Source organism: Gordonia paraffinivorans NBRC 108238 (genome assembly GCF_000344155.1).
Taxonomy (GTDB): domain Bacteria; phylum Actinomycetota; class Actinomycetes; order Mycobacteriales; family Mycobacteriaceae; genus Gordonia; species Gordonia paraffinivorans.
The window spans coordinates 1-56945 of the sequence record NZ_BAOQ01000035.1; the positions used below are offsets into that span (position 1 = coordinate 1).

Consider the following 56945-nt stretch of genomic DNA (forward strand, 5'->3'; position numbering starts at 1 on the left):
GCCTGGGGCGTGCGCGTCCACGACGTCGCCGGCAGCTACGACGCGGTGTCCGTCGCCGCGGCCTGGCGGGCCGGCGGCTCCCGCACGACGTCATCGGCAGGAGGCGACCATGGCTGACCGGATCGAGCTCCGCGGCCTCCGGGTCCGCGGCAACCACGGGGTCTTCGACCACGAGCGTGCCGACGGGCAGGACTTCTTCATCGACATCACCCTGTGGCTGGACCTGCGGGTCGCGGCCGCGTCGGACGATCTCGCCGACACGGTCGACTACGGCGCGCTCGCCCAGCTCGCCGCCGACATCGTGGGGGGCGAGCCGCGGAACCTCATCGAGACGGTGGGGGCGGAGATCGCGGAGAAGATCATGGACGACGAGCGCATCAACGCCTGCGAGGTCGTGGTGCACAAGCCGTCGGCGCCCGTCCCGTTGGCCTTCGACGACGTCGCGGTGGTGACCCGCCGGTCGCGAAAGGGCATGAGATGACACGCGAGGGCATGCGATGAGTCGCGCGGTGCTGTCGGCCGGATCGAATGTCGGTGACTCTCTTGGTTATCTGAGGTCGGTCGTCGAGGCATTCGCCGACGAGCTCGTGGCGGTGTCGTCGGTGTACGCGACGCCACCGTGGGGCGGCGTCGAGCAGGACGACTTCCTCAACGTCACGCTTCTCGTCGAGGGTCCGGGCACCGCGCGGGACTTTTTCGAACGCGGCGTGGAACTCGAGCAGGCGGCGCAACGCACCCGCGACATCCGTTGGGGTCCACGCACTCTCGACGTCGACGTGATCAGCGTCGTCACCGACGGACGCGTCGTCGTCGACGACGACCCGACGCTCACGCTGCCGCATCCGCGAGCAGCCGAACGCGCTTTCGTCCTCGTGCCGTGGCTCGAGGCCGACCCCGACGCCACGCTCTGGACGCCGGCCGGCGAACGTCCGGTCCGCGAGCTCGTCGCCGAGCTCGACCCCGCCGAGCGCGACGCGGTCCGGGTGGTCGGACGCCTCGAGACGGGAGGGCGGGCATGACCTCTCCCGATCCGCGCACCCCGGGACAGGGCGACGAGGAGGAGACCGGCCTCGGCCCGACGCGCCTGCGCGACCTGCTGCTGATCGCCGTGGTGACGGGCATCGCCGCCTGGATTCTGGTGCGTTACAACTACTCCGACTTCCCGCCGCTGCCGTTGCTGGCGGGCGTCGTGCTGTACGTCCTCGCCGCGCTGGAGATCGTGATCGCGTTCGTCGTCCGGTCGCGCGTGGAGTCCCACCAGATCGGGCAGGCACGTGGCCAGCTCCATCCGCTGACCGCCGCCCGGGTTCTCGCGCTCGCCAAGGCCTCCGCCATCCTCGGCGCCATATCGGTCGGCGTGTGGGCCGGTCTGCTGACCTTCCTGCTCGGGCAACAGGACGTCGCCGCCGCCGACCACGACCGGCCGGCCGCCATCGTCGGACTCATCGGCGGGGTCCTGCTCGTGGGCGCCGCGATGTGGCTCGAATACTGCTGTCGCGCACCGGACGACCCGCCTCCGGTCGAGGGGGCCTGACCGCCCGGATCCGGCCATGGCGTGCGATCCCGCCGACTCCCGTGCCGAGGGTCCTGACGGTTGCCGGGAAAGGGCGCGAATGCAGTGCATAACACGTTGCCGATCTGCAAAACTCCGCACCCGGTTGGCGTCCGAATGCACTCACAACGGGTAAGTTCACGATCATGACGACCTCGAACGGCCGTTCCGCCGACACGCGACGCTCCAGGCGGTCGGCAGCGCAGTGGCTGCTCGGATTGTTGATCGTGCTCTCGCTGGCCGCGAGCATCCTGATGGTGTTCACCGATCGCCTGTCGATCACCGGGTCACTCGCGGTCATCTCGGCGCTGTGGGCGGCCGTGATCGGCGCGATCCTCGTGACCAAGTTCCGCCGTCAGGCCGAGAGCGCCGAGGCCAAGAGCCGGGACCTCCGACTGGTGTACGAGTTGCAGCTCGAGCGGGAGATCGCCGCCCGCCGCCAGTACGAACTCGACGTCGAGACCACGATCCGCAAGGAGGTCACCGCCGAGGCCAACGAGGAACTCTCCGAGCTCAAGGCTCAGGTCCTCGCGCTGCGATCGAGTCTGGAGATGCTCATCGGCGAACCGCTGCCGGATCAGCGTGCGGCCCTGTCCAACGAGAAGCTGCGCGAGCTGGCCTCGGGATTGTCGGGGACCGGTGCGAGCACCCACGGCACCTCGTTCGGCGGGGTGCCGCCCTACGAGCCGGGCTACCACGACGACGGTGTGCTGGCCGCGCGAGATTTCGCGGCGACCGCGCCCGCGGCCGACGACGGTCGCCATGCCGAGCCGGTCGACCCGAACGAGATGACCGAGGTCATCCCGATCATCACCGACGACCCGATCTCCGGACGCATCGCGACCGAGGTCCCGCTGCAGGATGCGGACCGTCCGGTCACCGGACCGACCCCGTACATCTCGACCACCGATGCGTCCCCGGCGTCGGAGCAGGTGGACGCCGAGGACGTGTCCGACGCGGAGGTCGTCGACACCGAGGACGCCGATCACCGGCCGGAGGAGTCCGCAGCGTCGGTGTCGGATGACCTCGCAGACGACGAGACCCCCACCGACGAGTGGGTGACCACCGCGGCGTCGGGCACGGGTTCGGAGCAGCCGACCCGGGACGCGGAGAACCAGTCGTCCGCGGACGCTGACGAGGTGGAGGTGCCGCCGTTCCTGAGCTCGGCCGGACGGCACGAGACGGGGCGTCCGGCGAGCGCGTACAGCGGCGGCCGTCGCCGTCGTGCGGCCGACTCCACCGAGGCGGCGCACTCGGCGGGTCTGCCGGCGTCGGAGTTGCTGAACCAGTTGCGTCAGCAGGCCGAGAACTCCGGTGGTGGTCGTCGACGCCGGGCGGACTGACTCCAGACCTCGACGCACGACGCCTTGCGGGCCGGGAACATCCAAGATGGTCCCGGCCCGAAGCACATCTGGATGACGATCCGCGCCCGGGTATCGTTCTGAATGGCTCGTCGATGCGGTTTCGGGCCGGTTATCTCCGAATTGTTCCCATCTGTGATCGGCCATCGGTCTGCAAGGTCATTCCGGGTGATCCACCCATTTCGTCATCCGATCGGACCAGTCCTGTGACCTGACCCGAAATCGGGTCGTGGGACTTGGACGATCGCCCTACACTGCGGCATATGGGCGGAGCGTTGGCGGGCAGTGTTCCCGGTCTCTCCGACCGGGCCGGCTCACCACGCGCAGCGATCCGCCACACCGAGCGGGGCACGCCTCTGACGCGCACCCTCATCAGCGCGGCATTTTTCCTCCCGCTGCTCGCTTGGTGGCCAATGGTGTTGTGGCTCTTCACCTTCGACGCCAACAGCGATGCCTCGTTCGCCGAATACCACGCGGAGTACGTGGCCAACGGCCCGACGAAGAGCCTCGTCGCCATCTGGGTCCTCACCGCGGCGATGCCGGTCTACATGGTGCTGGTGCTCGCGTTCTGGTCGCGCAGTATCGCCCGCGCGGCGTTCGCCGTCCCGATGGGCGCGGTCGGGGCGCTCGGATTCTGGGGAGGTCAGATTCCCGTCCTGGTTCGTTCGGGTGAATACGAGATCCTCGATTTCTGTTCCGATCACATGCCCGCATTCGTGGTGCTGTTGATCGTCGCGTGGTCGATAGCCCGACGCCGGCAATTCTGGTGGATTCTCGCGGTCCCGGTCATCGGACTGCTCGCGGTCAATTCGTACGAGGGATGGGCGGTCAGCCCGGTCGACACCATCGTCGAGGGCGTCGGGCAGGGGCTCGGAGTCCCCGCGTCGCCGGTTCTCGACCCGTTCTCGCCGCGATTCCGTTCGCCGCTGGGCGACATCGTCGACATCATCGCGGGTGTGCTCACGCTGTGGCTCGTCGACGCGGTGTTGCGGGTGATGGCGCGGCAGGGCAGAGACGAGGCAGGCGAGCCCGCACGCCAGGCCTGAGGTGTCAGTGACACCTGTCACAGATTTGCCGCATGGGGTCCCCTGAGTCCTACCCTTGCTCTGCAACGTCTGGTACCCGTGCCGGCGGCCGCCTCGGAGAGTTCGATTCCCGTGGCGCGGTCCCGGCGACGACGGGACTGGAACGAACCCACGGAGGACAGCGGTGACCTCACCGACCGGTGACCCCGGCGTGCCGTTCGCACGGCAGGCCGGTGGCAGAGACGCCTCCGGCGCAGATGCCGGAGACGCGTTCGGCGATGATGTGTACCTCGAATCCGGCGCGACCCTCCGACGCCCCGTCGACCCCTTTCCCGGAACGTCCAATCTGCCCGCACCCGCGCGACTGACGGTCGGCATCGTCTCCGCCGGCCGCGTCGGCACCGCGATGGGGGAGGCCCTCGAGAAGGCCGGGCACGTCGTGGGTGCCGTCGTCGCCCGCTCCACCGCGTCCCGCCGCCGCGTCGCCGAACGTCTTCCCGACTCGGAGATCCTCGGCCTCGGGTCCGTCGTCGCACGATCGGAGCTGCTCCTCCTCAGTGTCCCCGACACCGAGCTCCCAGGGGTGATCGACGAGATCGCCGACTCCGGTGCCCTGCGACCGGGGACGATCGTCGCCCACACCGCCGGCGCGCACGGCGTCGGCATCCTGGCGCCGCTGACGGCGCGCGGCGCGCTGGGGCTCGCCCTGCATCCCGCGATGACGTTCGTCGGCACCGCCGAGGACACCGCGCGCCTGACCAACGCCTGCTTCGCCGTCACGGCGGAGGATGCGGTGGGTGAGGCGATCGCGTCGTCTCTGGTGCTCGAGATGGGCGGCGAACCGGTCCGGATCGCCGAGTCCGACCGCACCCTGTACCACGCCGCCCTCGCACACGGCGCCAACCACCTGATCGCGCTGGTCTCGGACGCGGTCGCGGCACTCAACGCGGCCATCGATCACTCCGGCCGCGACGCCGCCACCGTCGACGGACACGGCGCACGACTCGCCGAACGCATCCTCGCCCCGCTGGTGAAGGCGTCGCTGAACAACGTCCTCGAACTCGGACCGGCAGCGCTGACCGGTCCGGTGGCGCGCGGCGACTCCGCGGCGGTCCGACGCCACCTCGAAGCCCTGCGGGCCATCCGCGGCGGCGACGGCGAGCACGGGATCGCCGAGTCGTACCGGACGATGGCGCGCCGCGCCGCCGAGACCACCGATGCCCCCCGTGCGCTGCTCGACCTCCTCGAAGGACGGTCGGCGTGATGACCAACCCCGTGATGACTCCAGCGATCAAAGGAGATGCCGTGAGTGTCCCGTCCCAGGAGGCACCCTCCTACAAGTCCGGTCAGCTGACCGTGCACCACGACCCGGCGACGCTGTCGCGGGTCACCCGCGCCCTGCGGTCCGCGGGCAAGCGGGTCGTGCTGGTCCCGACCATGGGTGCGCTGCACCAGGGGCACCTGCAACTGGTCAAGATGGCCAAGGCGAAGGCCAACACGGTCGTGGTGGTGTCGATCTTCGTCAACCCGCTGCAGTTCGGCCCGAACGAGGATCTCGAGGCCTATCCCCGCACCCTCGAGGCCGATCTCGCCCTGCTCGAACCGCAGGGCGTCGAACTCGTCTTCGCCCCGTCCGCGGCCGACATGTATCCCAACGGCCGCCGGACGATGGTGCACCCGGGCGATACCGGTGAGATCCTCGACGGGGTCTCTCGCCCAGGGCATTTCGCCGGGATGCTCACCGTGGTCCTCAAGCTGCTCAACATCGTCGGACCGAATGCGGCGTACTTCGGCGAGAAGGACTACCAGCAACTCATCCTCATCAACCAGATGGTCAACGACCTCAACCTCGACGTCGAGATCGTCGGCGTGCCGACCGTCCGCGAGGCCGACGGGCTGGCGATGAGCTCGCGCAACCGCTACCTGACGTCCGAGCAGCGGGCGCTGGCCACCACGCTGTCGGCTGCGCTCGTCGCGGGCGCCCATGCCGCCGAGGGCGGTCGCGACGCGATCGTCGCTGCGGCACAGGCGGTTCTGGCGACCGTGCCGGAGATCGAGGTCGAATACCTGGTGCTGCGCGGACGCAACCTGGAAGAGCCTCCGGTCAAGGGGCCGGGGCGTCTCCTGGTGGCCGCGCGGCTCGGCACCGCACGCCTCATCGACAACGTCGGGGTCACGATCGGCGGCCTCGACGCCCTCCAGGAAGAACTCTCCGGAACCGCCTCCAGGTCCGAGAAGGGACAGTAGTCAATGCTGCGAACCATGATGACCTCGAAGATCCACCGCGCCACCGTGACCCAGGCGGACCTGCACTACGTCGGCTCGGTGACCATCGACCAGGACCTCCTCGACGCCGCGGGCCTCCTCGAGGGCGAGCAGGTCACGATCGTCGACATCGACAACGGCAACCGGCTGGTGACCTACGCGATCGCCGGCGAGCGCGGTACCGGCGTCATCGGGATCAACGGCGCCGCAGCACATCTCGTCCATCCCGGCGACCTCGTGATCATCATCGCCTACGGGATGCTGAACGAGGAGGAGCTGAAGGACTACTCGCCGAACGTGGTCTTCGTCGACGAGCGCAACCGCATCCTCGAATCGGGCGACGACCCGGCACACGCGCCGGAGGGATCGGGTCTGCTCGACCCGCGTCATCCCGAGCCGGTTCTCGCCGACGCCACGGCCTGACGGACGGGCAGGCACGACACCCCATGTTGCTCACCGTCGACGTCGGCAACACCAACATCCACATCGGCGCCTTCGCCGGCTCCGGGGATCATGCACGGCTGGTGCAGGACTGGCGCATCCACACCGACCCGCACTACACCGCCGACGAACTGGCGTGGGTCTTCCGCGGCACGCTCGGCCCCGACATCGAGCAGGTCACCGGCGTCAGTGCGCTGTCGACCGTGCCGTCGCTGTTGCGCGAGCTGCGGGTCATGCTGCCGCGTTACTTCGGCGACGGGCCGCACGTGCTCCTGGAGCCGGGGGTGCGCACCGGGGTCCCGCTGCTGGTGGACAACCCCAAGGAGGTCGGCACCGACCGCGTCTCCAACTGCCTTGCCGCACATCACGAGTTCGGTGGGCCGTGCATCGTCGTGGCGTTCGGCACCGCGACCGTCGTCGACGCGGTGTCGGCGAAGGGGGAGTTCCTCGGCGGGGCCATCGCGCCCGGCGTGAACCTGGCGGTCGAGGCGCTGTCGGAGCACACCGTGACCGTGCGCAAGGTCGAGTTGATGCCGCCACGCAGCGTGCTCGGCAAGAACACCGTCGAGGCGCTGCAGTCGGGCATCCTGTACGGCTTCGCCGGCCAGGTCGACGCCCTCGTCGACCGCGTCTGCGACACCGTCCCCGGATTCGACGGCGACGACGTCACGGTGGTCGCCACCGGCTACCTGGCACCGCTGATGTTCGACGAGTGCCGGTCGCTCACCGACCACCACCCGCACCTCACTCTCGAGGGCCTGCGGTTGGTGTACGAACGCGCGAAGGCGAATCCGCGGCGGAAGTAGGTCCCGGGACAGCGGACCTCGCCGCGCCGCAGTAACGGCACGACCGGCCGGTCGGCGCTCAGGCCCGGGGGAACGCGTCGAATAACCGCGCGGGGTCGTATGCGTCGCCGGTCCCGTCCTCGTCGCGCAGCAGTGCGTCGAGGACCAGACCGTCGACCGCGGCAACCAGTTGCCGCGCCTCGGTTTCCGGCAACCCGGAGTCGACCAGCCGGGCGACGAAGCGATCGCGCCCGGCGACCATCCGCGCCCGCAGCTCGGGGTCCCGCGTGGCCAGCAAAAGCAGCTCGTAACGAGCCTGCGTACGCGTCCGATCGGGGCCGAGCCAGCGTCGGATCGCCTCGCGGGGAGACTCGCCCGGCGCGGGGACGTCGAGGGCGAAGACGTGCTCGACGAGGGCGGCGAGGAACCCGGCCTGGCCGCCGAAGTGGTGGCGGATGCTGCCGTGGGGAACCCCGGCCGCGTCCTCGACGGCCCGCGTCGACGCCTGTCGCGCCCCGCGCGCGCCGATCAGCTCGACCCCGGCGTCGAGGAGTGCCTCGCGCGTCGAACGTCCGGTTGACGATTTCTCCACATGGAGAAGCATATCTGCTATCGTCTTCTCCGAGTGGAGAAGACGAGGCCGGGAGGTCGGACATGAGAGTGGTCATCGTGGGCGCGGGTATCGCCGGCCTGTGCACGGCCGCCGGACTCGAGTCGCTCGGCGCGGACGTGATCCTCCTCGAGCGGGCGCCGGAGGTCCGCGGCGGCGGATCGGGTCTGAGCCTGTTCGGCAACGGGTTGCGAGCTCTCGGATCGCTGGGGCTGCGTGGTGTCGTGCCGGACCCGCCCGGGGTTTCGCCCACGGTGAGTGGAACCCGTCGGGCCGACGGAACCTGGCTCTCCCGGTTCTCCGCCGAGGCGCTCGCAGACCTCCGAGTGGTGCGTCGTGGCGACCTCCACGAGGCGCTGCTGGACGGGCTCGGATCGGGTGTCGAGGTGCGCACCGGAACCGGTGTGCGCGAGGTGGGTGCCCGCGGTGTCGTGCTCGACGACGGCACGTCGATCGACGGCTGCGATCTGATCGTCGGAGCGGACGGTCTGCGCAGTCGGGTGCGGCCGGCGGTCACCGAGGACCCGGGGGTGTCCTACAGCGGCTACGTGGCCTGGCGGGCGATCACCGCGCGCCCCGTCGAGCTCGACGGGGCGGGGGAGTCCATGGGTCGTGGACAGCGCTTCGGCATCGCGCCGCTACCCGACGGGCACGTCTATTGGTTCGCTACCGCCGACCATCCGCGCGATGCAGTTCCTGGCGGCATCGACGAAGTGCGGCAACGGTTTTCGAGATGGCATCGGTCGGTCGGGAAAGTGCTCGACGCCACCGACCCAGACGCCGTCGGCGTCCTGCCCATCGAGGAGCTCGCCCGCCCGCTGCGGTCCTTCGCCGACGGCCGCCGAGTTCTCGTCGGCGACGCCGCGCACGCGATGACACCGAACCTGGGGCAGGGCGCGAACCAGGCCATGGAGGACGCCGCGACCCTCACCGCACTGCTCGCACGTCCCGGGGCCGGTGTGGAGGAGGCTTTGCGGGAGTACGACCGGTTGCGGCGACCGCGCACGCAGCGCATCGCCCGGCGGGCGGCGGCCATCGGACGCGTCGGGCAATGGCGCTCGGCGCCGGTGGTGTGGCTGCGTGACACCGCCATGAAGGTCGTGCCCGACGCCGTGGCCGACGCGCAGATGCGTCGGGTTCAGGATTGGCAACCCCCGATGCGGTGACGCCCACATCGGTCTGGTCAGGGGGTGCGCCCTGTGGCATACTCGTCGCCGTGATCAAGAGCTGTCAGGAGTGTTGTCAGGGCTAGTTCCGCACTATGCGGTAGCCCTCCTTCGCGCTCCCTGCTCGTTTTCGATCATTCGAGGAATCCCTCACCATGACCGCTTCGGTTCTCTCTCCCGTCCTGTCCGGCACCGTCTTCGCGGCCACCGAGCCCACCGTCGCACCCGCCCCAGCCGCCCCGCTCTCGCTTCAGGTGAGCGAGTACGCGCAGGCCGTCGCCGCCGGTGCCATCCCGGTCGACGTTCGTTCGCACCGCCGCCGCCAGATCGACGGCGCTCTGTTCGGGGCGCTCGCCATCGACGCCGCCGAGGTCCTCGACCGCCTCACCCCGGGCACCGACCATTCCCTCCGGGCCGCTCGCGAGGACTCGCGCTGGATCCTCGTCAGCGAGGACGGCCACGAGGCCGAATGGCTCGCCTGGCACCTGCAGGCGCGCGGCATCCGGAACGCGGTGTTCGTCGTCGGCGGCCACCGCCGGATGCGCCAGGCCGGCGTCAACGGCCGGATTCGCCCGGACGAGCTCGCGCTGGTCTCCGCCCACGAGAACAACTGATCCACGCCCGAGCCTGCACTCGAGCGGGCCGCAGAGTCCCGGCGTGGGACCGTGGCGCGCCAGAGCTCGTCGACGCCGCCCACGCTGTCGTCGCTGTCACACCCCGGCCTGCGGTTTGGGGGTCGGTGACCGGCCCCGATAGTGTTCGTGGGGTGAGTGAGAGCCCGACCAGCGCCGCCACCACCGCGGCCGAGAAGAACGCGGACGCCGATCAGACCCCCGAGCAGATGCGCATTCGCCGCGAGAAGCGCGAGCGTATCCTGGCCGAGGGTCGAGAGGCGTACCCGGTCTCGATCCCGCGCACCCACAGCCTCCGCGAGATCCGCGAGGCCTACCCCGACCTCGAGGCCGGCACCGAGACCGGTCAGCACGTCGGCGTCGCCGGTCGCGTCATCTTCCTGCGCAACAAGGGCAAGCTGTGCTTCGCCACGCTCCAGGAGGGCGACGGCACCCAGCTCCAGGCGATGGTCAGCTTCAACGGCGTCGGCGAGGAGGCCCTCGGCCGCTGGAAGTCCGAGGTCGATCTCGGCGACATCGTCTACGTCGCCGGCGAGGTCATCAGCTCCCGCACCGGTGAGCTGTCGGTGATGGCCGACGACTGGCAGATGGCGTCGAAGGCCCTGCGTCCGCTGCCCGTCGCACACAAGGAGATGAACGAGGAGACGCGCGTCCGCCAGCGCTACGTCGACCTCATCATGCGTCCCGAGGCCCGCAAGATCGCCCGCACCCGCATCACCGTCATCGCCGAGTTGCGTGCGGCGCTCGCCCGTCGCGGCTTCCTCGAGGTCGAGACCCCGATGCTGCAGACGATCCACGGCGGTGCGGCGGCACGCCCGTTCGTCACGCACTCCAACGCCTTCGACATGGACCTCTACCTGCGCATCGCGCCGGAGTTGTTCCTCAAGCGCTGCGTCGTCGGCGGCATCGAGCGCGTCTTCGAGATCAACCGAAACTTCCGCAACGAGGGCGCGGATTCCACCCACTCGCCCGAGTTCGCGATGCTCGAGACCTACCAGGCCTACGGCACCTACGACGACTCGGCGGTCATGATCCGCGAGCTGGTCCAGGAGGTCTCGCAGGCCGCGCTCGGCACGCTCGAGCCGACCATGCCCGACGGCTCGACCTACGACCTGTCCGGCGAGTGGACCTCGCTGGAGATGTACCCGTCGCTGTCGGAGGCTCTCGGCGAGGAGATCGTGCCCGCCGGCAACCCGAACGAGACCACCGTCGAACAACTGCTGGCGATCGCCGAGCGCGTCGGCCTCGAGGTCCCCAAGGACAAGGGCTACGGCCACGGCAAGCTCGTCGAGGAGCTGTGGGAGCACATGGTCGGCGAGAAGCTGTCGGCACCGGTGTTCGTGCGCGACTTCCCGGTCGAGACCTCGCCGCTGGTCCGCTCGCACCGCTCGGTCACGGGCGTCGTCGAGAAGTGGGACCTCTACGTCCGCGGCTTCGAGCTGGCCACCGGCTACTCCGAGCTCGTCGACCCGGTCATCCAGCGCGAGCGCTTCGTCGACCAGGCCCGTCTCGCCGCCGCCGGCGACGACGAGGCGATGGTCCTCGACGAGGAGTTCCTCACCGCCATGGAGTACGGCATGCCCCCGACCACCGGCACCGGCATGGGGATCGACCGCCTGCTGATGGCGCTCACCGGTCTCGGCATCCGTGAGACCATCCTGTTCCCGCTGGTGAAGCCGCGCTCCTGACGCCCGGGATTTCGTAGAAATAGTGGACGTCATTCCCCGCTGATTTCTACCGATCGCCGGGTGCGGGAACCGGCCGGGTGGTGGCGCGCGTCTGAAGGTCGTGCCTGAGGACCTGTGGGCGATGATCGCCGACCACGACGGAGTGTTCACCACCGCCCAACTTCGCGGCTGCGGCGTCACCAACGATGCCGTCCGCCACCGGGTCGGCAGGGGCGAGTGGGTACGTGTGTCGCGCGGAGTGTTCCGCGTCGCCGACCGGAAGATCGACGATCGCATGACCGCGCGACTCGCGGTTCTGCGGGCCGGCCCCGGCGCCGCGTTGGTCAGCGGCTCTGCCGCCTGGTGGCACGGTCTCGTCGGAGAGGCTCCGAAGGTCGTCAGCGTCGTCGCACCACGGGGCCGGCACGGCGATCCTCTCGACGGCGCCACGGTGTGGCACCGGTCCGTGGATTCTCGAGATCTCACCGAGATCGACGGATTGGCCGTCACCACTTGCGAACTCACCGTCCTCGATGCGTCGGTCGACATCGGGGTGAAGGTGATGGACTCGGCTCTGCTGAACAAGCGTGTGACGATCGCTGATCTCGACGCCGTGCAGCGTCGCAACGCGGGCCGCCGCGGGTCGCCACGTGCGCGAGCAATGCTGGAGGTGATGTCGTCGGGCGCCCGCTCGGAGGCCGAGCGCATGACCGTGCGACTCCTGCGGACGTCGGCCCTGGTCGGGTGGGGGACCAACGTGCCGGCATGCGGCTACCTGCTCGACATCGCGTTCGCCGATCAGAAGGTCGCCGTCGAGATCGACGGCATGGCGTTCCACAGTGACGCCAAGGCGTTTCAGAACGATCGCACCCGGCAGAACGTGCTCGTCGCCAACGGGTGGATCGTCCTCCGCTTCACCTGGCGCGACCTCACGGCTCGTCCCCAGTGGGTGCTCGCCCAGATCCGCAACGCCCTCCGCCTGCGATCGGTAGAAAAGAAGGGCGCATAGCGCCCACCATTTCTACGAAACGCGGGTCAGGCGAGTTCGCGCTTGAGGATCTTGCCGGAGGCGTTGCGCGGGAACGCATCCACGAACACCACCGACCGCGGGACCTTGAAGTTCGCGAGGTGCTCTTTGGCGAAGGCGATGACCTTCTCCTCGGTGAGGTCGGCGCCGTCGCGGACGGTGATGTAGGCGCGCCCGACCTCGCCGAGCCGGTCGTCGGGAACGCCGACGACCGCGGACTCGGTGACGCCGTCGAGCCGCGCGAGCGTTTGCTCGACCTCGGCGGGGTAGACGTTGAACCCGCCGCAGATGTACATGTCCTTCAGCCGGTCGGTGATCTTGAGATTGCCGTTCTCGTCGATGGTCCCGATGTCGCCGGTGTGCAGCCAGCCGTCGGCGTCGATGGTGGCGGCGGTGGCCTCCGGGTCGTCGAGGTAGCCGACCATCACCATGTCGCCGCGGGCGAGGACCTCGCCGTTCTCGCCGAGCTTGATCTCCATGCCCTCGAACGCCCGCCCGCATGTGTTGGCGACGGTCTCGTCATCGTCGTCGGGTGTGCACGTCGAGACGAAACCGCTGGCCTCGGTCAGCCCGTAGGCGGTGATGACGGTCTCGATGCCGAGCTCGGACTGGAGCCGTTCGACGAGCACGACCGGAACGATCGACGCGCCGGTGACCACGAGTCGCAGGCTCGACAGGTCGAATTCGGCGCGTTTCGGGTCGTCGAGGATGGTCTGGAAGATCGTCGGCGCGCCGGGGAAGACCGTGGCGCGTTCGTCGGAGACGAGCTTCATCGCATCCGACGGGGAGTAGACCGCCAGCGGAAGCATCGTCACCCCGAACAACACCGACGGCAGGATCCCGGCTTTGTACCCGAAGGTGTGGAAGTACGGGTTCACCATCAGGTAGCGGTCGCTGGGATTCAGGCCGCCGTTGGCTCCCCACGCGTGCGAACCGGACAGCGTCTGCCGATGAGTGGCCATGACGCCCTTGGACTTTCCGGTGGTCCCCGAGGTGAAGAGGATGTCGGAGAGGTCGTCGGGGGAGACCGCGTGGGCACGACGATCCGCCTCGGCGAGCGCGTCGTCGGTGGCCCGGTCGAGGAAGTCGTGCCAGTCGACCGCGCCGTCGGGGGCCGGGGCGTCGCTCGTCAGCGGGACGCGGACGACGAGGCCGGGCAGTCGGTCGCGGTGCTCGTCGAGGAGCTGTGCCGTGTGGTCGGTGCCGAGGAACTCTCCCGACACCACGAGCCCGCGTGCGCCGGACCGCTCGATGATCTCGATCGCCTCACCCGTCGTGTAGCGGGTGTTGAGCGGGACCAGCGTCGCGCCGGCGTGGTGGACGCCCAGGGCGGCGATCGGCCAGTGGAAGCTGTTGGGCGACCAGATGGCGACCCGGTCGCCGGCCTCGATGCCGGAGGCCACGAGTGCGGCGGCGAACGCGCGCACCGCGTCGCGGAACTGTCCCCACGTCAGTTCCACGTTCGGTTGAGACGAATCGTGCCACTGGCGGTCGACGATGGCGATACCGTCGGTCCAGCTCTCGGCGGCGTGGTGCAACGCGGCCGGCGTCGTGATCGTGGGGAGACTCGCGAGTACGGAGGTCTGCGCCATGCGCCCAACCTAGCACTTGCTTGGTGGGTTATGCTAGCGAAATGACCTCGATCAATCTTGCGGATCGTGGCGTCGACCTGGGCGAATGGGCCAAGTCGACGCCGAAGGCCGCCGACGAGTTCGCCGCCGCGGTTCGCTCGTGGCTGGAGGAGAACCTGACGGGTGAGTTCGCGGGCCTCAAGGGTCGCGGCGGCCCGGGCAGCGAGCACGAGTTCTTCGCCGAGCGGCTCGAATGGGACCGTCACCTGGCTCGCGCCGGCTGGACCTGCATCGGCTGGCCGACCGAATACGGCGGCCGCGGCGCCACCCTGGAACAGCGGATCATCTTCCATCGTGAGTACGCGCGCGCCAACGCGCCCGCGCGGGTGAACCACCTGGGCGAGGAGCTCCTCGGTCCGACGCTGATCGCCTACGGCACCGAGGAGCAGAAGAAGCGGTTCCTGCCGGGCATCGTCGACGTCTCCGAACTGTGGTCGCAGGGCTACTCCGAACCCGGCGCCGGCTCCGATCTCGCGGGTGTCTCGACCTCGGCGCGGCTCGAGAACGGCAAGTGGATCATCAACGGCCAGAAGATCTGGACCTCGCTGGCCCACGTCGCGCAGTGGGTGTTCGTGCTCGCGCGCACGGAGAAGGGGTCGTCGCGTCACGCCGGCCTCAGCTTCCTGCTGGTGCCGCTCGACCAGCCCGGCATCACCGTGCGGCCGATCCAACAGCTCACCGGCACATCGGAATTCAACGAGGTCTTCTTCGACGACGCGGAGACCGACGCCGACCTGATCGTCGGCGAACCCGGCGACGGCTGGAAGGTCGCGATGGGTCTGCTGCAGTTCGAACGCGGCGTCTCCACACTCGGCCAGCAGGTCGGGTTCGCGCGCGAACTCGAGAACCTCACCGACCTCGCCCGCTCCAACGGCGCCGTCGACGACCCGGAGATCGCCTCGCGCCTCGTCCGCGCCGACATCGGGCTCAAGGTCATGCGAGCCCACGCGCAGCGGACGCTCGACGGCGACGTCACCAGCCAGGCGGGCGCGGCGTCGGTCTCGAAGTTGTTGTGGGCCAACTGGCATCGCGACCTCGGCGAACTCGCCATGGACGTCGTCGGGGCTCCGGCGCTCATCGGTCCGCCGACGACCGTCGAGGGCGAACCCAACGACATCGCCGACCCCGAACACGTCGAACTCGACGAATGGCAACGGCTCTACCTGTTCACCCGCGCCGACACCATCTACGGCGGGTCGAACGAGGTGCAGCGCAACATCATCGCCGAGCGTGTGCTCGGCCTTCCCCGAGAGGCTCGCTGAATGACCGCAACGGACGCAGGTACCCACGTGATCTCGCCGCTGGCCACCCCGCCGGCCGAGACCCCCGGCCACAACCTGTTGCTGGGCAAGAAGGTCGTCGTCACCGCGGCCGCCGGCACCGGCATCGGTTTCGCCTCGGCGCGCCGCGCGCTCCTCGAGGGCGCCGACGTCCTCATCAGCGACTGGCACGAGCGCCGCCTCGGTGAGGCCGCGGAGCGACTCAGCGCCGAGTTCCCCGAGCGCACCGTCGCCCAGCGCACCTGCAACGTCCAGGTGACCGCCGAGGTCGACGCCCTGATCGCTGACGCCGCAACCGAACTCGGCCGCATCGACGTGCTGGTCAACAATGCCGGCCTCGGCGGCGAGACCCCGGTCGCGGAGATGACGGACGAGGAGTGGGACCGCGTCCTCGACATCACCCTCACCGGCACCTTCCGCGCGACGCGGGCCGCCCTGCGCTACTTCGGCTCTGTCGAGCACGGCGGCGTGATCGTCAACAACGCCTCGGTCCTCGGCTGGCGCGCCCAGCGCGGACAGGCGCACTACGCCGCGGCGAAGGCCGGTGTGATGGCGCTGACCCGCTGCTCCGCGCTCGAGGCGGCCGACGTCGGCGTCCGGATCAACGCGATCGCCCCGTCGATCGCCAAGCACCCGTTCCTCGCCAAGGTCACCAGCGACGAACTGCTCGACGAACTGGCGTCCAAGGAGGCCTACGGCCGTGCCGCCGAGGTGTGGGAGGTCGCAGCGACGGTCGCCATGCTCGCCAGCGACTACACCACCTACCTCACCGGCGAGGTCGTCTCGATCTCCAGCCAGCGGGCCTGATCACCGGCCCCGCACGAACCTTCCCGTAGAGAAGCAAGGAGTCCCGCCCATGTCCACACCCCAGGCCTACATCGTCGACGCCATCCGCACGCCGGTCGGCAAGCGCAACGGCTCGCTCGCCAAGGTGCACCCGGCTGATCTCGGCGCCCACATCATCTCCGCGCTCGTCGAGCGCACCGGCATCGATCCGGCCGCCGTCGACGACGTCGTGTTCGGCTGCCTCGACACCATCGGCGGCCAGGCCGGCAACGTCGCGCGCACCGCATGGCTCGCCGCCGGACTGCCGCTCGAGGTGCCCGGCACCACCGTCGACCGCCAGTGCGGGTCCAGCCAGCAGGCCATCCATTTCGCCGCGCAGGGCGTCATGAGCGGCACCCAGGACATCGTCGTCGCCGGCGGTCTGCAGAACATGAGCGCCATCCCGATCTCGCAGGCGATGATCGCCGGCAAGGAATTCGGGTTCACCACGCCCACCGCGGAATCCAAGGGCTGGCAGGAACGCTTCGGCGACGCGCAGGTCTCGCAGTTCATCGGCGCCGACATGATGGCCGAGAAGTGGGACATCAGCCGCGAGGACATGGAGCGTTGGGCGCTGCAATCCCATGAGCGCGCCCGGGCCGCCATCGCCGAGGGCAAGTTCGACAACGAGAACGTCCCGCTCGGCGACTGCGTCGTCGACGAGTGCCCCCGCGAGACCTCGCTGGAGAAGATGGCCGGCCTGCAGGTGCTCGCCGAGGGGTCGCGACTGACCGCCGCGGTGGCGTCGCAGATCGCCGACGGCTCGTCGGCCACCCTCGTCGTCTCCGAGCGCGCGCTCAAGGAACACAACCTGACCCCGCGCGCCCGTATCCACCACATGTCCGTGCGCGGCGACGACCCGGTGATGATGCTCTCGGCGCCCATCCCGGCCACCAAGTACGCACTCGAGAAGACCGGCCTGTCGATCGACGACATCGACGTCGTCGAGATCAACGAGGCCTTCGCGCCCGTCGTGCTCGCCTGGCTGAAGGAGACCGGCGCCGACCCCGCCAAGGTCAACCCCAACGGCGGCGCCATCGCCCTCGGCCACCCGCTCGGCGCGACCGGCGCCAAGCTGTTCGCGACGATGCTCAACGAACTCGAGCGCACCGGCGGCCGCTACGGCCTGCAGACGATGTGCGAAGGCGGCGGGACCGCCAACGTCACCATCATCGAGCGCTTGGGCTGAGGTGCGGCGGTCAGCCGCGGGTGCGAAGGCGGCGGGACCGCCAACGTCACCATCATCGAGCGCTTGGGCTGACCAGTACCCACACGGCAGGGTCGAGACCTTCCCTACATCCGGGATGGTCTCGACCTTGTCTTTTCCGCCCCGTACACTTCTGACAACGGATGTTCCCACATGTGACTTGTGACGTGGCGCATACTGGTGTGACCTGGCGCATACTATTGTGTGGGACAAGTGGAGCATTTTGTTCCAACCGAATGCCAAGGACCCAGATCCAGCACGAAGAACCTGAGGGGATCTCGATGACCAAGCCTGCTGAGCACACCAGCACTGCAGCGGCGACCGCCAAGCGTGGCGTGTCGTCGGAGGAATACACACTGACCGAACTGGTCGAGATCCAGCGGGCCGCGTTCCTGCGCGACGGCATCCCGGACGCGGACACCCGCATCGACCGCATCACCCGGCTCTCGGCACTCCTCCTCGACCACGCCGACGAGATCGCCGAGGCGCTCGCCGCCGACTTCGGCACGCGTCCGCGTGAGCTGTCGCTGGCCGCCGACGTCGCGGGCTGCATGATCGACCTCACCCACCAGCGCCGCGGCGTCAAGGAGTGGATGCAGGAGACCAAGTACGCCAAGATCCAGGGCCTGCTCGGCTACAAGCAGAGCGTCCGCCACGACCCGCTCGGCGTCGTCGGCATCATGGGTCCGTGGAACTTCCCGCTGCAGCTGACCTTCGTGCCGGCGGGTTCGGCCTTCGCCGCGGGTAACCGCGTCCTGATGCGTCCGTCGTCGATCACCGCGCGCACCACCGACGTCATCGCCAAGCACGCGCCCGACTACTTCTCCATCGAGGAGCTGGCGGTCGTCACCTCCAAGCACGGCTCCGGCTCGGACTTCGCCAAGCTCAAGGTCGACCACATGTTCTTCACCGGCTCGCCCGAAGTCGGCGCGTCGGTCGCGCAGGAGGCCGCGAAGAACCTGATCCCGGTCACCCTCGAGCTCGGCGGCAAGAACCCGGCCGTCGTCGACATCGACGCCGACATCGACAAGGCGGCGACGATGCTCGCCGACGCCCGCATGGTCAACGGCGGCCAGGTCTGCCTGTGCCCCGACTACGTCTTCGTCCCGGAGAGCAAGCTGGGTCAGTTCACCGACAAGGTGATCGCCCGCTGGACCGAGATGTTCCCGACGATCCTCGACAACGATCAGTACACGTCGACGATCAACCAGAAGAACTACGAGCGCATCGTCGGCCTGATCGAGGACGCCGAGCAGCTCGGCGCCACCAAGCGTCAGGTGATCCCCGGCGGCGAGCCCCTGCCGAACGCCGAGCGGCGCAAGATCCCGCCGACGCTGCTCACCGGCGTCAAGGCCGGCATGAAGATCGAGGAGGACGAGGTCTTCGGTCCGGTCCTCACGGTCTACCCGTACCGCGAGATCACCGAGGTGATCAGCCACATCACCTCGCACCCGCACCCGCTGACCATGTACTGGTGCGGCGACCGCAACGACCGCTTCGAGAAGCTCGCCGACAACACCCGCAGCGGCTCGATCAACGGCAACGACTTCGCCATCCATCTGTTCAGCGGCGACCTGCCGTTCGGCGGCGTCGGCCGCTCCGGCATGGGCGGCTACCACGGTAAGACCGGCTTCGAGACCTTCAGTCACGCTCGCGCGGTCGCGTTCTCGACGCTGCCGATGACGGTCGCCGACCTCATGTCGCCGCCGTTCCTGCCCAAGGACTCCAAGCTCACCGACAACCAGCTCAAGCTGTGGAAGTTCTTCAACAACCGCGCGATCAAGAAGGTGCGCAAGCGCCTCGGCGCCTGATCCGGTCGGGCGCCCGGTGCGCCGACCCTGAAATACGACTGGCATGATCGCTTGGCCGGGTTCATCTCACGATGTTCCCGGCCAAGCGCTTGCTAGGGTGATGGGCAGACTCTCCAGGAGGATGCGTGTCACCACGTGGTCAGAAAACCGCTTCGGGTGCCGAGACGACCAAGAACTCGTCACGCCGTGACGAGCTGCTCGCCACCGCGGGCCGGATGTTCGCCGAGAACGGCCTGCGTTCGACGACGGTCCGCGACATCGCCGACGCCGCCGGCATCCTGTCGGGCAGTCTCTATCACCACTTCGACTCCAAGGAGTCGATGGTCGACGAGATCCTGCGCCGCTTCCTCGACGAGCTGTTCGCCAAGTACCGCGACATCGCGGCGGCCGGGTTGTCGGCCACCGAAACACTGCGTCGCCTCGTCATCGCGTCCTTCGAATCGATCGACGCCGAGCGCAACGCCGTCGCGATCTACCAGGACGAGGCCAAGCGGCTGTCGAGCCAGGAACGCTTCTCCTACATCTCCGAGCTGAACGTCGAATTCCGGCAGCTGTGGCACGCGGTGCTGCAGCGCGGCGTCGACGAGGGGGAGTTCCGTCCAGACCTCGACGTCGAACTGGTGTACCGGTTCATGCGGGACACCGTGTGGGTGGCGGTCCGGTGGTACCGCCCGGGCGGCGCGCTGTCGGTGGAGAAGATCGCCGATCAGTACCTCTCGATCGTGCTCGACGGCATCCTGCCGCGCTGAGCGAGGTTAGGGTTCCCTTTCTCGCGGCAGGTGAGGGCGGCTAAGGTTCGCCTATGACTATCGGCGGAACAGACGTCGCCACACCGACCCCCACACAGGAGTCCGCAAGCACCCCGGAGGATCCGAAGACCGTCCGGGAGAACGCCCGTGCGGAGGCCAAGGCGAAGGCCGCGGCGCTCGCGGACATCCTCGCCCCGGTGCGTGGACGGATCATCCTCGCCCAGCTCGTCCAGATCCTCGCCTCGGCCGCGACGATCGTCCCGTACATCGGCATCGTCGAACTCGGCCGCACGCTGCTGGCGCCCGGCACGCTCGACACCGGCCGCGTCTGGCTGGTGGTGTGGCTGGTCGTCGGCGGACTCGCGGCGCGTGCCCTGTTCAGCTTCCTGGCGCTGGCGATCACCCACTTCGCCGACCTCGATCTCCAGGCGCGGCTGCGCATCCGGATCACCGACAAGCTCGGACGGCTTCCGCTCGGCTGGTTCAGCCGGACCAGCTCCGGCGCGGTCCGCAAGTCCGTGCAGAACGACGTCGCCGACCTGCACTACCTCGTCGCACACGCCCAGGTCGAGGCGGCCGCGGCCGTGCTCTCGCCGATCTTCGCCCTGGTCTACTGCTTCGTGCTGGACTGGCGCCTCGGTCTGCTCGCCATCGCGACCGTCCCGCTGTACGCGCTGACGTACTCGTGGATGGCCCGCGACCTCACCGCGGAGATGGAGAAGATGGACCGCGGCGTCGCGCGCATCAGCGCCACCATCGTCGAGTTCATCAACGGCGTGGCAGTGGTCAAGACCTTCGGCCAGACCGGTAAGGCGCACCGGCGGTTCATCGAGGCCGCCGACGAGTTCAACGACGACTTCGCCGGCTACATGGGCCCGATGCTGCGGGTCCAGGCCATCACCACGGTGCTCATCTCCGCGCCGCTCATCCTGCTGGTCAACCTGGGTGTCGGGTACTGGCTCGTCGACAACGGCTGGGTCAGCCCGATCGAATTGGTCGGTTCGACGCTGATCGCGATGGTCCTGCCGTCCGCGCTGCTGACCGTGTCGACCGCGGTGCACACCCGCCAGCAGGCGTCGGCCGCGGCGCTGCGCATCGCCGACCTGCTCGCCGAACCCGAACTGACGATCCCCGAGAACCCGAAGGTCCCCAACGGCCACGACGTGGTCATCGAGGACGTCCACTTCACCTACCCGCCGCGCCTCGGTGTGCCCTCCGGTGTGAAGGCGCTCGACGGGGTGAGCGTGACCCTGCGCGAGGGCACCGTGACCGCGCTCGTCGGCCCGTCGGGCAGCGGCAAGTCCACGCTGGCGACGCTGCTGCCGCGCTTCGGCGACCCGGATTCCGGTTCGGTGCGCATCGGCGGCGTCGACGTCCGCGAGATCGCGACGTCGGAGTTGTACCGCCACGTCGGCTTCGTGCTGCAGGACGTGCAGCTGCTGACCATGTCGGTTCGCGACAACATCCGGCTCGGACGCCCGGAGGCCTCCGACGAGGAGGTCTACCACGCCGCACTCGCCGCGCAGATCCACGACCGCATCTTGGACCTGCCCGACGGCTACGACACGATCGTCGGTGACGCCGCCCACTTCTCCGGCGGTGAGGCGCAACGGGTCTCGATCGCGCGGGCACTTCTCGCCGACACCCCGATCCTGGTGCTCGACGAGGCGACCGCGTTCGCCGACCCCGAGTCGGAGGCCGAGATCCAGAAGGCCATCGGCGCCCTCATGGTCGGGCGCACCGTCCTGGTCATCGCACACCGGCTCGGCTCGATCACGCACGCCGACAACATCGTCGTGCTCGACCGCGGACGCGTCGTGGAACAGGGACGGCACGAGGAACTGCTCGCGAAGGGCGGTCTGTACTCGATGATGTGGGCCGGTTACGAGGCCGGCACCACCCGGCAGGACGAGAAGATCGCCCGCGGCGCGAGCGGCGACGACAGCATGATCGAAAGCAACGGGGTGGCACGATGATCCGCGGTTTCTACACGATTCTGGGCTCCGAGCGCGCCCGGATGGTCGTCTTCCTCGGCTGGGTCCTCGTCTACGGCATCGCCCAGGGCCTCGCGATGCTGACGCTCGTCCCGATCGCCGAGAACCTGCTCACCGGTGACCGCTCCGGTGCCGCGGCCTGGTTGTGGCCGTTGGGAATCCTGGTCGCGATCTGTGCGGTCAGTGCCTACGTCCAGTCCATCAAGGGCATGACCATGGCGCTCTACGCGATGCGCATGCTGCACCACCGACTCGGCGACCACATGGTCACGCTGCCGCTCGGTTGGTTCACCCGCGAGCGCATCGGCGAGGTCTCGCAGATCGCGGTCAAGGGCACCATGTTCGTGGGAAGCACCGGCGCGCACTACATCACTCCGGTCGTGGTGAACACGGTCAGCTCGATCGTGGTGGTCATCGGCATCTGCGTCTTCGACTGGCGGATCGGACTGCTCATGGTGGCCGGCAGCCTCGTGCTGATGTACGTCGGCAAGCTCTCGAGCAAGTTCCTCTCGAAGGCCGAGCGGCGCAAGCGCGCCGAGGCCGTGACGGTCAACAACCGCGTCATCGAGTACGCCCGCTGCCAGGCCGTGCTGCGTGCCTTCGGCGCCGCCGACTCCGCGCACGCCCCGCTTGCCGAGGCGCTGGGTCGTCAGGCCCGCGTGGGCCGGTCGATGTTGTGGCGGTCGATCCTCGGCATCCTGCTCAACGGTCTGACGGTGCAGGTCGTGTTCAGCGCGGTGCTCGCGTACGGCGCGTGGCTCGCGGTGTCCGGCAACGTCGAACCCGCCCTGCTCATCGCGGTCTTCGGTCTGGCGGCGCGGTTCTTCGGTCCGATCGGCGAACTCGCCGAACTCGGATCGACGCTGCGCATGTCGACCGATGAGATCAACCGCATCACCGGCGTTCTCGACACCGACCGGATGCCTGCGCCGGACGTGCCCAAGCCCATCGTCGAGCCCGGCGCCGTCGAGTTGTCGCATGTCACCTTCGGATATGAGAAGGACAAGCCGGTGCTGCGCGACGTGACACTTCGTGCCGCCCCCGGCACGATGACCGCACTCGTCGGCCCGTCGGGTTCGGGCAAGTCCACGATCTTCCGCCTCATCGCCCGCTTCTACGACGTCGACGGCGGCTCGGTGAAGGTCGGCGGCGTCGACGTCCGCGACCAGGAGACCGGCCGGCTCATGGGTCAGCTGTCGCAGGTGTTCCAGGACGTTTACCTGTTCGACGACACCCTGTGGGAGAACATCAGACTCGGCCGGCCCGACGCCTCCGACGCCGAGATCCGCGCGGCCGCCGAGACCGCCGGAGTCACCTCCATCGTCGAACGACTGCCCGACGGCTGGGACACCGTCGTCGGCGAAGGCGGATCGGCACTGTCCGGCGGTGAGCGTCAACGTGTCTCGATCGCGCGGGCGTTGCTGAAGAACGCGCCGATCGTCCTCTTCGACGAGGCCACCAGCGCGCTCGACCCGGAGAACGAGGCCCACGTCGCCGAGTCGATCCGCCGGCTCGCCGACCGCAGCACCGTGCTCGTGATCGCGCACAAGCTGTCGACGGTGGTGGCGGCCGACCAGATCGTCGTGCTCGACGACCGAGGTGGCGTCGACGACATCGGCACCCATGGCGAGCTGCTGGCCCGGGGTGGCCGCTACCGCGAGTTCTGGAACCAGCGCGCGGCCGCCGCGGGTTGGACGCTCGCCGCGTCGTCGTAACCGGCGCGGTCGGAACCGGTGTCGTACCCCGCGCCGCCCCACCCGGACCGGCGCAACCCGAGTCGCCGTGACCCGAGTAGTCGCGATCCTGAGTTCGGGAACGTTCTTCAGGACGCTCCTCGCGCCGACCACCGCCCGTCCCGATGCTCGATCTCGATCGGGTAGTCGAAGCAGCGGGTGACGAGCTCGGTGGTCAGCACGTCGTGGGCAGGTCCCGCGGCGAGCACCCGCCCGCCGGACACCAGCAAGGCGTGCGTCGTGGTCTCGGGCAACTCCTCGAGGTGATGCGTGACCAGTACCGTCGCCAGCTCGGGGTGGGACCGGTGCAGCCGGTCGACGGTGTACAGGAGTCGTTCGCGCGCAGCGACGTCCAAGCCGGTCGACGGCTCGTCGAGCAGCAGGAGCCGCGGGTTCGGCAGCAGCGCACGGGCGATGAGCGTCCGGCCGCGTTCACCCTGCGACAGATTCGTCCATGGAGCGTCGGCGAGGGTACCGAGTCCGAGTGTCTCGACGAGTTCGTCGGCCCGCGCGAGAGTCGCGGTGTCGGGTGTCCAGTGGTTCATGAGCTCGGTGGTGCCGGTGGCGCCCGTCAGGACAACCTCGCGGATGGTGAGGGGTGAGCGCAGCGGGTGTCGGGGATTCACGTGACCGATCGACTCGCGCAGCCTGCGGATCTCGACGTGACCGAGCCGATGTCCGAGGACGTCCACCGTGCCGTGCGTCGGGAATTGTTGAGCACCGCAGAGACTCAGGATCGTCGACTTACCCGCACCGTTCGGGCCGATGAGGGCCCAGCGCTCGCCGGCGCGGACGGTCCAGTGGACATCGGACAGGATCGGGCGCCCCTGACGGACGAAGTCGACCGATTCGAGCCGCAGAACATCGGGAGTAGTCACTAGGCGAACCTACCGGAGGGCTCGTGAGGGCCCTCCGCTCGCTCCGGGCCTTCTCCAGCAGCCGGGATGAAGTCGCGGGTTCAGCCCCAGAATCGCGAGCTGGAACTCGCGATTCTGGAGCGAAGGTGCGATTTTGCTGGGGCCCGGCTCACCCCGATACCCGGGTCAGCCGAGGGAGGCGAGGACCTTGAGGCGCTCGTGGGCCTCATGCATGATCGACTGGATCAGCTCGTCACAGCTCGGCAGGTCCTCGATCATGCCGACCACCTGGCCCGACGCGAGGACACCCGCGCGGGTGTCACCCTCGACGAGGCCGGCCTTCAACAGCATCGGGGTGTTGCCGGCCATGATGACCTGCTGCCAGGTGCGCTCGCCCGACTTCTTCATCGAGAGGCCGTCCTTGAGCATGCTGGTCCAACGCATCCCGGTCATCTGCTTGAACTCGTTGGCGTTACGGGCAGCTGCGAACAGTGCCTTGACCGAGTTGCCGCTCTCCAGGGCCTCGACGAGCGGTGTCCGCAGCACCCGGTGCGGCATACCGTCGACCTTCACCGACACCACGGTGTCGTTGAGTCCGCGCTTGAGGTACTCCTGCTTCACCGAGTCGGGGACCGCCGAATCGGAGGTGAGCAGGAATCGGGTTCCCATCGCGACGCCCTGCGCGCCGTAGGCGAGCGCCGCGGCGAGGCCGCGACCGTCGAAGAAGCCGCCGGCAGCGACAACCGGCATGTCGATGTCCTTCTCCGCCAGGGCATCGAGGACCGACGGCAGCAGCAGGGTGGTGGCGACCGGGCCGGTGTGGCCGCCGCCCTCGCCGCCCTGCACGATGACCGCGTCCGCGCCCCACGACGCGACCTTCACCGCGTGCTTGGCCGCCCCGATCGACGGGATGACCACCACGCCGTGGTCCTTGAGCTTGGCGATCAGCTCCTGCTTGGGGGCCAGGGCGAACGACGCCACCTTGACGCCCTCGCGGATGAGCAGGTCGATCCGCTGCGGCGCGTCGGTCGCATCGGCGCGGATGTTGACGCCGAAGGGCTTGTCGGTCAGCGACTTCGTCTTGGCGATCGCCGCCTCGAGCTCCTCGTAGGTCATCGTCGCCGACGCCAGGATGCCGAGGCCGCCGGCGTTCGACGTGGCCGAGGTCAGCGACGGGCCCGACACCCAGCCCATCCCGGTCTGGACGATCGGGTACTCGATGCCGACGAGCTCGGTGAACGGGGTGCGCAGCGACGCCGCGCGCGCCGGTGTCGGTTGAGCGCTCATTTCACTTCCCTGTTGCGGATTCCCTTGGGGTCGAGCACGTCCCGGATGAGCGAGAGTTCCTCGGCCGTCGGCTGACGGGTCTCCGGCGCGTCGGCCAGGCCGGCGACCTCGAACCCGGTGTTCTCGGCCACCTCCTCGGCGGTGACCCCCGGATGCAGCGACAGCGCCCGCATGGTGTGGTCGGGGCCGCCGAAGTCGAAGACGCCGAGGTTGGTGACGACGCGGTGGATGTTCAGGTCGTCGAAGGCCGGGTTGTCCGGGTCGACCTTGTCGTACCCGACACCCGACACGATGTCGACCGACTCCCCGAAGACTCGGGAGGAGTGGCGGCCGACCCAGTAGCTGGTGGCGTGGTTGATGGTGTTCCCGGGAGCGCCGCGGACGCCGAACATCTGACGCGTCGGATGCTGCAGCGGCCCGAACGCCGAGAGGTTCTGGTTGCCGTGCCGGTCGATCTGATTGGCGCCCATGACCACATGGCGACGGCCCGACGCCACGACGTCGAACACCTTGCGGAACGGCATCCACCCCTCGATGGCGCCGGTCTTGCCGATCGGCGGGGTGTCGGCGAGGATCAGCGCCTCGCCGTCGGTGATCAGCAGATCGGGCTCGAAGGTCAGGCGAGCCAGTCGTGCGCCGAGCAGTGCGACCGGCGACATCGGCGACGCCATGATCTCCCCTGCGCCGCGGAAGATCTCGGCGCAGGAGACCACGCAGTACTCGGCGCGGGTGGCGGCCTCGGTGGACTCGGGCGCCTGGGTTTCTGCGGTGCTCACTGTCCGTCCTCCTTCTGGTCGTCCTGCCATGCGGCGACCTCGCGCTGATAGGTCTGCTCGTCGACCTCGAGGAACCTGCGCGAGAACGCCTTCCAGGCCTCGGGGTCCTTGGCCGACGCCACGTAGAACTGCTGGAACCTCTCGTCGCGCCCGTAGTCCCCGGCGAAGGTGAAGTGCGCCCCGTTCGGGGTGTGCACGACCCGGTCGACGTTCATGCGGTTGAGCAGGAGCCTTTGATGCGGAACGGATTTCACCAGGACCTCGGTCGATACGAGCTGATCGGTCTCGAGGTAACGACGCTCCGCGGCCGCGCAGTACAGATCGTCGAAGTACGGGTCGACCCCGGTGTAGGCGGCGTTGCCGTGGGCATCGGCCAGATCCAGGTGCACGAATGCGGCATCGAGTTTGAGCGCCGGCATGGCGATGAGTGTCTGGGTCCGGCCGTCGGGGTCGGGGTAGGGGGACTCGACGGTCTTGAGTTCGCCCTCCCAGAACTTCAGGACGTCGGAGCCGAGTCCGGCGCGGATGGGCAGGAAGGGGAGCCGGGCGGCGGCGGCCTCCAGGCCGCACTTGACCATGCCCTCGTCCATCTCGCGCACCTCGATCTCGCCGTTGGTGCGAGCCTTGGAGAACCACGGGTCGTAGAACGGCGCCGAGTCCAACGACACGAAGCCGTAGTAGGCGCGGCGGACCTTGCCTGCGGCACAGAGCAATCCGAGATCGGGTCCGCCGTAGGTCACCACGGTCAGATCCTTGACGTCGGATCGGGCGAGAGCGCGCACGAGCGCCATCGGCTTGCGGCGGGAACCCCAGCCGCCGATGCCGATCGTCATCCCGTCGCGGAGTTCACCGATGACGTCGTCGAGGGTGCTGGTCTTGTCGGTCGGCATGTCAGGCGTGTCCTCCGTTGGTCGAGGCTGTCGATCCGGACTTGGCTTCGGCCAGCGGCTTCCCGGTGGCGACGAAGGCGTCGCGGTGCTCGTCGGCGACGCCGGCGAGGTTGAGCTCGAAGGTGTAGCCCTGCTCGAGGCGGTAGCTGGCCTTCACGTCGACCGGGTCGATGTTGTTGATGGCCTCCTTGGCCGCGCGGATGACGCGGGTGTCCTTGGCGGCGATCTCGCCGGCGACCTCCATCGCGGCGTCGAGCAACTGCTCGCGCGGGACGACGCGGTAGACGGAGCCGAAATGCTCGAGCTGCTGGGCGGTGACGTTCTTCGCGGTGAAGTACAGGGTCCGCATCAGGTGCTGCGGGACCAGGCGCGCGAGATGCGTTGCGGCGCCGAGGGCTCCGCGATCGACCTCGGGCAGGCCGAACACCGCGTCGTCGGAGGCGACGATGACGTCGGCGTTGCCGACCAGGCCGACGCCGCCGCCGACGCAGAACCCGTTGACCGCGACGACCACCGGGACCGCGCAGTCGTAGACGGCGGCGAACGCCGCGGCGCACCCGCGGTTGGCGCCGATGAGGGCGTCGTATCCCTCGGTGGCCTGCATCTCCTTGATGTCGACCCCGGCGTTGAAGCCGCGGCCCTCGGCGCGCAGGACGACGACGTGGGTCGCCGGGTCGTTGCCGGCGTCGGTGATCGCGTCGGCGAGTTCGAACCATGCGGCCGACGGCAGGGCGTTGACCGGCGGATAGTCGACCGTGACGGTGACGATGCCGGTTTCGGTACGTGTCGTGGTGATCGGCACGCGTGCTCCTCTCGTCGCTGCTTGGGGCAACCACGGCGGCTGCACAAGCACTGACCAAGCAAGTGCTTGGTTGTTTGGTAGGGTAGCACCCATGCAGACGCAGTCACAGGTCGAGTTGGGCCTGGCCGGGAAGGTCGTGCTGGTCACCGGGGGTGCGCGCGGTGTCGGCGCCGGGATCACCCGGGTGCTGGCGTCGGCGGGTGCCGTGCCGGTCATCTGCGGCCGCAATCCCGACAGCCTCGCCGAGGACCTCCGCGACGTCGCCTTCGTCTCGTGCGACGTGCGCGACGCCGGCGCCGTCGAGGCGATGATCGCCGAGATCGTCGACCGCAACGGGAGGATCGACGGCGTGGTGAACAACGCCGGCGGTTCGCCGTTCGCGCTGGCGGCCGACGCCTCGGTGCGGTTCGCGAGCAAGATCGTCGACCTCAACCTGCTGGCGCCGCTGGCCGTGGCCAAGGCGGCCAACGCGGTCATGCAGGAGCAGGCCGACGGCGGGGCGATCGTCAACGTCTCGAGCGTCAGCGGCCACCGGCCCTCGCCTGGGACGTCGGCCTACGGCGCGGCGAAGGCGGGCCTGGACAACCTGATGACCTCGCTGGCCGTCGAGTGGGCGCCCAAGGTGCGGGTCAACTCGGTGGTCGCCGGTCCGGTCCTCACCGAACAGTCGCACCTGCACTACGGCGACGACGAGGGGGTGGCGGCGGTCGGCGCCACCATCCCGATGGGCCGGCTCGCGACGCCCGCCGACGTCGGCAACGCCGTCGCCTTTCTGTTGTCGCCGCTGGCCGGATACATCAGCGGGTCGACGCTGACCGTCCACGGGGGCGGGGAGAAGCCCGCATTTCTCGACGCCGCGACGGCGGGCAACTCCGTCTAGACGTCCGGCGAGCCACCGATTCTTCGCAGTTCAGAAAGGAAACACCTTGAGTAGCAAGTCGAATGAGGGTCGAGTGGCCATCGTGACCGGTGCCGGGCAGGGGATCGGCCGCGCGCACGCGCTCGCCTTCGCCGCCGACGGCGCCAAGGTCGTCGTCAACGACTACGCCCAGGACCTGGCCGATCAGGTCGTCGACGAGATCCGCGCCGCCGGCGGGGAGGCCGTCGCGCAGGTCGGCGACGTCGCCGAGTGGGCGAACGGCGAGGCGATGGTGACCGCCGCCCTCGACAACTTCGGTCGCCTCGACATCCTGGTCAACAACGCCGGCTTCGTCCGGGACCGGATGCTGGTGTCGCTGTCGGAGGACGAGTGGGACGCCGTCGTCCGTGTGCACCTGAAGGGGCACTTCGTCGGGTTGCGTCACGCCGCGGCGTACTGGCGGGCCGAGGCCAAGGCGGGCCGCACCCCGGTCGCCCGGATCGTCAACACGAGCTCGGGCGCCGGTCTCTACGGTTCGATCGGCCAGGGCAACTACGTCGCCGCGAAGGCGGGCATCGCCGCACTCACCGTGCAGGCGGCCGCCGAACTCGGTTCCTACGGCGTCACCGTCAACGCGATCGCGCCGGCGGCGCGCACCCAGATGACCCTGGGCGCCGGCGAGGCGATGGCCGCCCAGATGGCGCCGCCCGCCGACGGGTCGTTCGACGTGATGGACCCGGCCAACGTCTCGCCGCTCGTCGTCTGGCTCGGTTCGCCGGAGGCGGGCTCGGTTACCGGCCGGGTCTTCGAGATCGAGGGCGGCAAGATCTCGGTCACCGACGGCTGGCAGCGAAGTGTCGAGCGGGACAAGGGCGCTCGGTGGGAGGTCGCCGAACTCGGTCCGGTGGTCGAGGAGATCGTGGCCAAGGCGCCGGTCCCGATGCCGGTCTACGGCGCCCGGTGACCGGTCCGCGGTGACCGCTTCACGGCGAGACGAGGAACTCCTGGCGGCGGCCAGGGCGTACGTCGACGCCCTGGTCAGCCACGATCCCTCCGGGGTGTCGCTGCATCCGGACTGCACGCGCGTCGAGTTCGGCCTGAAGACCGGTCGCAACGGGCCGCACATCGCGCGCAGCCTCGCACGCGGACCGCAATTCCGTGTGATCCACCGGATCTCGGACTTCACGGCCACCGTCGACGGCCACACCGTCTCCACGCGGTACGTCGTGCACGTGCGGCCGAAGGCCCTGAAACTCGGCGCGGAGGTGTCGGAGACCTTCGTCGTCGACGACGAGAACCGGATCCGCGCGATCGTCGCCCGGTTCGGCCTGCCGCGCCGACAGCACTAGCCGCACAAGCCGCGCGGAAACGAATACGTCCACCACCCCGAGGGGCGGTGGACGTCTTCGTCGGACGGGGCGTCAGGCCGACGGGGCGCGCACGACCAGGTGCACGCCGGGGAAGTATCCGGCCATCTCCGACCGCGACTTCCGCAGGGCCGCAATGCCGTAACCGCGCTTGCGATGCTCCGGGTGGATCCAGATGCGCAGGTCGACCTCGCCGTCCTTGAGCTCGCCGAACACCAGGCCGACCTTGGAATCGCCGTCGGTGGCCACGAGCCACACGGCCTCTTCGGCATCGACGCGGTCGGTGGCCGCCTTGATCTCGGCGGTGACGTCGCCGGCCGGCGCGCCCGAACCGTCGCCGGCGGTGCCGATGTCCTCGGTCCGCAGCGCGAACAGCTCGGCGTCGGCCTCCGGGTCGAACGGACGCAGCTCGAGGGTGTCGCCGCTGCTGGCCGGACGCTGCGCCAGGGTGAAGGTGATCTCGTTGTTGAGATCGTCGAGCTCGGCCTGGTTCTTGCGGCGCTCGTCCTTGGTCAGCTGCTTGAGCTTCATGTCGAGGATCGCCTCGGCGCCGAGCTGGGACTTGCCGAGCAGATCGGCGATCGCGGAGACGGCCTCCGCGTGGTTCTCCGCGTCGACGATGGCGTCGAGGACCTCGTGTCGACGCTCCAGGGCGGTGAGCAGGGCGTCGGCGATGTCGCGGCGGGTGGTGGCCAGGTCGAGATCAGTCATGGACCGATCCTAGGTCAACTCAGGTCCCGGCGGGTATCGGTCGGCGCGCCGGAAGCGGCGGACTTAGAACAAGTTCTATGGATCAGAACCGCAATTTTCGTGGGAGTTCTTTCCTGGATCTGTAACACGTCCTAGTCTTGGGGCATGACGAACGAGGGAACGACGACCGCACCGACCGACTTCGATCACCTCCGCGGCGGGACGCACATGGGCGACCTGATGGTCGCCGCGCTCAAGCGTCACGCCAAGCGCACGGTGTTGTCACTCGGGGAGACCGAGATGACGGGCGGGGAGATGGCGGACGCGATCAGCCGGTACATCCAGGCCTTCGAGAGCGTCGGCGCCGGGACCGGCACCGCGGTGGGGCTGCTGTCGCTGAACCGTCCCGAGGTGTTGTTCGTCATCGGCGCCGGGCAGACGCAGGGCTGGCGCCGCACCGCGCTGCACCCGCTCGGCTCGCTCGACGACCACGCCTACGTCCTCAACGACGCCGGGGTCTCGACGCTCGTCATCGACCCGGTCCCGATGTTCGTCGAACGTGCCGCCGCCCTGTTGGACCGGGTCCCCGGCCTCAAGCAGATCCTCACGCTCGGCCCGGTGCCCGAACAACTCGCCGCCCATGGTCGCGACATCATCGCCGAGGCGGACAACTTCGAGCCGAAACCGCTTGTCGCCGCGCATCTCCCGCCGGATCACGTCGTGTCGATCACCTACACCGGCGGCACCACCGGCAAGCCCAAGGGCGTGATCGGCACAGCTCGCGCGATGGCGACGATGACGCAGATCCAGCTCGCCGAGTGGGAGTGGCCGGAGCATCCGCGGTTCCTGCTCTGCACCCCGTTGTCGCATGCGGGCGCCGCGTTCTTCATCCCGACCCTGATGAAGGGCGGGTCGATGGTCGTGCTCTCGAAGTTCGACCCCGCCGAGGTGCTGCGCATCATCGAAGAGCAGAAGATCACGGCGACGATGCTCGTGCCGTCGATGCTCTACGCGCTGCTCGATCATCCCGACTCGCGGACCCGCGACCTGTCGTCGCTGGAGACCGTGTATTACGGTGCGTCCCCGATCAATCCGGTCCGCCTCGCCGAGGCCATCGAGCGATTCGGCCCGATCTTCGCCCAGTACTACGGCCAGTCCGAGGCCCCCATGGTCATCAGCTACCTCGCCAAGGACGACCACCCGGGTCCGGGCGAGGACCAGCGCCGGCTCTCCAGTTGCGGCAGGCCGTCGGCGTTCCTGCGCACCGCGCTGCTCGGTCCCGACGACAAGCCGGTCCCGCAGGGTGAGCCGGGCGAGATCTGCGTCGCCGGGCCACTTCTCGCCGGCGGTTACCTCGGCCTGCCGGAACAGACCGCCGAGACCTTCCGCGACGGCTGGTTGCGCACCGGCGACGTCGCGCGCGAGGACGAGGACGGCTTCTGGTACATCGTCGACCGCACCAAGGACATGATCGTCACCGGTGGCTTCAACGTGTTCCCGCGCGAGGTCGAGGACGTCGTCGCCGAACATCCCGCCGTCGGCCAGGTCGGCGTCATCGGCGTGCCCGACGAGAAGTGGGGCGAGGCGGTCACCGCGGTGGTGGTGCTGCGCCCAGACGTCGACGCCGACGACGCGGCCAAGGAGCGGATCACCGCGGAGATCCAGCAGGCCGTCAAGGACCGCAAGGGCGCGGTGCAGTCGCCCAAGCGGGTCATATTCGCCGAGTCGTTGCCACTCACCGCACTCGGCAAGCCGGACAAGAAGGCGTTGCGCGCCCAGTACTGGGCCGGTTCCGAGCGCGGGGTCGGTTAGGGGTCGAGTCCTCGCTCACGACTTCCGTTCCCGCTCACGCATATCGGGTGAGCGGGAACGGAAGCGGTGAGCGGAACCGGCCGGTTGCTCGGGTCGGCGTCGGACCGGTCGGTCTCACTGCGCGGCGGGCCGGTAGATCTTCGTGACCTTCGTCGGCGTCGCCGTAGCGGCGGGCGGACCGGCCCAGACGGTCCAACCGGAGCCCGACTTGTCGAAGAGCTCCTCGGACTCCGGGTCCTGGTAGACGATCAGATCCGATCCGGAGGATCGCTTGCAGCCGTAGGAGTAGAGGAAGCCCTGCGGCTGAGGCGAGAACGCGCCGCCGAGGATCGCCGCGCACCGGCTTCCGTCCTCGAGTTCGAGTCCCCAGGGCCTGGATTCGGGGTCCGGGGCCGACAGCGTCGGCAGCCGGCCCGAGTACGAGTACGACCGAAGTTCGGTGACCCACGGCGAATGGGTGCACAGCAGTTGTGAACCCGACGGCCAGCACGCGCTGGCGGAGTCGACGGTGGCGCCGCAGTGGTAGACGCCGGTGGTCAGCGCGCCGATGGCGTGGGTGCAGTAGCCGACATCGTGGAAGGACCCGCGGGTCGACCCGACGCTGAACCCGTTGATCGGCCGCCCGGAGCCGTCGACGGCCACCACCTCGACCAGCTCGGGTCCGTCGCTCGTGTCGGAGGTCTTCGACGGCAGGCATCGGCACAGGATCACGGTCGTGACGGTGCCCTTGGCGATGGCGTCGGCGCCCTCGTAGCCGATGCGATAGGCGGTTCCGGACGCCTCGTCTGCGGTGAACACCGCCACCCCGTCGGCGTCCTCGAGCGGTTCGCCGTAGAGCTCGACCGCCCGTGAACCGGGGGTTCCGCGGGACACCCCGTCGATGGTGGTACCCGCGCTGCCCGGGGGGTCGCCGGGCGAGATCGACACGAGGACGTCGCCGTCGAAACCGTAGTCGCAGTCGAGCCACCGGTAGATCGTCACCCGGCCCTCGGCCCGGCCGGAGGCGGGGAAGGAGGGGTTCGTCGCCCGGATGTCGGCGAGGGTCGCGCCGATGTCGATGCCCGCCCGTCCGGTGGGGCTCAGGCGGCTCCGGGCCGCTTCGGCGTTCTGGGCCGCGGCGAGTCGCGAGCTGAGTTGGGCGGCGTTGTCGGCGGTGACGAACAGCCCGCCGCCCTTCTCGGCGACGCACACCAGCGACGGGTCGTCGGTGCGGAAGCCGACGGCGCTGATCGTCACGTCGGGATGTGAACGGTGGATGGCCTCGGCGGTGTCGCACGGCGGAGGTTCGCACGTCGACTCTCCGTCGGAGACGAGCACGATCGACGCGGGCTCGTCGGGGGACAACTGGGCCGCGGCCTTTTCCAGGGCGGCCGAGATCGGGGTGAAGCCCTGCGCTTTCAGCCCGGCGAGCGCCCGGTCGACCCCTTCGCGGTCGAGGGGGCCGAGGGGGACCAGCGTCGTGACGTCGGCACAACCGGTGGCCTGCGGAGTCGACGCGGCGGGCATCTGCGAGCCGAAGGCGACGACGCCGAACGGCGTCCCGTCGGGCAGACCGGTCGCCAGGGAGGTCACGGCGGCCCTGGCCGCGGCCAGTCGAGGCCCGGGGGCGTCGTCGGTGTTCATCGAGTCCGACGCGTCGAGGACGACCACGGTGGGCACCGGGTTGGGCTGCACGTCGCGCGCACCCGATGCGGCCCTACCGCTTCCGTCCACCTCGATCGCACAGCCGGCGGCGACGAGGCAGGTGGCCAGTGCGGCCGCGATCGTGAGGCCGCGACCGGCACGGCTGCGTGGTCGTCTTCCCGACGGTTGCGGAGGGTGGGCGCCGCCGAGCGTGTCCCGGAACATGGCGGAAATCTAGCAACGGATGCGCCCCGGCATCGGGTTCGGCGGGAAAGACCTTCGGTCGGACGACATTCCCCACGCGAGGAGAACGCCTACCGGCCCGCTCCACGTGGCTCGCAGATCACCACCGGGATCTTGCGGTCGGTCCATGCGGCGTAGGTGGCGTAGTCCTCGTAGACCTTCACCAGTTCGGGCCACAGCTCTTCGCGCTCGGCATCCGAGGCGGTGCGGGCGACGAGGTCGAAGGTCTTCTTGCCGAGCTGGATGGTGACCTCCGGGTTCTCGCGGAGATTCAGGTACCAGGCCGGATGTTTGGCCGAGCCGCCCTGCGACGCGACGACGACGAAGGTGTCGCCCTTGCGCAGGTAGATCAGCGGCGCGGTACGGGGCTGACCGGACTTGCGGCCGATGGTGGTCAGCAGGCACACCGGTGCGGGCTTCTTGAGGCCCGCACCGATGCGCCAGGTCTCACCGACCCGACCGCCGGTCGCCTTGTAGACCGCGGTGTGCGCTCGCGACCCCAGCTTGATGATCTTGCTGACGATGGGCGAGTCGAGCTGCTTCGGCTTGTTGTTCGGGTCGATGAGAGGCATGGGTTCAGATCCGTTCGAGGATGGTTCCGGTGGCCATGGCGCCGCCCGCGCACATCGTGATGAGTGCGGTCTGGCCGTCGCGACGCTCGAGTTCGTGCAACGCGGTGGTGATCAGGCGCGAGCCGGTGCTGCCGACCGGGTGGCCGAGGGCGATGGCGCCGCCGTTGACGTTCACCCGGTCCATGTCGGCGTCGTGCACCTGCGCCCAGCTGAGGACCACCGATGCGAACGCCTCGTTGATCTCGACGATGTCGATGTCGGACAACGACATCCCGGACTTGGCCAGCACGCGCTCGGTCGCCTGGACCGGGCCGTCGAGGTGGTAGTGCGGCTCGGCGCCGACGAGCGCCTGCGCCTTGATGCGGGCGCGCGGCGTCAGTCCGAGCTCGCGTGCCCTCGTCTCGTCCATGATCAGGATCGCGGCCGCGCCGTCGGAGATCTGTGACGACGTGCCGGCGGTGTGGATGCCGCCCTCGACGACCGGCTTGAGCGCGGCGAGCGACTCGAGGGTGGTCTCGCGCAGGCCCTGGTCGCGGGTGACGTCGAGGATCTTGCCGGTGAACTCGCCCTCCTTGGTGCGCTCGGGCGCCTTGACGGAGAGGATCTCGCGGTCGAAGCGGCCCTCGTCCCATGCCTGCTTGGCGAGACGCTGGCTGCGCTCGCCGAGCGCGTCGACGTCGGCGCGGGTGATGCCGCGGCGCTGGGCGATCCGCTCGGCCGCCTCGAACTGGTTGGGGAGATCCACGTTCCACGAATCCGCGTGGTACGGGCCGGCATTGGTGCCCACGTTGGCGCCGAGCGGAACCGTCGACATCGTCTCGACGCCGCAGGCGACGCCGATCTCGATGGCGTCGGTGGCGATCAGCCCGGCGATCAGGTGGTTGGCCTGCTGCGCCGAGCCGCACTGCGCGTCGATGGTCGTCGCGCCGGTGCCCTCCGGCAGTCCCGCCGACAGCCACGCCTTGCGGGTGACGTTGCCGGCCTGCGAGCCCGCTTGGGTCACGCAGCCGCCGATGGCCTGCTCGACGAGGGCCGGGTCGATGCCGGCCTTCTCGAGGAGCCCGCGCTGCGTGAGGCCGAGCAGCTCCTCGGCATGAAGACCCGACAGCCAGCCCGCACGCTTGCCGATCGGCGTACGCACAGCTTCCACGATCACCGGAACGCCCATTCCCACTCCTTCGTCAGCCGGCGGACCCGGTCCGCCATCCTCGGGGCACGGCTCGTCGACGGAGGTGCCGAGGCCGTGCATCCAAACTAGAACATGTTCTATGTTTGCGTCCATGACCGGCCGATTCGAGCGTTCGGACGCGGGGCGTCCGACGGGGTGGAGCCTCCTCGGGGCGAGGGTCGCGACGAACTGATTGTGACAGGTTCGATGCCAGATGTCGCAGGTGAGCCACGGTTTGTCCAGTGAAAACTAGAACGAGTTCTCATCGGGGGATGTCGCTTGTGTCACAATGTGGTCTAATGAATTTGAAACAGGTTCTAAATCTCCAGCGAGGTGGTGTGACGTGACCCAGGCCCAGAGTGCCCCGATCGGCAGTGAGCCGACGACGGCGGATTCTGCGCACGTGAGCCCTTCCGACGACACTGTCGAGAAGGCCGCGTTCATGGAGCAGGAGGGATGGGACTTCACCAACCCCGACCTGCTCGAGCAGGGCCTCCCCGTGAAGGAGTTCGCGCAGTTGCGCAAGACCGCCCCGGTCTGGTGGAACGCGCAGCTTCCCGGCAAGGGCGGCGGTTTCCACGACGGCGGATACTGGGTGATCTCCAAGCACGCTCACATCCGCGAGATCTCCAAGAACAACGACGACTGGGAGACCAACGCCAACGGCGTGATCATGCGCTTCGAGGACGACATGTCCCCCGAGCAGATCGAGATCACCAAGGCGCTGCTGATCAACCACGATCCGCCGGAGCACACCCGCCTGCGCAAGCTCGTCTCCAAGCTGTTCACCCCGCGTGCGGTGCACTCGCTGGAGGAGAAGCTCGACGCGGCGGCCCGCGAGATCGTGACCCGTGCGGCGGAAAAGGGCAGCGGCGACTTCGTCAAGGACGTCGCCGTCGACCTGCCGCTGCTGGCGATCGCCGATCTCCTCGGAGTTCCCCAGGAGGACCGCGAGAAGCTGTTCAACTGGTCGAACTCGATGATGAACGCCGACGATCCGGACTACGACACGGATCCGCAGCAGGCCAACGCCGAGATCCTCGGCTACGGCTACCAGATGGCCGAGGAGAAGCGCCGCAACCCGGGTGACGACATCGTCACCACACTGGTCAACGCCGACATCGACGGCCAGTCGCTCGACGAGACCGAGTTCGGCTTCTTCTTCATCCTGCTGACCGTCGCGGGCAACGAGACCACTCGCAACGCGATCAGCCACGGCATGAACGCTTTCCTCGACCACCCGGATCAGTGGGAGCTGTTCAAGCGTGAGCGTCCGGCGACCGCGGTCGACGAGATCGTCCGCTGGGCGACACCGGTGAACTGCTTCCAGCGAACCGCCAAGCGCGACACGCAGATCGGCGGGGTCGACATCAAGAAGGGCCAGCGCGTCGGCCTGTTCTACGGTTCGGCCAACTACGACGAGGACGTCTTCGAGGATCCGTTCACCTTCAACATCCTCCGCGACCCGAACCCGCATGTCGGCTTCGGCGGCAACGGCGCACACTTCTGCGTCGGCGCCAACCTCGCGCGCATGGAGATCAACCTGATGTTCAACGCGCTCGCCGACATCGTCCCCGACATCACCAAGGTCGCCGCGCCGCGTCGTCTCCGCCACGGGTGGATCAACGGCGTCAAGGAACTGCGCGTCGACTACGGGACGAAGTGACCGCGACCGATCCGACGCCGGCCTACCTCGGCATCGACCGCGAGAACCATCCCGCGGTCGTCGCGGGCCGGCGCTCGCGGGAAGCGGTGGAGGTCCGGGACAAGCAGGCGTGGCTCGACAACTTCGCGGCCGACGCCATCGTCCAGGACCCGGTCGGCCCCTCGATGTTCGACCCGGAGGGTGTCGGATTCCAGGGGCGCGAGCGGATCTCGGAGTTCTGGGACAAGTCGATCGCGAACACCGAGCGCATCGACTTCCAGTTCGACGAGGAGATCATCTGCGGCAACGAGGTCGCCTACATCGGCAAGATCGTGACCCATATCGCGGGGCACATCTCCGAGGCGCGGGGTGTCTTCACCTACCGCGCCGACGATGACGGGAAGCTGTCGGCATTGCGTGCCTACTGGGAGGTCGAGAAGACCATCAACTCGGTGCGCAAGGCCTGAGAGGGGTACAACTTCCATCCGCCGCGGGCGGGACGGGTCCACCACCCGTCCCGCCCGTGGTGTTTTCGGCTTCGGGCAGCGTTTTCGGGCGAAGCCGACTTCCTTCTCAACGACTGTGCGACCGCGGACAGGAGCGCACGATGGGGTGAGGACATCGGCGCGCACCACCCGCGCCCGCGGTGGGCCGGCCGATCATGGCGTCGTCCGGAGCCGGGTGTCGTCGGCGCGCCGGACGGGAGGGATGGACATGAGAGCACTGCAGCGAACCTGGGCGTACCTGCGCGCGTTCGGCCGGGCCAAACGCCATCGCACCGACCTCGCCCGGCATCTGGTGCGCCGGCCCCTGGTCGGCGGCGCGACTCTCGGGATGGAGACGGCGATGCTGCTGTCGAACAGGCTGGACCCGAAACTCAAAGAGCTCGCCGAACTCAAGGCGGCGGGCATGGTGAGCTGCGAGTTCTGCCTCGACATCGGGTCGGCGCTGGCGGTCGGCTCCGGGGCCACCGAGCGTCAGCTGCGGGATCTCCCGTCATACCGGCACTCCGACGCTTACGACGAGGTCGAGAAGCTGGTGATCGCTTTCGCCGAGGCGATGACGTCGACCCCGGCGATCGCCGACGACCTGGCCGAGGTGCGCCGACGACTGGAGGACCACCTGAGCGAGACGCAGATCGCCGAGCTGGCGATGGCCGTCGCCTGGGAGAACCAGCGGGCACGGCTCAACCAGTCGCTGGGGGTTCGCCCCACCGGGATGTCCGACGGCGCGGCCTGCGCTCTGCCCGAACGGATTTCGTAGGGGGCGAGGGCGACCCGACCCGGCGGCGAGGCGTCGGTCAGCACCTGGGAACACCGGCACACACGACATCGCCCGCGACGTCGGCCCGGATCGGCGACCCTAGATGAGGTCGCCGATCCGAACCGACGTCGCGGGCGATGTCGATTCGGCGTCTGCCCCGGGCGGGGAGGCGGGTCAGTGCTGCGGCTTGTCCGCTCCGACGAGCCACATCGAGAAGTACTGGGAGCCACCGCCGTAGGCGTGACCGAGGGCCTTCCGGGCGCCCTCGACCTGGTGCGCACCCGCCTTGCCCATGACCTGGATCGCCGCCTCGGCGAACCGGATCATGCCCGACGCGCCGATCGGATTCGACGAGAGCACACCGCCCGAGGCGTTGAGCGGGATTCGGCCGCCGATCTCGGTCTCCCCGGCCTCGGTCAGCTTCCAGCCCTCACCCTCGGGCGCGAAGCCGAGGTTCTCCAGCCACATCGGCTCGAACCACGAGAACGGCACGTAGATCTCCGCGGCGTCGATCTCGTCGATCGGGCTGCTGATGCCGCCGGCCTTCCAGAGGGCCGCGGCCGCATCCCGGCCGGCCTGCGGGTTGACGACGTTGCGGTGCGCGTACGACAGCGGCTCGGTGCGCATGGCCGTGGCGTGAATCCACGCGACCGGGTTGCCGTCGGCCACCGCGGCGTCGGCGACCTGCTCGTCGCCGATCACGACCGCGCACGCGCCGTCGGACGACGGGCACGTCTCGTCGTAGCGGATCGGATCCCAGAGCATCTGGGAGCTCATGACCTTCTCGATGCTCTGGTCGGGCTGGTGGAGGTGCGCCAGCGGGTTGAGCGCGCCGTTGCGGCGGTCCTTCGCGGCGACCATGGCACCGATGTGCTCGGGTGCGCCGGACTGCCGGATGTAGGCGCGGATGTGGGGCGCGAAGTAGCCGCCCGCACCCGCGCCGACCGGCTTGGTGAACGGCACCGGGATCGACAGCGCCCACATGGCGTTGGACTCCGACTGCTTCTCCCAGGCGACGGCGAGGACTCGCTTGTGCACGCCGGCGAAGACCAGCGACGCCGCGACGTTGGCGGTCGAACCGCCGACCGACCCGGCGGTGTGCACGCGGATGAGACGTTTGCCGACCGCGCCGATCGCCTCGGCCATCGCCAGCTCGGGCATCATCGAACCCTCGAAGAGGTCGGGGGCCTTGCCGATGACGATCGCGTCGATGTCGTCGAGAGAGGTCTGGGCGTCGGCGAGCGCGGCGTCGATGGCCTCGCGGACCATGCCCGCCATCGTGACGTCGGAGCGCTTGGCGACGTAGCGGGTCTGGCCGGTGCCGATCACGGCGGCACGGTTGTTGTGTCCCATCAGTTCTGGCCTCCCGAATTGCGGCCACTCAGGGTGACCACCATGTTCTGTTGCAGCAGCGGGCCGCTCGTGGCGTGTGCGACGGCGGTCTCGGCGTTGCCGCTGAGGATCTCGTGCGCGGCGTAGCCGATGCGCTGCAGTCCCGCGGAGAACAGCGAGTTGCCCTTGAGCGCGCCGCCGGACGGGTTGATGCGCACCGAATCCGGGAGACCCAGCGCCTTGCGCACGATGATCTCCTGATGCGAGTACGGCGCATGGATCTCGGCGACGTCGACCGCGCGGTCGGAGTCCCCGAAGGCGGTGTCGGCGGCGAGCGACGTCGACGGGGAGACCGTGAGGTCCCGGGCGCCGAAGTTCGGGGAGTCGATGCGATGGTCCCAGCCGGTGATGAACGCCGGATTGGCCACCAGCTCACGGGCTTTGCGCTCGCTGGCGATCACGACCGCGGCCGCGGCGTCGGTGTACGGCGCGATGTCATGACGGCGCAGCGGATCGGCGACGTAGTCGGCGGCGAGCAGTTCGTCGACCGATCCGCCGAAGGTGCGGGCGCCGATCTCGGCCATGTCGGCCTCGGTCCAGGCGCCGGAGTCGATACCGGCGCGCGCCTGCAGCGCGGCCAGCGAACGGGCGTCGGGATGGAGCGGCGCGACCGTGTACGGGTCGGTCTGCAGTGCGAGCGTCTGATCGGCGTTGCCGGCGGTGGGCTTGCCGAAGCCGTAGGCCAGCGCCAGGTCGACCTCGCCGGTGGCGATCTTGACCCAGGCCTCGTACAGCGCCCAGGCGCCGTCCATCTCGACGTGCGACTCGTTGATCGGCGGCACGGCGCCGATCGAGTCGATCGCGGAGATGAACGAGAACGCGCGTCCGGCCAGATAATCGGACGATCCGCTGCACCAGAACTCGATGTCGGTGCGGGTGATCCCGAGCTCGGCGTAGAGCTTGTCGAAACACGGGATGAGCATCTCGACACCGTTGGTGGTGCCGTGCGTGCCCTCGACGTTGGGGCTGTGGGCGAACCCGATGATCGCGATCGGTGGCAGTGTCATCAGAGGTGGTCCTTGTAGGTCTCGTAGTCGGCGTCGGGCTCCCCGGTCGGCGCGAAGTGGCTGATGTTGCCGATCGAGTGCTCCCACTGGTCCTCGGGCAGCCAGACGGCCTTGACCCGCATGCCCATTCGGACGTCGGAGGCCTCACAGTCGAGGATCAGGTGCAGGAACGGGATGTCCGAGCCGTCGAGGAGCACGTAGGCGGCCACGTACGGCGGCTTGATCTTCTGACCCTGGAACGGGACGTTGACGATGCAGAAGGTCGTGACGATGCCGGTGTCGGGAAGCTCGACGTGCTCGACGGCGGGCGCGCCGTCGGCCGGACTCACCCCGCGCGGCGGGAAGTACACGCGTCCGGCGTCGACTCCCGACCCGATCCGGGTGCCGATGAGCTTGCCCTTCTTGAGGCCGTCGAGGTAGACCGACTCCTCCTCGGTGGCCGAGTGGGTGATCTCGGTGGTGATCGGCGTCTTGATGACGACGCGGCCCTCCTCGGCGCCCTTGATCTCGTCGCCGGTGTTCGCCGGCGCGGTCTCCGGGGTCTCGCCGGGCGCGAAGTACGCGATGTCGTCGATGCGGCCGGCGCGGGCGGCGCGGAAGACGGCGTGAACCCGCAGGCCGGTCGACATGTCCGCGGGCGAATCGACCGAAACCGCATGCAGCAGAGCGGTGTCCGCGCCGTCGAGGCGGATCAGCGCCCACGCGAACGGCTTGTCGAGCGGCTGGCCGGGCGACGGGGCGTCGTGCCACGTCCAGGTGGTCACGGTGCCGACGGTCGAGACGTCGACGATCTCGGTGGTCTGTGCTCCGGTGACGGGATCGAACTCGACCGGCGGCACGCTCACCTTGCCGTCGCTGCCCTTGGAGCCGACGATGCGGCCGTCGCGCAGTGCGAGCGCGAACCGACTGAGGACCGGACCCAGGGATCGCGTGTAGTCGAACGAGTTGATCAGTGGAGCGGTCAGGATGGGGGACTTCGGCTCGGGCACCTCGGCAACGGGACTGCCGGCGGCCGGAGACGTTACGCTCATGCTCACGTCTTCGAGTAGAACACGTTCTAGTATTGGACACAAGATGCATGTCAGGCCGCGGAACATGTTGCGGTCCGGCGAGAGGGGAGTGGCGATGAAGCTCGGTCTGCAGCTCGGTTACTGGGGCGCCGATCCGATCCCGGACGCGCCGGAGTTGATCGCGGCGGCCGAGGAATGCGGGTTCGACGCGGTGTTCACCGCGGAGTCGTGGGGTTCGGACGCGTACACGCCCTTGGCGTGGTGGGGCGCGGCCACCTCGCGGATCCGGCTGGGCACCGCGGTGGCCCAGCTGTCGGCACGTCCGCCGACCTCGCTGGCGATGCACGCGCTCACCCTCGACCACCTGTCCGGCGGCCGCCACATCATCGGGCTGGGGGTCTCCGGCCCGCAGGTGGTGGAGGGTTGGTACGGGCAGCCGTTCGCAAAGCCCTTGGCGCGCACGCGCGAATACGTGCAGGTGGTGCGCGACGTGCTGGCCCGGACCGACAAGGTGACCAACGCAGGCCCGCACTACCCGCTGCCGTACCCCGCCGACGCGCCGGGCGCGACGGGGCTCGGCAAGCCGCTCAAGCCGATCACCCATCCGCTGCGGGCCGACATCCCGATCTGGCTGGGCGCCGAGGGGCCGAAGAACGTCGCGCAGACCGCGGAGATCGCCGACGGGTGGCTTGCGATCTTCTTCAGTCTCGGTCTCGCCGAGCAGTACAACGCCTGGCTCGACGAGGGATTCGCGCGGCCGGGTGCGCGCCGGAGTCGCGAGGACTTCGAGGTCGCCGCGACCGTGCAGGTCGTCATCACCGACGACGTCGCCTCCGCCGTGGACCGCTACCGGCCGTCGACGGCGCTCTACGTCGGCGGAATGGGCGCCAAGGAGAAGAACTTCCACGCCGAGCTGTACAAGCGCATGGGGTACGGCGACGCCGTCGACGAGATCATGCACCTGTTCCTGAGCGGCAAGAAGCTCGAGGCGATCGCCGCGGTCCCCGACGAGATGGTTCGCGAGACGATGCTCGTCGGCACGGCCGACGAGGTGCGGGCGCAGATCAAGGAGTGGGAGGCGGCCGGCGTCACGATGCTGATGGTCACCGCGCGCGACGTCGAGACCATCCGGGAGCTGGCGACGCTGGTGTGAGCGCACCGCGTGTGCCCGAGCCCGCGCAGGACCGGCGCCTCGGGCACACGCGCGCGCGAGTCCTGCGAGACCGCATGCGAACCCGCGATCCGACGAGGCGCCGCGTGGGTATGCCGGCCTACTCCGCGAGGCTCTCCATGATCTCCGCGAGGGTCTCGTCGGCGAGCGGGAACGGCTGGTAGACCGCGACGTCGTCGGCGATGCCGTGCGCGCGGGCGCGGATGGTGGCGGCCACGTCGCGCGGGCTGCCGTGGGCGGCGATGAGCTCGAGGAGCCGGTCGTCGACGAGTCCCGCCATCTCGGCCCAGCGGCCCTGTTTGGACAGCAGGTTGAGTTCGGTCTGCAGATCGCCGTAGCCGTGCAGTTCGAGCACCGGGCGGTAGGCGGGCGTCGAGCCGTAGAAGGACAGCAGCCGTCGTGTGGCGGCCACCGACGTCTCGAACTCCTCCTCGGTGCGGCCGGTGGCGACGATGATCTCCGGCACCACCGCGAAGTCCTCGCGACGCCGCCCGGATGCGGCGAGCCCCGCGTCGACCCGGGGCAGGATGGATTCGCGGACGAACGCGTCGGAGGTGAACGGCATCACCAGCAGTCCGTCGGCGTGCTCGGCGACGGCGCGGGTCAGGCGCGGCCCCAGCGCGCCGACGAAGATCGGCGGCACACCATGAGGATTCGGGCCCGGGTTGAACATCGGCGTCATGAGCCGATGGGTGTAGAACTCGCCCTCGAAGTTCAGCCGCGTGCCGTTGTTCCAGGCGTCGAAGATCGCGTGCAGTGCGGCGACGAACTCCACCATCCGGTCGACCGGCCGCTCGAACGGCACCCCGAACCGCTTCTCGATCTGCGGGCGGATCTGGGTGCCCAGCCCGAGCGTGAAACGTCCCCCGCTGAGCAGCTGAAGGTCGTTGGCCTGATGGGCGACGGTGATCGGATTGCGCGGGAACGCGATGGCGACGTTCGTCATCAGCGCGACGTCGTCGACGGCGGCCGCGGCGAACAAGGGGCTGAAGACGTCGTGCGGGCCGTCGAACGTGAAGATGCCGTCGATCCCGACGTCTCGCAGCGCCCGGGCGCGTTCGGCCGCCTGCTGCGGCCCGAAGAGGGCGGTGTGGATTCTCACCGGGGTCCGGTGGTCCTCACTCGCCGGAGAACTGCGGGGCGCGCTTCTCGGCGAATGCCCGCGGTCCCTCCTTCGCGTCCTTCGACTTGAAGACGGAGACGCCGATCTTCGCGTCGATCTCGAAGGCGTCGAGCTCGTGCAGGCCCTCGGTGTCGCGGATCGTCTTGAGGATGCCCTGGACGGCCAGCGGGCCGTTCGCGGCGATCTGCTCGGCGAGTTCGAGAGCCTTGTCGAGGGCCTTGCCGTCCTCGACGACGTGCCCGATCAGTCCGTACTCCAGCGCCTCGCGGGCGGTGATGTGGCGGCCGGTCAGCAGGATGTCGCAGGCCACGGTGTAGGGGATCTGCCGCACGAGTCGGACGGCGCTGCCGCCCATCGGGTACAGACCCCAACGAGCCTCGGAGACGCCGAACTTCGCGCTCTCACCGGCGACGCGGATGTCGGTGCCCTGCAGGATCTCGGTGCCGCCGGCGATCGCGGGGCCCTCCACCGCGGCGATCAGCGGCTTGGTGAGGCGGCGCCCCTTCAGCAGAGCGGGCAGCGACGCGGGGTTCCACGCGCCGGAGTCCACGGTGTCGCCGGGGGCGCTCTTGTTCATGTTCTTCAGGTCCGCGCCCGCGCAGAAGTAGCCGCCGGCGCCGGTGAGGATCGCGACGCGGATGTCGGGATCGTTGTCGACCTGATCCCACGCCTCGGTCATGATCCGCATCATCTCGGTGGAGAGCGCGTTGCGGGCCTCCGGCCGGTTCATCGTGACGATGAGGACGTGGCCGCGCTTCTCGACGAGGCACTCGGGGGCCTTGTCGGTGGTGACGGACTCGGCGGGGGTGGCTGTGGTCATCACTGTCTCCGGGGTCGTCGTAGGCACTTGCCCAGAACGATAACACGTTCTAATTTTGGTGCCATGGCCTATACGATCGCCGATCTCATCGAGCATGCCGTCGACCTGGTTCCCGAGCGGGTCGCGCTGGAATCCGGCGATCGCGGCCGCACCTACGCCGAGCTCGAGGCGCGGTCCAACGCGCTCGCCCACAAGCTCCGCGAGCTCGGGGTGAAACCGGGCGATCGAGTGGGTCTATACAGCAGAAACACCATCGAGTCCGTCGAGGCGATGGTCGCCATCTTCAAGGCGCGCGCGGTGATGGTGAACGTCAACTACCGCTACGTCGAGCCGGAGCTCGAGCACATCTTCACCGACTCCGGCATGAAGGTGCTCATCCATGAGCGGCGGTACTCCGAGCGGGTCTGCAACACGTTACCGAAATCGCCTTCCATCGAACATCGGATCGCCATCGAGGACGGGTCGTCGGCGGACCTCTGCTGCGCGGGTCACGGAGACGCCATCCGCTACGAGGACGCGATCGCCGTGTCGCCGGCCGCACGCGACTTCGAGGAGCGGAGCAATGACGACCTCTACATGCTCTACACCGGCGGCACCACCGGGAAGCCGAAGGGCGTCGTGTGGCGGCAGGAGGACGTGTGGCGCGTCCTCGGCGGCGGAATCGACTGGTACACCAGCGAACCCGTGCCCGACGAGTGGCATCTCGCCCGCACCGGCGCCGAGGGCGGCCAGCTGGTGCGGTATCCGATCCCTCCGTTCATCCACGGCGGCTCGCAGTGGGCGGTGTTCCAGTCGCTGTTCGCCGGCGGAAAAGCGGTGGTGTACCCCGAGTTCAGCGGCCCGACGGCCTGGGAGGTCGTCGAGCGGCACAAGGTGAACGTCATCTTCATCACCGGAGATGCCATGGGACGCCCCATGATCGAGGCGCTGGGCGAGGGCAGGGAGTACGACCTGTCCAGCGTCGTGTCGATCGCGTCGTCGGCGTGCCTGTTCTCGCCGTCGGTCAAAGAGCAGTTCGTGGAGCGGTTCCCGAACGCGGTCATCGTCGACGCGATCGGGTCGTCGGAGACCGGCTTCGGCGGTCTCGGCATCGTGTCCAAGGGGACCCCGCACACCGGCGGCCCCCGGGTGAAGGCCGACAGCGAGACCCACGTGCTGCGCGAGGACGGAACCCCGGTGGAGCCCGGCAGCGGCGAGGTCGGCGTGCTCGCGAGGTCGGGGCACGTGCCGCTGCGCTACCACAACGACCCGGAGAAGTCGGCGAAGACGTTCAAGGTCTTCGACGGTGTGCGGTACTCGATACCGGGTGACCACGCGACGATCGAGGCCGACGGCACCATCACGATGCTCGGCCGCGGCTCGGTGTCGATCAACACCGGTGGCGAGAAGGTGTTCCCGGAGGAGGTCGAAGGTGCGTTGAAGGCGCATCCCGACGTGTTCGACACCGTCGTGGTGGGCGTCCCGGACGAACGCTGGGGGCAGCGGGTCGCCGCGGTGATCGCCGCGCGCGACGGGGCACGTCCCTCGCTGGAGAGCCTCAACGACGTGGTCCGCAAGGAGCTCGCCGGGTACAAGTGCCCGCGCAGCGTGTGGTTCGTCGACGAGATCAAGCGATCGCCCGCAGGAAAACCCGACTATCGATGGGGAGCGGCGGTCACCGCCGAACGACCCGCTGACGAAGCCCTGTAATGGCGCGCACGCGCCGGAAACGAGTGAGAGATGCGTACTGAACTGGCCGAGAAGTTCGGCATCGAATACCCGATCTTCGGGTTCACGCCCAGCCAGGATGTGGCTGCGGCGATCAGCCGGGCCGGTGGCCTCGGCGTGCTCGGATGTGTGCGGTTCAACGACCCCGAGGAGCTCGACGCCGTTCTCGAGTGGATGCACGAGAACACCGACGGCAAGCCGTTCGGCGTCGACGTCGTGATGCCGGCGAAGATCCCCACCGAGGGGTCGAAGGTCGACCTGCAGTCGATGATCCCGCCGGAGCACAAGGCCTTCGTGGAGCGCACCCTCGACGACCTCGGGGTGCCGCCGCTGCCGAACGGCGAGCGCGTCGACGCCGGCGTGCTGGGCTGGCTGCACTCGGTGGCGCGCTCGCACGTCGACGTGGCGATGGAGCACCGCCGCAAGTACGGCCAGATCAAGCTGATCGCCAACGCGCTCGGTTCGCCGCCGGCGGACGTCATCCAGACCGCCCACGACAACGGCGTCCTGGTCGCGGCACTCGCGGGAGCGAAAGATCATGCGCTGCACCACGTCGAGGCGGGCGTCGACATCGTCATCGCGCAGGGTTACGAGGGCGGCGGACACACCGGCGAGGTCACCTCGATGATCCTGTGGCCCGAACTCGTCGACGCGGTCGGCGACCGTGCGCCGGTGCTCGCCGCCGGCGGCGTGGGCAGCGGCCGGCAGATCGCCGCCGCCATCGCCCTCGGCGCACAGGGCGTCTGGATGGGCACCTACTGGCTGACGGCCGCCGAATACAAGCTCGGTGTGCCGGAGGGCTCGGACAAGCCGTCGACGGTGCAGCAGGCGCTGCTCAAGGCGACGTCGCGGGACACGGTGCGTCGCCGGATCTACTCCGGCAAGCCCGCACGACTGCTCAAGACTCGCTGGACCGACGCCTGGGATGCCGAGAACGCGCCCGAGCCGCTGCCGATGCCGCTGCAGAACCTGCTCGTCGCCGAAGCGCATGCGCGGATCTCCGCGGCCGACAACCCCGACGTCGTCGCGATGCCCGCCGGTCAGATCGTCGGGCGCTGTAACGCGATCACCCCGGTCGCCGACCTCATCGCCGACCTGGTCAGCGAGTACGAGGAGGCCGTCGCGCGGATGAACAAGACCCTGCGCTGAAACCCGCTGAACCACCACGTTTCGGTGGCGCCAACCCTGACATCAGGGGCTGCTCCACCGAAACGTGGTGGGTTCTCCGGAGTGGCGGGTTCGCGGGTTCAGGCTGCGAGCGCGGTCGCCCACACGTCGGTGCACAGGTAGTCGACGAGGAGGACGAGGCCCACGATCAGGAGTGCGGGGAGTGCCGAGGCGACCAGAGTCCGTCCCCACGGCCGTGTGCGACCAGACGGCAGGATGCACAGCCCGACGACCAGCGACGTGGTGCTGATGGTCAGGAAGGCCGCCAGCTGGTTCTCATCGAGTACCGCGGGAATCCCGATCATCGCCCACACCTGCGCGAGGACCGGCAGCGTCTGGGCCGCATAGGTGAGCTGACCCGGACCCCCGGTCGGACTCGTCGGCCGACGCGCGCGACGTGGACATCACTTCTCCTCTGGTGGACGCCCCACGTCAGTTCCGTGACGCGCCGGTCTCCACCGGCTGTCCACAGGTGCCGCCGCCGCGCCCGGTCAGCGGAATGTGCGACCCGCCCGCCGCCACGTGGGCGGCTCGTCGTTCTGCGCCAGCAGACGCTTGACCGTCTTGAACGTCGCGGTCTCGGGCAGCGCGTCGACGATGCGTACCCGATGCGGCCATTGCTTCGGGCCGAGGTCGTCCTGGGCGGCGAGGAACTCGCCGAACTCGGTCGGGTCGAGATCGCCGTCGGCGACGATGACAGCCTCGATCTCGTCGCCGATCTCCACCGGGATTCCATGCACGGCGACCTGTCGGATCGTGGGATGGCGCAGCAGGATTCGCTCGATGGGGCCGGTGCCGAGGTTCTCGCCGTCGACGCGCAGCCAGTCGCCGAGGCGTCCGGCGAAGTGCACGTAGCCGGCGTCGTCGACCCAGGCCAGATCGCCGGTGTGGTAGACGCCGCCGCGCATCCGGTCGGCGGTCGCGTCGGGATCGTTGTAGTAGCCGCTGAACAGGCCCGGCCCGGAGGAGTTGACGATCTCGCCGATCACCCCGGGCGGCACCGGCTCGCCGGTCTCCACGTCGACGACCGCGGTCGGCGGACGCAGGGGTCCCAGCGCGTCGTCGGGGGTGTCGAGGGTACGGGTGATCGCGACACCGCCCTCGGTGGAACCGAATCCGTCGACGACGCGGCAACCGAACCGCGCGGCGAAGCGCTGCCGGTCCACGGCCGACGCCTCGTTGCCGTACATGATCCGCAGCGAGCTCGACGCGTCGTCGGGATGCGGTTCGGTGGCGAGGATGTAGTTGAGCGGCTTGCCGACGTAGTTGGCGAAGGTGACGCCGTAGCGGTGCAGGTCGGCGACGAATCCACTCGCGGAAAATCTGCGGCGCACCACGATCGAGGCCCCGCCCGACACCGCGACGCTCCATCCGGCGATCATCGCGTTCGAGTGGAACATCGGCATCGACAGGTACACGACGTCGTCGGAGCCGATCCCGAATCGCTCGGCGAGCATCTGACCGCTGGTTGCGAAGGTCCGGTGCGTGCATCGCACCGCCTTCGGGTCGCCGGTGGTGCCCGAGGTGAATATCAGCATGAGCAGGTCGTCGGGCGTGGCCTCGACGACCTCTGCGGGATCGGACCGCCGCACCGCCTCCGACCACTCCGGTCCGTCGACGTCGACGACGCGGACCCCGGCGAGATCGAGATCGGCGATCAGGTCGCGGGTGTCGGTGCCGCACACCACGATCTGGCAATCCGACCGGGCGATGTCGGCGGCCAGCGCGGAGCCGCGACGGGTGGTGTTGAGTCCGACGAGGACGAGGCCGTGGCGGGCCGCCGCCGCGAACAACGCGCTGAACTCCGGGGTGTTCGGCAGCAGGACGCCGACGTGCGGCGGCCTGTCTCCGGACAGCCACCGGCGCAGGGCGCCGGCGCGGATCGCGGCATCGCGGAGATGCTGCGCCCACGGCGTGAACGAGCCCTCGAAGTAGACACCGCGGTCGGCGACGCCGGCCAGATCGGCCAGCAGGTCGGCGACGGTGGACCGCGGCGTCACCATGCTCGCCGGGACCGTGTTCGCGGACACCGGGCCCGGCGCGGTCACGCCGGCGTGTCGGCCAGGTCGGCGCCGAGGCCGCGCAGGGCCGCGGTGCCCGATCCGTAGGTGAACTCGTTCTGCTTGGCGCGCAGGAAGTACCGATGCACCGGATGGCTGGTGTCGAGACCGACGCCGCCGTGCACGTGGACGGTGGTGTGCGCGACCCGGTGGCCCGCCTCGGCCGCCCAGAACTTGGCCGTCGCGATGGCGTTGTGGATCTCGGCGGTGTTGTCGGAGTTCGCGAGCAGCCACGTGGCCTGGGTGGTGGTCAGCGACAGGCCCTGGACGTCGATGTAGCCGTCGGCGAGACGCTGTGCGACCGCCTGGAACGAACCGATCGGACGGCCGAACTGCTCGCGCTCTCGGGCGTATTCGGCGGTCAGCTCGAGGGCGCGCTCGACGACGCCGGTCTGTTCGGCGCAGATCGCGAGGGTCGCACGTGCCCACAGTGCGTCGGCCGCGGCCTTGCCCGCGCAGATCGCGTCGGACTCCACCGGGGTTGCGTCGAAATCGACCTGCGCGGTGGGGATCAGGCCCGTCGACGGCGTCGGCGTCACCGTGATCCCCGCGGCCTTCGCGTCCACCGCGACCACCACGACGCCGTCCGGCCCCGTTGCGTCGACGAGCACCACGTCCGCGGCCTCGGCGTAGGGGACGTCGACCTTGGTGCCGCTCAGCGTGCCGTCGGCCGACAACGTCGTGGCGGGGGAGTCGTACGGCGAGCCGAGATCCTCCTCGATCGCCACCGTCACCGTGGTCTGGCCGGATGCACCGGCCTTCAGGAGCCGGTCGCGCAGCGCGGGCGAGCCGTGTTCGGCGATCACCGGCAGCGCCGCGATCGCGTGCTGCGCGAACGGAACCCGGGCCAGCACGCGGCCGAGTTCGGTGGCGACGAGCGCATTCTCGATGATGCCGAGGTCGCCGCCGGAGTCACCGGCGACCGCGGACGGGACCTCGAGGCCGAGGAGTCCGGCGGCGCCGAGTTCGCGCCAGAGGTCGGAGTCGATCGGAGCACGCGACGCCTCGAGTTCGGCGACCCGTTCGGGAGTGCTGACGGCGGTGGCGATGTCACGGGCGAGGCCGCGGACGTCGTTGCCGGATTCGGGGAGGGAGAAGTCCATGGGAGTGTGCCTTTGTCTCTCGAGGGATCAGCGACGCTGGTGCGGCAGGCCGAGGGCGAGCATGGCGATGATGTCGCGCTGGATCTCGTTGGTGCCGCCGCCGAAGGTGAGGATCAGCGAGGTCCGCTGGAACCGTTCGAGACGACCGGTGATGTGCGCGCCGGGGCTGCCCTGACGCAGCGTCGCGGCGGGACCCACGACCTCCATCAGCAGCCGGTAGGCCTCGGTGGCGAACTCGGTGCCGAACACCTTCGTGGCCGAGGCGTCGGCCGGCGACGGCGCGCCGCCGGAACTCGCGGCGGAGGCGATCTTCCAGTTGATCAGCTTGAGGAACTCGACCTTCGCGTGCACCTTCGCCAGGTTCTGCTGCACCCACGGGGCGTCGATGACGCGTTGGCCGTCGCCGGTCTTGGTCTGCTGCGCCCATGCGATGGTCTCCCGCAGCGCGGTCTGGATGGGCGCCGCGCTGCACAGGGCGACCCGCTCGTTGTTGAGCTGGTTGGTCACCAGCGGCCAGCCGCCGCCCTCCTCGCCGACCAGCGCGGACGTCGGCACCCGCACGTCCTGGTAGTAGGTGGCGCTGGTGTCGACTCCGGAGAGCGTGTGCACCGGGGTGTAGCTGAATCCCTCGGCGGTGGTCGGCACGATGAGCACCGAGATGCCCTTGTGCTTCTTGCCGCCCTCCTGCAGCGTCGACGGGTCTGTGCGGCAGGCCAGCCAGATGTAGTCGGCGTAGGGGACGAGGCTCGTCCACATCTTCTGGCCGTTGATGACGTACTCGTCGCCGTCGCGGACCGCGGTCGTCCGCAGCGCCGCGAGGTCGGTGCCGGCGCCCGGCTCGGAGTAGCCGATGGAGAAGTGCAGCTTGCCCGCGGCGATGCGCGGCAGGAAGTACGACTTCTGCTCCTCGGTGCCGTAGTGCATGATCGTCGGCGCGACCGAGTTGATGGTCAGGAACGGAACCGGGGCGCCCGCGATGGCCGCCTCGTCGGTGAAGATGAGCTGGTCCATCATCGAGCGGTTCTGCCCGCCGTACTCGGTCGGCCAGCCCAGGGCGAGCCAGCCGTCGGCGCCCATCTGCGCGACGACGTCGCGGTAGGCGTCGCCCTCGCCGAGCTCGCCGTCGCCGCCGGCGAGGGCCGCGCGACGTTCTTCGGTCATCAGGTTCGAGAAGTAGGCGCGTAGCTCCCGCCGGAGCTCGGACTGTTCATCGGTGTAGGCGATACGCATCGAAACTCCGTCGGTGTGATGTCTGGCGCCCGAACCCCGCATGTGGTCAAGTATTGGGGAGGGGCTCGTCCAGTTTCTGAAACACGTTCTAACCTGTTATCACAGCCCAGTCAACAGGCGGCGAGCCCGTGAGGAGAAGGTTCTGATGCGTATCAAGGCAGATTTCGACCTGTGTGAGTCCAACGCCATCTGTGTGGGGATGGCCCCGGACTTCTTCGACCTCGACGACAACGACTACCTGGTCATTCTCCAGGAAGAGGTGCCCAAGGAGCGTGAAGAGGAACTGCGCCAGGTGGTGGCCAACTGCCCCAAGTCGGCGCTCTCCCTCGAGGAGGGCTGAGTCGGCCCGGATTTCCGTTTGGTTCCATCCGGACGGGAACCTGTGCTAGAACAAGTTCTAGTTTGAGTCTCAGGAGGATGTGGGTGGGTAACTCGTTGGACGGGCGCGTCGCGGTCGTCACCGGAGCAGGTGCAGGTCTGGGACGTGCGGAGGCCATCGGCCTCGCCGCCGAAGGGGCCTCGGTCGTGGTGAACGACCTGCAGGCGGCGCTCGACGCAAGCGATGTCATCGACACGATCACCGCGGCCGGCGGTCGGGCGATCCCGGTGCCGGGTGACATCAGCGAGTCCGCGACGGCGAGCGCGATCATGGCCGCGGCCACCGATCAGCTCGGCTCACTCGACATCGTCGTGAACAACGCGGGCGTCGTCCGCGACAAGATGCTGTTCAACATGACCGACGACGAGTGGGACCTGGTGATCCGCGTGCACCTGCGCGGGCACTTCCTGCTCAACCGCAACGCGGGAGCGCACTGGCGCGCGGCGTCGAAGGCCGCGGGAGGCCCGGTCTACGGCCGCATCATCAACACGTCCTCGGAGGCCGGCCTGCTCGGTCCCGAGGGACAGGCCAACTACGGTGCCGCCAAGGCCGGCATCACCGCGCTGACGCTGTCCGCGTCGCGCGCACTCAAGCGGTACGGCGTCCGGGCCAACGCCATCTGCCCGCGGGCGCGCACCGCGATGACCGCCGCCGTCTTCGGCGAGGCCCCGGCCGACGGCGTGGACCCGCTCGATCCCGCACACGTGGTCCGGCTCGTCACCTACCTGGCCGGACCCGATTCGGACAACGTCACCGGACAGGTGTTCGTCGTCTACGGCCCCAAGGTCACCCTCATGGCGGCCCCCACCATCGACGAGGTGTTCACCGCAGACGGTGACGCCTGGGATTCCGACGATCTCGCGAAGACCCTGACCGGTTACTTCGCCGACCGCGATCCGGGACGCACGTTCTCGGCCAGCGCCCTGATGAACTGACCATTTCGTCGGGTTTGTGCGTGGTAGGTTTCGCGATGGTTAGAGGGCGAAGGGGGTGAGCCTGTGCTGAACAAGTTGGCGACGCCCCTCGGGGGAATCGGTGATTTCGTGGCACTCGGCGTCGATTCGGCGCGCGAGTTGTTCCATCGTCCGTTCCAGTGGCGGGAGACCGTGGAACAGTCGTGGGCGATCGCCCGTGTGTCGATGGTGCCGACGCTGCTGGTCGCCATCCCGTTCACGGTGCTGGTCAGTTTCACGCTCAACATCCTGCTGCGCGAGATCGGCGCGCAGGACCTCTCGGGAGCCGGCGCGGCCCTCGGCACCATCACCCAGATCGGTCCGATCGTCACCGTGCTGATCGTGGCCGGCGCCGGCGCGACCGCCATCTGCGCAGACCTCGGTGCCCGCACCATCCGCGAGGAGATCGACGCGATGAAGGTGCTCGGCATCAACCCGATCCACCGTCTGGTGGTGCCGCGCATCGTCGCCTCGACACTGGTGGCGCTGCTGCTCAACAGCCTCGTCTGCACGATCGGCATCGGCGGCGGCTTCATCTTCTCGGTGTATCTCCAGGACGTGAACCCCGGCGCTTTCGTCGCGAACCTCACGTTGCTCACGGGCTTCGGGGAGCTGATGATCTCGATGGTCAAGGCCGCATTGTTCGGACTCTTCGCCGGCATGGTTGGGTGTTACCAAGGGCTCAACGTCAAGGGAGGCGCGAAGGGTGTCGGCGACGCCGTCAACGAGACAGTCGTGTACTCGTTCATGGCGTTGTTCGTCGTCAACGTCGTCGTCACCGCCGTCGGCCTCAAGGCAACGGCGGGCTGAGCGATGGTATTGCCTTTCACCACACGACTCCGAACGGCGCGAGTCGCCGTGAAGCGGGCCGGCGAGGATTGGGACCAGATCGGCGACCAGGCGCTGTTCTACTGGGACAGCATCATCGCGATCCCCCGGGCGATCAAGCACTACAAGAAGGAGACGCTGCGACTCATCGCAGAGATCTCCATGGGCACCGGCGCCCTGGCGATGATCGGCGGCACCGTCGTCGTGGTCGGCTTTCTGACGCTGTTCACCGGCGGCACCATCGCCGTCCAGGGATACAGCTCGCTGGCCAACATCGGCGTCGAGGCGCTGACCGGCTTCTTCTCCGCGTTCATCAACGTGCGCATCGCGGTGCCGGTGATCTCCGGCATCGCGCTGGCCGCCACGATCGGGGCCGGTGCGACGGCACAGCTGGGTGCAATGCGCGTCTCGGAGGAGATCGACGCCCTCGAGACGATGGCGATCTCGTCCATCCCGTACCTGGTCAGCACCCGTATCGTCGCCGGCCTGATCGCGATCATCCCGCTGTACGCGCTGGCCTCGCTGGCATCGTTCCTCGCCAGCCGCACCGCCACGGTGTTCCTCTACGGGCAGTCACCGGGCGTCTACGACCACTACTTCGACACCTTCCTGATCCCGTCGGACATCCTGTGGTCGTTCGTGCAGGCCATCTGCATGGCGGTGGCGGTCATGCTCATCCACACCTACTACGGCTACAACGCCTCCGGCGGCCCGGTCGGCGTCGGCGTCGCGGTCGGCAACGCGGTCCGCGCCTCGCTGGTCGTGGTCGTCGTCATCACCCTGCTCACCTCCCTCGCCATCTACGGCGCGGACGGCAACTTCAACCTGGCGGGCTGACATGAGCAGACGACAGGAACGGTCACGGACAACCCGCCGACTGGCGGCAGTCGCGATGGTCGCGGTGCTGATCGCACTCATCGCAGGGGCGAGCGCATCCTTCCTCGGGATGTTCACCGGCACCAAGCAGGTCACCCTCGTCGCACCACGCGCCGGCCTGGTGATGAACCCCGATGCCAAGGTGAAGCTGCGCGGCGTCGAGGTCGGACGCGTCGCGAAGATCTCCGAGAAGGACGGCAACGCGGTCCTCACCCTCGACATCCGCGACAGCGAGATGTCGAAGATCCCCGGCAACGTGGTCGCCGACATCAAGTCGAACACCATCTTCGGCGCCAAGGCGGTCAACTTCGTGGTGCCGGGTGAGCCCGAGGGCAGGCTCCGGGCGGGTGCCGAGATCTCCGCCGACCGGGTGGTCGTGGAGCTCAACACCGTCTTCCAGCAGCTCGTCGCGGTGCTCGCCGACCTCCAGCCGGAGAAGCTCAACGCCACGCTCGGCGCCATCGACACCGCGCTGTCGGGGCAGGGCGACGAGATCGGCGTCGC

The 56945-nt window shown here is 68.9% G+C and carries 55 protein-coding genes (1 of these 55 running past the window's edge); 35 read left to right on the plus strand and 20 right to left on the minus strand.

What is annotated here, in order from left to right; genetic code table 11:
* Window positions 1–109 precede the first annotated feature (109 nt).
* From folB to GP2_RS16410, 9 genes are all read left to right on the plus strand, one after another.
* Window positions 110–481 (plus strand): dihydroneopterin aldolase, encoded by a 372-nt coding sequence (gene folB / locus GP2_RS16370; protein ID WP_006901647.1) that lies wholly within the window; start codon window positions 110–112, stop codon window positions 479–481.
* A gap of 16 nt (window positions 482–497) precedes the next feature.
* A complete protein-coding gene (folK, locus tag GP2_RS16375) occupies window positions 498–1019 on the plus strand; it encodes a 2-amino-4-hydroxy-6-hydroxymethyldihydropteridine diphosphokinase (RefSeq protein ID WP_006901648.1) in 522 nt (173 codons plus the stop codon).
* Entirely contained in the window at window positions 1016–1534 is a 519-nt protein-coding gene (locus tag GP2_RS16380) for a DUF3180 domain-containing protein (RefSeq protein ID WP_006901649.1), read from the plus strand. Before folK ends, GP2_RS16380 begins: the two co-directional genes overlap by 4 nt.
* Window positions 1535–1698: 164 nt before the next feature.
* Window positions 1699–2895 carry a DUF6779 domain-containing protein gene (locus tag GP2_RS16385; protein WP_006901650.1) on the plus strand — a complete coding sequence of 399 codons (1197 nt, stop codon included), beginning with the start codon at window positions 1699–1701 and terminating at the stop codon, window positions 2893–2895.
* Between the two features lie 281 nt (window positions 2896–3176).
* Window positions 3177–3959 carry a hypothetical protein gene (locus GP2_RS16390; RefSeq protein WP_006901651.1) on the plus strand — a complete coding sequence of 261 codons (783 nt, stop codon included), beginning with the start codon at window positions 3177–3179 and terminating at the stop codon, window positions 3957–3959.
* Window positions 3960–4122: 163 nt separating this feature from the next.
* The gene (locus GP2_RS16395; RefSeq protein WP_040527299.1) at window positions 4123–5202 is read left to right on the plus strand and encodes a Rossmann-like and DUF2520 domain-containing protein; all 1080 of its coding nucleotides are present in this window, start codon (window positions 4123–4125) and stop codon (window positions 5200–5202) included.
* A gap of 14 nt (window positions 5203–5216) precedes the next feature.
* Window positions 5217–6185: a pantoate--beta-alanine ligase gene (panC, locus tag GP2_RS16400; protein WP_169334004.1), complete on the plus strand. Its 969-nt coding sequence runs from the start codon at window positions 5217–5219 to the stop codon at window positions 6183–6185.
* A 3-nt stretch (window positions 6186–6188) separates the two neighbouring features.
* The gene (gene panD / locus GP2_RS16405; RefSeq protein WP_006901654.1) at window positions 6189–6626 is read left to right on the plus strand and encodes an aspartate 1-decarboxylase; all 438 of its coding nucleotides are present in this window, start codon (window positions 6189–6191) and stop codon (window positions 6624–6626) included.
* Window positions 6627–6649: 23 nt separating this feature from the next.
* Window positions 6650–7450, plus strand: coding sequence for a type III pantothenate kinase (locus tag GP2_RS16410; protein ID WP_006901655.1), 801 nt, complete (start codon window positions 6650–6652; stop codon window positions 7448–7450).
* 58 nt (window positions 7451–7508) lie between these two features.
* Here the strand turns inward: GP2_RS16410 and GP2_RS16415 are convergent, their stop codons facing one another.
* Window positions 7509–8033: a TetR/AcrR family transcriptional regulator gene (locus GP2_RS16415; RefSeq protein WP_006901656.1), complete on the minus strand. Its 525-nt coding sequence runs from the start codon at window positions 8031–8033 to the stop codon at window positions 7509–7511.
* A gap of 50 nt (window positions 8034–8083) precedes the next feature.
* On the opposite strand from GP2_RS16415, the gene GP2_RS16420 reads away from it, so the two are divergent.
* From GP2_RS16420 to GP2_RS16435, 4 genes are all read left to right on the plus strand, one after another.
* Entirely contained in the window at window positions 8084–9205 is a 1122-nt protein-coding gene (locus tag GP2_RS16420) for an FAD-dependent monooxygenase (RefSeq protein WP_006901657.1), read from the plus strand.
* A 155-nt stretch (window positions 9206–9360) separates the two neighbouring features.
* The gene (locus GP2_RS16425) at window positions 9361–9819 is read left to right on the plus strand and encodes a hypothetical protein (protein ID WP_006901658.1); all 459 of its coding nucleotides are present in this window, start codon (window positions 9361–9363) and stop codon (window positions 9817–9819) included.
* A gap of 125 nt (window positions 9820–9944) precedes the next feature.
* Complete coding sequence (lysS, locus tag GP2_RS16430; RefSeq protein WP_040527300.1) at window positions 9945–11525, plus strand: lysine--tRNA ligase; 1581 nt, start codon at window positions 9945–9947, stop codon at window positions 11523–11525.
* 100 nt (window positions 11526–11625) lie between these two features.
* Window positions 11626–12513: a type IV toxin-antitoxin system AbiEi family antitoxin domain-containing protein gene (locus tag GP2_RS16435; RefSeq protein ID WP_174320730.1), complete on the plus strand. Its 888-nt coding sequence runs from the start codon at window positions 11626–11628 to the stop codon at window positions 12511–12513.
* A gap of 26 nt (window positions 12514–12539) precedes the next feature.
* Here the strand turns inward: GP2_RS16435 and GP2_RS16440 are convergent, their stop codons facing one another.
* Window positions 12540–14123, minus strand: coding sequence for a FadD3 family acyl-CoA ligase (locus tag GP2_RS16440; protein WP_006901661.1), 1584 nt, complete (start codon window positions 14121–14123; stop codon window positions 12540–12542).
* Between the two features lie 41 nt (window positions 14124–14164).
* Here GP2_RS16440 and GP2_RS16445 point away from each other — a divergent pair, with 41 nt between their 5' ends.
* From GP2_RS16445 to GP2_RS16475, 7 genes are all read left to right on the plus strand, one after another.
* A complete protein-coding gene (locus tag GP2_RS16445; protein WP_006901662.1) occupies window positions 14165–15424 on the plus strand; it encodes an acyl-CoA dehydrogenase family protein in 1260 nt (419 codons plus the stop codon).
* Window positions 15425–16249: an SDR family oxidoreductase gene (locus tag GP2_RS16450; protein ID WP_006901663.1), complete on the plus strand. Its 825-nt coding sequence runs from the start codon at window positions 15425–15427 to the stop codon at window positions 16247–16249.
* A gap of 49 nt (window positions 16250–16298) precedes the next feature.
* Window positions 16299–17456 (plus strand): acetyl-CoA C-acetyltransferase, encoded by a 1158-nt coding sequence (locus GP2_RS16455; RefSeq protein WP_006901664.1) that lies wholly within the window; start codon window positions 16299–16301, stop codon window positions 17454–17456.
* A gap of 299 nt (window positions 17457–17755) precedes the next feature.
* Window positions 17756–19285 (plus strand): aldehyde dehydrogenase family protein, encoded by a 1530-nt coding sequence (locus GP2_RS16460; RefSeq protein ID WP_006901665.1) that lies wholly within the window; start codon window positions 17756–17758, stop codon window positions 19283–19285.
* A gap of 125 nt (window positions 19286–19410) precedes the next feature.
* Window positions 19411–20034, plus strand: a complete 624-nt coding sequence (locus GP2_RS16465; RefSeq protein WP_006901666.1) for a TetR/AcrR family transcriptional regulator — start codon at window positions 19411–19413, stop codon at window positions 20032–20034.
* A gap of 53 nt (window positions 20035–20087) precedes the next feature.
* Window positions 20088–22010 (plus strand): ABC transporter ATP-binding protein, encoded by a 1923-nt coding sequence (locus GP2_RS16470; protein ID WP_006901667.1) that lies wholly within the window; start codon window positions 20088–20090, stop codon window positions 22008–22010.
* Window positions 22007–23743: an ABC transporter ATP-binding protein gene (locus GP2_RS16475; RefSeq protein WP_006901668.1), complete on the plus strand. Its 1737-nt coding sequence runs from the start codon at window positions 22007–22009 to the stop codon at window positions 23741–23743. Before GP2_RS16470 ends, GP2_RS16475 begins: the two co-directional genes overlap by 4 nt.
* Window positions 23744–23850: 107 nt before the next feature.
* On the opposite strand, the gene GP2_RS16480 is transcribed toward GP2_RS16475, so the two are convergent.
* The 5 genes from GP2_RS16480 to echA20 all read right to left on the minus strand — a co-directional run bounded on the left by GP2_RS16480 (window position 23851) and on the right by echA20 (window position 28373).
* Window positions 23851–24639, minus strand: a complete 789-nt coding sequence (locus GP2_RS16480; RefSeq protein WP_006901669.1) for an ABC transporter ATP-binding protein — start codon at window positions 24637–24639, stop codon at window positions 23851–23853.
* Between the two features lie 165 nt (window positions 24640–24804).
* On the minus strand, window positions 24805–25905 hold the full coding sequence (locus tag GP2_RS16485) for an NAD(P)H-dependent flavin oxidoreductase (RefSeq protein ID WP_006901670.1): 1101 nt from the start codon (window positions 25903–25905) through the stop codon (window positions 24805–24807).
* The gene (locus tag GP2_RS16490; RefSeq protein ID WP_006901671.1) at window positions 25902–26681 is read right to left on the minus strand and encodes a CoA-transferase subunit beta; all 780 of its coding nucleotides are present in this window, start codon (window positions 26679–26681) and stop codon (window positions 25902–25904) included. Before GP2_RS16490 ends, GP2_RS16485 begins: the two co-directional genes overlap by 4 nt.
* Window positions 26678–27571: a CoA transferase subunit A gene (locus tag GP2_RS16495; RefSeq protein WP_006901672.1), complete on the minus strand. Its 894-nt coding sequence runs from the start codon at window positions 27569–27571 to the stop codon at window positions 26678–26680. Before GP2_RS16495 ends, GP2_RS16490 begins: the two co-directional genes overlap by 4 nt.
* Before the next feature lies 1 nt (window position 27572).
* On the minus strand, window positions 27573–28373 hold the full coding sequence (echA20, locus tag GP2_RS16500) for a (7aS)-7a-methyl-1,5-dioxo-2,3,5,6,7,7a-hexahydro-1H-indene-carboxyl-CoA hydrolase (protein WP_006901673.1): 801 nt from the start codon (window positions 28371–28373) through the stop codon (window positions 27573–27575).
* Window positions 28374–28464: 91 nt separating this feature from the next.
* On the opposite strand from echA20, the gene GP2_RS16505 reads away from it, so the two are divergent.
* Genes GP2_RS16505 through GP2_RS16515 form a run of 3 tightly spaced genes read left to right on the plus strand, consistent with a single transcriptional unit; the run spans window position 28465 to window position 30581 of the window.
* Window positions 28465–29253 (plus strand): SDR family oxidoreductase, encoded by a 789-nt coding sequence (locus GP2_RS16505; RefSeq protein ID WP_006901674.1) that lies wholly within the window; start codon window positions 28465–28467, stop codon window positions 29251–29253.
* A gap of 46 nt (window positions 29254–29299) precedes the next feature.
* The gene (locus tag GP2_RS16510) at window positions 29300–30196 is read left to right on the plus strand and encodes an SDR family oxidoreductase (RefSeq protein WP_040527302.1); all 897 of its coding nucleotides are present in this window, start codon (window positions 29300–29302) and stop codon (window positions 30194–30196) included.
* Window positions 30197–30206: 10 nt separating this feature from the next.
* Complete coding sequence (locus GP2_RS16515) at window positions 30207–30581, plus strand: DUF8021 domain-containing protein (RefSeq protein WP_006901676.1); 375 nt, start codon at window positions 30207–30209, stop codon at window positions 30579–30581.
* A gap of 72 nt (window positions 30582–30653) precedes the next feature.
* On the opposite strand, the gene GP2_RS16520 is transcribed toward GP2_RS16515, so the two are convergent.
* Complete coding sequence (locus GP2_RS16520) at window positions 30654–31310, minus strand: GNAT family N-acetyltransferase (RefSeq protein ID WP_006901677.1); 657 nt, start codon at window positions 31308–31310, stop codon at window positions 30654–30656.
* Window positions 31311–31454: 144 nt separating this feature from the next.
* On the opposite strand from GP2_RS16520, the gene fadD8 reads away from it, so the two are divergent.
* Window positions 31455–33101, plus strand: coding sequence for a fatty-acid--CoA ligase FadD8 (fadD8, locus tag GP2_RS16525; protein WP_006901678.1), 1647 nt, complete (start codon window positions 31455–31457; stop codon window positions 33099–33101).
* Window positions 33102–33215: 114 nt separating this feature from the next.
* On the opposite strand, the gene GP2_RS20980 is transcribed toward fadD8, so the two are convergent.
* The 3 genes from GP2_RS20980 to GP2_RS16540 all read right to left on the minus strand — a co-directional run bounded on the left by GP2_RS20980 (window position 33216) and on the right by GP2_RS16540 (window position 36707).
* Entirely contained in the window at window positions 33216–34949 is a 1734-nt protein-coding gene (locus tag GP2_RS20980; RefSeq protein ID WP_006901679.1) for a vWA domain-containing protein, read from the minus strand.
* A gap of 89 nt (window positions 34950–35038) precedes the next feature.
* Complete coding sequence (locus GP2_RS16535) at window positions 35039–35539, minus strand: nitroreductase family deazaflavin-dependent oxidoreductase (protein WP_006901680.1); 501 nt, start codon at window positions 35537–35539, stop codon at window positions 35039–35041.
* A gap of 4 nt (window positions 35540–35543) precedes the next feature.
* Entirely contained in the window at window positions 35544–36707 is a 1164-nt protein-coding gene (locus GP2_RS16540; protein WP_006901681.1) for a steroid 3-ketoacyl-CoA thiolase, read from the minus strand.
* Window positions 36708–37050: 343 nt separating this feature from the next.
* On the opposite strand from GP2_RS16540, the gene GP2_RS16545 reads away from it, so the two are divergent.
* From GP2_RS16545 to GP2_RS16555, 3 genes are all read left to right on the plus strand, one after another.
* Window positions 37051–38373 (plus strand): cytochrome P450, encoded by a 1323-nt coding sequence (locus GP2_RS16545; RefSeq protein WP_006901682.1) that lies wholly within the window; start codon window positions 37051–37053, stop codon window positions 38371–38373.
* Window positions 38370–38819: a nuclear transport factor 2 family protein gene (locus tag GP2_RS16550; protein WP_006901683.1), complete on the plus strand. Its 450-nt coding sequence runs from the start codon at window positions 38370–38372 to the stop codon at window positions 38817–38819. The genes GP2_RS16545 and GP2_RS16550 overlap by 4 nt, the downstream gene beginning before the upstream one ends.
* Before the next feature lie 247 nt (window positions 38820–39066).
* Entirely contained in the window at window positions 39067–39615 is a 549-nt protein-coding gene (locus GP2_RS16555; RefSeq protein ID WP_040527308.1) for a carboxymuconolactone decarboxylase family protein, read from the plus strand.
* A gap of 174 nt (window positions 39616–39789) precedes the next feature.
* On the opposite strand, the gene GP2_RS16560 is transcribed toward GP2_RS16555, so the two are convergent.
* The 3 genes from GP2_RS16560 to GP2_RS16570 are packed head-to-tail and all read right to left on the minus strand — an operon-like array spanning window position 39790 to window position 43045.
* Window positions 39790–40968: a thiolase family protein gene (locus tag GP2_RS16560; RefSeq protein ID WP_006901685.1), complete on the minus strand. Its 1179-nt coding sequence runs from the start codon at window positions 40966–40968 to the stop codon at window positions 39790–39792.
* Window positions 40968–42014 carry a thiolase family protein gene (locus GP2_RS16565; protein WP_006901686.1) on the minus strand — a complete coding sequence of 349 codons (1047 nt, stop codon included), beginning with the start codon at window positions 42012–42014 and terminating at the stop codon, window positions 40968–40970. Before GP2_RS16565 ends, GP2_RS16560 begins: the two co-directional genes overlap by 1 nt.
* Complete coding sequence (locus GP2_RS16570; protein WP_006901687.1) at window positions 42014–43045, minus strand: OB-fold nucleic acid binding domain-containing protein; 1032 nt, start codon at window positions 43043–43045, stop codon at window positions 42014–42016. The genes GP2_RS16565 and GP2_RS16570 overlap by 1 nt, the downstream gene beginning before the upstream one ends.
* Window positions 43046–43139: 94 nt before the next feature.
* On the opposite strand from GP2_RS16570, the gene GP2_RS16575 reads away from it, so the two are divergent.
* Window positions 43140–44177, plus strand: a complete 1038-nt coding sequence (locus GP2_RS16575) for an LLM class F420-dependent oxidoreductase (RefSeq protein WP_006901688.1) — start codon at window positions 43140–43142, stop codon at window positions 44175–44177.
* Window positions 44178–44295: 118 nt separating this feature from the next.
* On the opposite strand, the gene GP2_RS16580 is transcribed toward GP2_RS16575, so the two are convergent.
* Window positions 44296–45297: a TIGR03617 family F420-dependent LLM class oxidoreductase gene (locus GP2_RS16580; RefSeq protein WP_006901689.1), complete on the minus strand. Its 1002-nt coding sequence runs from the start codon at window positions 45295–45297 to the stop codon at window positions 44296–44298.
* Window positions 45298–45313: 16 nt separating this feature from the next.
* Window positions 45314–46138 (minus strand): crotonase/enoyl-CoA hydratase family protein, encoded by an 825-nt coding sequence (locus GP2_RS16585; protein ID WP_006901690.1) that lies wholly within the window; start codon window positions 46136–46138, stop codon window positions 45314–45316.
* Between the two features lie 63 nt (window positions 46139–46201).
* Here GP2_RS16585 and GP2_RS16590 point away from each other — a divergent pair, with 63 nt between their 5' ends.
* A complete protein-coding gene (locus GP2_RS16590; RefSeq protein WP_006901691.1) occupies window positions 46202–47827 on the plus strand; it encodes an acyl-CoA synthetase in 1626 nt (541 codons plus the stop codon).
* A 30-nt stretch (window positions 47828–47857) separates the two neighbouring features.
* Window positions 47858–48994: an NAD(P)H-dependent flavin oxidoreductase gene (locus GP2_RS16595; RefSeq protein ID WP_006901692.1), complete on the plus strand. Its 1137-nt coding sequence runs from the start codon at window positions 47858–47860 to the stop codon at window positions 48992–48994.
* A gap of 98 nt (window positions 48995–49092) precedes the next feature.
* Here GP2_RS16595 and GP2_RS16600 read toward each other — a convergent pair whose 3' ends face one another.
* The 4 genes from GP2_RS16600 to GP2_RS16615 form a co-directional block, all read right to left on the minus strand.
* Window positions 49093–49317, minus strand: a complete 225-nt coding sequence (locus GP2_RS16600) for a hypothetical protein (protein WP_006901693.1) — start codon at window positions 49315–49317, stop codon at window positions 49093–49095.
* A 186-nt stretch (window positions 49318–49503) separates the two neighbouring features.
* A complete protein-coding gene (locus GP2_RS16605) occupies window positions 49504–51015 on the minus strand; it encodes a long-chain-fatty-acid--CoA ligase (protein WP_040527309.1) in 1512 nt (503 codons plus the stop codon).
* Between the two features lie 41 nt (window positions 51016–51056).
* Window positions 51057–52175 carry an acyl-CoA dehydrogenase family protein gene (locus tag GP2_RS16610; RefSeq protein WP_006901695.1) on the minus strand — a complete coding sequence of 373 codons (1119 nt, stop codon included), beginning with the start codon at window positions 52173–52175 and terminating at the stop codon, window positions 51057–51059.
* A gap of 27 nt (window positions 52176–52202) precedes the next feature.
* Window positions 52203–53405, minus strand: a complete 1203-nt coding sequence (locus GP2_RS16615; protein WP_006901696.1) for an acyl-CoA dehydrogenase family protein — start codon at window positions 53403–53405, stop codon at window positions 52203–52205.
* Window positions 53406–53550: 145 nt separating this feature from the next.
* On the opposite strand from GP2_RS16615, the gene GP2_RS16620 reads away from it, so the two are divergent.
* From GP2_RS16620 to GP2_RS16640, 5 genes are all read left to right on the plus strand, one after another.
* Complete coding sequence (locus GP2_RS16620) at window positions 53551–53745, plus strand: ferredoxin (protein WP_006901697.1); 195 nt, start codon at window positions 53551–53553, stop codon at window positions 53743–53745.
* A gap of 83 nt (window positions 53746–53828) precedes the next feature.
* Window positions 53829–54719: a 3-oxoacyl-ACP reductase gene (locus GP2_RS16625; protein ID WP_006901698.1), complete on the plus strand. Its 891-nt coding sequence runs from the start codon at window positions 53829–53831 to the stop codon at window positions 54717–54719.
* A 63-nt stretch (window positions 54720–54782) separates the two neighbouring features.
* The gene (locus GP2_RS16630) at window positions 54783–55547 is read left to right on the plus strand and encodes an MlaE family ABC transporter permease (RefSeq protein ID WP_006901699.1); all 765 of its coding nucleotides are present in this window, start codon (window positions 54783–54785) and stop codon (window positions 55545–55547) included.
* Between the two features lie 3 nt (window positions 55548–55550).
* Window positions 55551–56402 (plus strand): MlaE family ABC transporter permease, encoded by an 852-nt coding sequence (locus GP2_RS16635; RefSeq protein WP_006901700.1) that lies wholly within the window; start codon window positions 55551–55553, stop codon window positions 56400–56402.
* Between the two features lies 1 nt (window position 56403).
* Window positions 56404–56945, plus strand: partial view of an MCE family protein gene (locus GP2_RS16640; protein WP_255218650.1) — the 5' end (the start) only. It continues 634 nt past the right edge of the window; only the first 542 of its 1176 coding nucleotides appear in the window; it begins with the start codon at window positions 56404–56406; the stop codon falls past the right edge of the window.

Coding starts and splice junctions, on each gene's coding strand:
- folB (WP_006901647.1), top strand. CDS start 110: ATGGCTGACCGGATCGAGCTCCGCGGCCTCCGGGTCCGCGGCAACCAC.
- folK (WP_006901648.1), top strand. CDS start 498: ATGAGTCGCGCGGTGCTGTCGGCCGGATCGAATGTCGGTGACTCTCTT.
- GP2_RS16380 (WP_006901649.1), top strand. CDS start 1,016: ATGACCTCTCCCGATCCGCGCACCCCGGGACAGGGCGACGAGGAGGAG.
- GP2_RS16385 (WP_006901650.1), top strand. CDS start 1,699: ATGACGACCTCGAACGGCCGTTCCGCCGACACGCGACGCTCCAGGCGG.
- GP2_RS16390 (WP_006901651.1), top strand. CDS start 3,177: ATGGGCGGAGCGTTGGCGGGCAGTGTTCCCGGTCTCTCCGACCGGGCC.
- panC (WP_169334004.1), top strand. CDS start 5,217: ATGACTCCAGCGATCAAAGGAGATGCCGTGAGTGTCCCGTCCCAGGAG.
- panD (WP_006901654.1), top strand. CDS start 6,189: ATGCTGCGAACCATGATGACCTCGAAGATCCACCGCGCCACCGTGACC.
- GP2_RS16410 (WP_006901655.1), top strand. CDS start 6,650: ATGTTGCTCACCGTCGACGTCGGCAACACCAACATCCACATCGGCGCC.
- GP2_RS16415 (WP_006901656.1), bottom strand. CDS start 8,033: ATGCTTCTCCATGTGGAGAAATCGTCAACCGGACGTTCGACGCGCGAG.
- GP2_RS16420 (WP_006901657.1), top strand. CDS start 8,084: ATGAGAGTGGTCATCGTGGGCGCGGGTATCGCCGGCCTGTGCACGGCC.
- GP2_RS16425 (WP_006901658.1), top strand. CDS start 9,361: ATGACCGCTTCGGTTCTCTCTCCCGTCCTGTCCGGCACCGTCTTCGCG.
- GP2_RS16440 (WP_006901661.1), bottom strand. CDS start 14,123: ATGGCGCAGACCTCCGTACTCGCGAGTCTCCCCACGATCACGACGCCG.
- GP2_RS16445 (WP_006901662.1), top strand. CDS start 14,165: ATGACCTCGATCAATCTTGCGGATCGTGGCGTCGACCTGGGCGAATGG.
- GP2_RS16450 (WP_006901663.1), top strand. CDS start 15,425: ATGACCGCAACGGACGCAGGTACCCACGTGATCTCGCCGCTGGCCACC.
- GP2_RS16455 (WP_006901664.1), top strand. CDS start 16,299: ATGTCCACACCCCAGGCCTACATCGTCGACGCCATCCGCACGCCGGTC.
- GP2_RS16460 (WP_006901665.1), top strand. CDS start 17,756: ATGACCAAGCCTGCTGAGCACACCAGCACTGCAGCGGCGACCGCCAAG.
- GP2_RS16470 (WP_006901667.1), top strand. CDS start 20,088: ATGACTATCGGCGGAACAGACGTCGCCACACCGACCCCCACACAGGAG.
- GP2_RS16475 (WP_006901668.1), top strand. CDS start 22,007: ATGATCCGCGGTTTCTACACGATTCTGGGCTCCGAGCGCGCCCGGATG.
- GP2_RS16485 (WP_006901670.1), bottom strand. CDS start 25,905: ATGAGCGCTCAACCGACACCGGCGCGCGCGGCGTCGCTGCGCACCCCG.
- GP2_RS16495 (WP_006901672.1), bottom strand. CDS start 27,571: ATGCCGACCGACAAGACCAGCACCCTCGACGACGTCATCGGTGAACTC.
- GP2_RS16505 (WP_006901674.1), top strand. CDS start 28,465: ATGCAGACGCAGTCACAGGTCGAGTTGGGCCTGGCCGGGAAGGTCGTG.
- GP2_RS16520 (WP_006901677.1), bottom strand. CDS start 31,310: ATGACTGATCTCGACCTGGCCACCACCCGCCGCGACATCGCCGACGCC.
- fadD8 (WP_006901678.1), top strand. CDS start 31,455: ATGACGAACGAGGGAACGACGACCGCACCGACCGACTTCGATCACCTC.
- GP2_RS20980 (WP_006901679.1), bottom strand. CDS start 34,949: ATGTTCCGGGACACGCTCGGCGGCGCCCACCCTCCGCAACCGTCGGGA.
- GP2_RS16535 (WP_006901680.1), bottom strand. CDS start 35,539: ATGCCTCTCATCGACCCGAACAACAAGCCGAAGCAGCTCGACTCGCCC.
- GP2_RS16540 (WP_006901681.1), bottom strand. CDS start 36,707: ATGGGCGTTCCGGTGATCGTGGAAGCTGTGCGTACGCCGATCGGCAAG.
- GP2_RS16555 (WP_040527308.1), top strand. CDS start 39,067: ATGAGAGCACTGCAGCGAACCTGGGCGTACCTGCGCGCGTTCGGCCGG.
- GP2_RS16560 (WP_006901685.1), bottom strand. CDS start 40,968: ATGGGACACAACAACCGTGCCGCCGTGATCGGCACCGGCCAGACCCGC.
- GP2_RS16565 (WP_006901686.1), bottom strand. CDS start 42,014: ATGACACTGCCACCGATCGCGATCATCGGGTTCGCCCACAGCCCCAAC.
- GP2_RS16570 (WP_006901687.1), bottom strand. CDS start 43,045: ATGAGCGTAACGTCTCCGGCCGCCGGCAGTCCCGTTGCCGAGGTGCCC.
- GP2_RS16575 (WP_006901688.1), top strand. CDS start 43,140: ATGAAGCTCGGTCTGCAGCTCGGTTACTGGGGCGCCGATCCGATCCCG.
- GP2_RS16585 (WP_006901690.1), bottom strand. CDS start 46,138: ATGACCACAGCCACCCCCGCCGAGTCCGTCACCACCGACAAGGCCCCC.
- GP2_RS16590 (WP_006901691.1), top strand. CDS start 46,202: ATGGCCTATACGATCGCCGATCTCATCGAGCATGCCGTCGACCTGGTT.
- GP2_RS16595 (WP_006901692.1), top strand. CDS start 47,858: ATGCGTACTGAACTGGCCGAGAAGTTCGGCATCGAATACCCGATCTTC.
- GP2_RS16600 (WP_006901693.1), bottom strand. CDS start 49,317: ATGATCGGGATTCCCGCGGTACTCGATGAGAACCAGCTGGCGGCCTTC.
- GP2_RS16605 (WP_040527309.1), bottom strand. CDS start 51,015: ATGGTGACGCCGCGGTCCACCGTCGCCGACCTGCTGGCCGATCTGGCC.
- GP2_RS16610 (WP_006901695.1), bottom strand. CDS start 52,175: ATGGACTTCTCCCTCCCCGAATCCGGCAACGACGTCCGCGGCCTCGCC.
- GP2_RS16615 (WP_006901696.1), bottom strand. CDS start 53,405: ATGCGTATCGCCTACACCGATGAACAGTCCGAGCTCCGGCGGGAGCTA.
- GP2_RS16620 (WP_006901697.1), top strand. CDS start 53,551: ATGCGTATCAAGGCAGATTTCGACCTGTGTGAGTCCAACGCCATCTGT.
- GP2_RS16635 (WP_006901700.1), top strand. CDS start 55,551: ATGGTATTGCCTTTCACCACACGACTCCGAACGGCGCGAGTCGCCGTG.